We start from the raw sequence: 54,857 nt of genomic DNA, 5'->3' as shown, positions 1-54,857 counted from the left end.
CCCTTCAGCCGCTCGACCCGGGCCCGGGTGTCGGTGTCGGACTGGAGGTCGTTCGCGAAGTCCGTGAGGAAGCGGTCGAGGGCGCCGCGCGCCGGGTGCGACGGCATGTCCCGCGTCTCGGCGCAGAAGCGCAGCAGCTCCTTGTAGACGCGCTCGCCGACCCGCCGGTCGACGAACCGGGGTGTCCAGCCGGGGGCCCCGCCCTGGACGGCGTCCATCACGGAGTCCCCGTGCAGCACCAGCCAGTCGTGCGCCCGGGTGACGATCAGGTCCACGAACCGCTTGTGACCGCCGTCCGCGACGACCCGCTCCAGCATCTTGCCGATACCGGGGGCTATCTCCTGGGCGTCGGCCCGCCGGGTGATCGCCTCGCCGACCACGGCCTGCACGTCGGAGTCCCGCAGCACGGTCAGGGCGCCGCGCAGCGCGGTCGCCAGTTCGGCCGTCACCCGGTCGGCGTTCTTCGGCTCCGCCAGCCACGCGCCGAGCCGGCTGCCGATGCCGACGGCGCGCAGCCGCTGTCGTACGACGTCCTGGGAGAGGAAGTTCTCACCGACGAACTCGCCCAGCGAGACACCCAGCTGGTCCTTCTTCGTCGGGATGATCGCGGTGTGCGGGATGGGCAGGCCGAGCGGGTGCCGGAACAGGGCGGTCACCGCGAACCAGTCGGCGAGCGCGCCGACCATGCCCGCCTCGGCGGCCGCGGCCACATAGTCCGCCCAGGTACCCGCGCCCGCGCCGGACGCCCACTTGGCCAGGACGTACACCAGGGCGACGAGCAGCAGCAGGCCGGTCGCCGTGCGCTTCATGCGTCGTACGCCGCGCTGGCGCTCCTCGTCGGCGGGCGTGAAGGCGTTCATGGACTTGTAGGACGGGGGCGCGGCGGACCGGCCGACCGGCTGGGCCCCCTGGCCGGCCGCCCGGCCATCCGTCCTGCCATCCGCCCGGCCGCCCCTGTCCGGCGTTTCCGTACGTTCCTCCATCTGCTCCACCCGTTCGCAGCCGGTCTCACCCTCATGGTGATCCCGCACATATTGTCCCTTCCTGAGCTACTCCTGGAACGGAACAAGAGTTCCCGTCGTCTGTCTGTTCGGGAAACTCCGGCAGGGCCGGGCCAGTGGAGGCCTGTCCGTCGGTGGTCCCGCGCGGGCCGGTGGGGGCCGATCGCGCAGTTCCCCGCGCCCCTGGGGCGGCTGCCCGGACGCCTCTCCACAGTCCGGCGCCCCCGAGACGGGTGCCTCGCCCACGCCGCGGCGGCGGTGCCGCACCGGCCGGTCGTTCGCCGCGGGCCGGTGGGGGCCGATCGCGCAGTTCCCCGCGCCCCTGGGGCGGCTGCCCGGACCCCCCTCCACAGTCCGGCGCCCCCGAGACGGGTGCCTGCCCACGCCCACGCCGCGACGGCGGTGCCGCACCGGCCGGTCGTTCGCCGCGGGCCGGTGGGGGCCGATCGCGCAGTTCCCCGCGCCCCTGCGGCGGCTGCCCGGACCCCCCTCCACAGTCCGGCGCCCCCGAGACGGGTGCCTCGCCCACGCCGCGGCGGCGGTGCCGCACCGGCCGGTCGTTCGCCGCGGGCCGATGAGGGCCGATCGCGCAGTTCCCCGCGCCCCTGGGGCGGCTGCCCGGACGCCTCTCAACATGCCCGGCGCTCCTGGGTGGGTTGTTCTCCTCGGCGTTCAGCCGCGTTGCTGCCTGCGCTTCTCGCGTGACTCCTGGCGGGCCGCGTGCAGTTCGTGGCGGGACGACCTGCGGTCCAGCTTCTGCTGGCGGCGTTCCGCCTTCGTGACCTTGTGTTCCACCTCGACGCCGCCCCAGAAGGCCAAGCCCGTCACGATCACCCGCGGAGCGTTCGGGTCCGGCGGTGTGCCCTCCTCGCGGTGGTCGAAGCCGCCCATGATGCCGATGCCACGCATCACCACTTCCACCCCCGGCGGCACGAGCACGCTGATCCCGCCCATGATCGCGACACAGTTGATCTCGATCTCACGGTCCGCGAAGTTCGCCTCGCGCAGGTCGATCTCGCCGCCGCCCCAGAACGCGACGGAGTTGAAGCGTTTGGGCGCGGTCCAGCGGCCCTTGCGCTGGAACCCGGACATCACGGCCACCGCCCAGGAGGACGAGCCCTCGCCACCGACTATCCGGCTCCCCCAACTCCCGCTCTCGCAAGGTGACTTGCTCAGCGACAGCGACACCGCCGGCGAACCGGCCGCCGCGGGCAGATCCCTCGTGATCGGCGTCAGCTCCCCGTAGGTACGGGCCTTGTACGTCGCCTCCAGCCGCTCCTCGAACTCCTCCATGTCGAGCCGCCCCTCCGCGAGGGCGTCCCTGAGGACCTCGGCGACTCGTTCGCGATCGGCGTCGGAGGCACGCAACTCCGGGGCTGGGTCGGTCATAGAGTGCAGACTACGAGTTCCGGTCGCCGGGCACTATGCCGTCGGACGCTCCCACGGGGGTCGAGGGCGTCCGGCCTCCCCCGGTGTCCCCCAGGGAACGCAGCATCTTCGCGATCACCGTCTCGATGTCCGGTTCCCGGACGGAGAGGTCCACCAGGGGATACTCCGCCGCGATGCGCGCCACCAGCGGCGCCGCCGACTCCGACGCCGGGAACGCCAGCCACTGCCGTGGCCCCTCCACCTTCACCACCCGCGCCGACCCGCCCACCTCGACCGGCGGCAGCTCCCGCTCCAGATCCACCACCAGGGTGCGTTCGCTCTCCCCCGCCTCGTGCAGGCCGGCGAGCGGGCCGTCGTACATCAGCCGCCCGTGGTCGATGACCATCACGCGCGAGCACAACTGCTCGATGTCCTGGAGGTCATGGGTGGTCAGCAGGACCGTGGTGCCGTGCTCCTCGTTCAGCTCCCGGAGGAACTCGCGGACCTTGGCCTTGGAGATGACGTCCAGGCCGATCGTCGGCTCGTCGAGATAGAGCACCTCGGGGTCGTGCAGCAGCGCCGCCACGATGTCCCCGCGCATCCGCTGGCCGAGTGAGAGCTGCCGTACCGGGACGTCCAGCAGACTCTCCAGGGAGAGGAGTTCGACCAGACGGTCCAGGTTCTCGGTGTAACGCGCGTCCGGGATGCGGTACATGCGGTGCATCAGGCGGTACGAGTCGATCAGTGGGAGGTCCCACCACAGTGTCGTCCGCTGGCCGAAGACCACGCCGATACGGTGGGCCAGTTTCGTGCGCTCGCGCGACGGGTCGATCCCCGCGACCCGCAGCCGGCCGCCGCTCGGCGTCAGGATCCCCGTCAGCATCTTGATCGTCGTCGACTTCCCGGCGCCGTTCGGGCCGATGTAGCCGACCATCTCGCCGCGCTCCACCGTGAAGGAGAGCGCGTCGACCGCCCGTACCTGCCGCCGCTCGCGTTTCAGGAAGCCGGTCTTCCGCCGGACCTCGAAGACCTTCTCCACCCCGTCGACCTCGATGAACATCATCAACTCCCCGTGCTCCGATACGACCTGAGCCCCGCCCGCCACGCCAGAGCCGCCAGCGCGCAGCACACCACCGCCACCAGCGGCGGCAACCACGCCGTCCACTCCGGGAGCCGCAGCGGATACGGCCGCCCCAGCACATACGCGGCCGGCACCCAGTTGACGAAGGCCAGCGGCAACAGGAACGTCACCCCGCGTACGAAATCCTTCCCGAACACCGTCGGCGGGTACTGGAGCAGCGTCGTACCGCCGTAGGTGAACGCGTTCTGCACCTCGGCCGCGTCCTGCGCCACGAACTGGAAGGTGGCGCCCGCCAGGAACAGCGCGCAGAAGATCACCGCGCCGCTGATCACGGTCAGCGGCACCAGCAGCACCTTGGCCGCCGTCCAGTCGACGTCCACGGCGGCCAGCGCGTACCCCAGCACCAGCCCGCCCTGGACGACCCGGCCGAGGCGGCGCAGCGCGAAGCGGTCCGCGCCGAGCTGGGCGAGCACCGGAGCCGGACGGACCAGCAGCGTGTCGAAGGAGCCGTCGCGGATCCGGGTGCCCAGCACGTCCATCGAGCCGAAGGCCAGGTCGGCGAAGCCGAACGCGGTCACGGACAGCCCGTACAGGAAGGCCACCTCGGGCATGGTCCAGCCGCCGAGCCGGTCGACCTGCGTGAACATCAGCAGGATCGTGGCGAAGTCCAGGCCGGTCACCGTCAGGTTGCCGACCATCGTGAGGACGAACGACGTGCGGTAGCTCAAAGAGGAACGGATCCACATCCCGGCGATCAGCCGGTACGCCCGCACACCCTCCGCCAGCCGGTACGCCCGCGGCGCCTCGCCGAGCCGCCGGTACCCGGCCACCCCGGACACCCCAACCTCACCCTCAACCTCATCCACCCTGGACCACCACCCGCCGTGTCGCCGCCGTCTGCACCAGCCGCCCCGCCGCCAGCAGCGCCACCGCCCACGCCGCCTGGAAGGCGTACGCGCCCAGCGGGCCGGTCTCCCCCAGCAGGACGTCCGCCGGCACCTGGAGCTGCGCCGCCCACGGCAGGGCCCGTACGACATCGCCGAGCGCGCCCGGGAAGACGTTCAGCGGCAGGGTCATCCCCGAGCAGAAGATCCCCAGGACCATCAGGGCCTGGCTGACGCCCATGCCGTCCATCAGCCAGAACACGCTCAGCGCCGCCAGGTAGCGGATGCCGAAGCTGACGACCATCGCGAGGAGCAGGGAAACGGCGAAGGCCGCCCAGGTCGCCACGTCCGTCGGCAGGGCCATCGGGAAGAACAGCGCGCCGAAGAGGAACGGAATCACCCCCCGCCCCAGCAACTGGAACAGCGACCGGCCCAAATCCATCGCCAGCCACCACAGCTGAAGATCGGCCGGACGGTACAGGTCGATCGCGATCTCACCCGTGCGGATACGCTCCATCAGGTCTTTTTCCACGCCCCCGCCCTGAATGGCGAGCGTCGCGTACAGGCACTGCCCCAGCCACACATAGGTGACCGCCTGCGCCTGGTCATAGCCTCCGAGGTGCGGCTTCTCATCCCAGAGCGCCAGGTACGTGTACACGAGGATGATCCCGAAGGCCGTGTTGGTGAACACCCCGGCGGCGGTCGCCGCCCGGTACGTCGCGTACCGTCTGAAACCCCCCGCCGCGACGGCCGAGTACAACCGTCCCACGCCCACGCCAACCGACCTCCCGGACCGCCCGACACCGAAGCGCTGGAGCCTACTGCGCCGACGACATCGCAGGCCACGCAATTTCTGTGACCGAAGCGTGCCGGAATCCGGGAACGGAACGCATGGTGCGAGAGTCTTCAGCAGGGGGCCGCAGAAGCGTACGAGGTCGTACGGGTATGAACGTACGACGCGAAACAGGAGTCCGTGCACCACATGAGCGACGAGCCGCAGCCGCAACAGCCGAACCAGAGCGGCAGGGGCCCGACACAACCACCGGCGGCCACCGAGGAGACGAAGGGGGGCGAGAAGAAGATGAAACGTCCCGGGCGGACCGGATGGCGGCGGATCTTCCCGACCTGGCGCACGATGCTCAGCACCTTCGTGATCGGCATACTCCTGCTGACCGGCCTGTTCTTCCTCGGCTACTCGATGGTGAAGATCCCGGCGGCCAACGCGTTCGCCACCAAGCAGAGCAACGTGTTCCTGTACGCCGACGGCTCCCAGCTCGCCCGGGACGGCGAGGTCAACCGGGAGAACGTCACCCTCGCCCAGGTCTCCAAGGACGCCCAGCACGCCGTGCTCGCCGCCGAGGACCGCGACTTCTACACCGAGTCCGCCGTCGACCCCAAGGCGATGCTGCGGGCCGGCTGGAACACCGCGACCGGCAAGGGCACCCAGTCCGGCTCGACGATCACCCAGCAGTACGTGAAGAACTACTACCTCGCGCAGGAGCAGACCGTCACCCGCAAGGTGAAGGAGTTCTTCATCTCGATCAAGCTGGACCGCTCCGAGCCCAAGGACAAGATCCTGCAGGGCTACCTCAACACCAGCTACTTCGGCCGCAACGCCTACGGCATCCAGGCCGCCGCCCAGGCCTACTACGGCAAGGACGCCACCGACCTCGACCCGGCCCGCGCCGCCTACCTCGCCGCGCTCGTCAACGCGCCCAGCGAGTACGACGTCGTCGCCCACCCCGAGAACAAGACGGCGGCCGTCGCCCGCTGGCACTACGTCCTGGACGGCATGGTCAAGAAGGGCTGGCTCACCCGGTCCGAGCGGGCCGGCATGAAGTTCCCGATGCCCAAGGAGCAGACCGCCTCCACCGGCATGTCCGGGCAGCGCGGCTACCTCGTCGAGGCGGTCAAAAGCTACCTCGTCAAGAACAACATCGTCGACGCCGGCTCCCTGGAGGCCGGCGGCTACCGCATCACCACCACCATCGAGAAGGACAAGCAGGACGCCTTCGTCAAGGCGGTCGACGACAAGGTGATGTCCAAGCTCGACAAGAAGAACAACAAGGCCGACAACTATGTGCGGGCCGGCGGCGCCTCGGTCGACCCCAAGACCGGCAAGGTCGTCGCGATGTACGGCGGCGTCGACTACGTGAAGCAGTACACCAACGGCGCGACCCGCGGTGACTTCCAGGTCGGCTCCAGCTTCAAGCCCTTCGTGTTCGCCTCCGCCGTCGACAACGGCTCCAGCACCCAGTCCGGCCAGACCATCACCCCGAACACCTACTACGACGGCACCAACCAGCGCCCCGTCCAGGGCTGGCCCGGCGGCGCCTACGCACCGGAGAACGAGGACCAGAAGTCCTACGGCGAGATCACCGTCCGCAAGGCCACCGACCTGTCGGTGAACGCCGTGTACGCGCAGATGGCCGTCGACGTCGGCCCGTCCAAGGTCAAGCAGACCGCCGTCGACCTGGGCATCCCCTCCGACACCAAGGACCTCCAGCCCTACCCGTCCATCGCCCTCGGCACCGCCACCGCCAGTGTCCTGGACATGGCGGAGGCGTACGCCACGCTCGCCAACCACGGCAAGCACGGCACGTACACGATGGTCCAGAAGATCACCAAGGCCGGTACGGAGGACGTCAAGCTACCGGACTCGGCACCCAAGCAGGCCGTCAGCCGCCAGGCCGCCGACACCACAACCTCGATCCTGCAGAGCGTGGTCGACAACGGCACCGCCACCGCCGCCCAGGCCGCGGGCCGCCCGGCGGCCGGCAAGACCGGCACCGCCGAGGAGGACACCGCAGCCTGGTTCGCGGGCTACACCCCCGACCTCGCCACCGTGGTCTCCGTGATGGGCCAGGACCCGGTCACCGCCGCCCACAAGCCCCTCTACGGCGCGCTCGGCCTCGCCCGCATCAACGGCGGCGGGGCCCCCACCGAGATCTGGGCGCAGTACACCAAGGACGCCCTGCAGAGCACCACGGCCTCCACCTTCGACCTCGACCTCCAGCCCGGCGCCGAGACCGTGGCCCCGCCCAGCCAGGACTCGGCCACCCCGGGCACCGGCGGCCAGGACAACGGCGGCACGACCGGCGGGAACCAGGACAACGGCGGCACCGTCGGCGGCGCCCAGGACAACGGCGGCACGACGGACGGCTCCACCACCGCCGGCACCAGCGACGGCGGCACCACGGACGGCTCCACCACCAACGGCTCGGCCACGTCCGGCACGGCGACCCCCGGCACGGACGCCGGGACGACGACAGCAGGCACCGACTCCGGCACATCCACCGGCACCACCACCGACGGCACCAGCACGGGTACGACGACCGGAACCACCGACGCCGGAACCACGACCGGGACGCCGGCCAGCGACAACGGCGGCTTGGGATTCCAATAGCCGGCGTTCTCCTTGCTCAGCGACCTCTGCCTAGGCCATGACAGTAGAAAGGGCTGGTGACCGCAGTCACCAGCCCTTTTCTGCCGCCCTACCGTCCCATCACAGATACAGGCCGGTCGAGTCCTCCGAGCCCTCGAACCGGTCGGCGGCCACCGCGTGCAGATCGCGCTCACGCATCAGCACATAGGCCACACCGCGCACCTCGACCTCGGCACGGTCCTCCGGGTCGTACAGCACCCGGTCACCGGGCTCCACCGTCCGCACATTCTGCCCGACCGCCACCACCTCTGCCCAGGCCAGCCGGCGCCCGACGGCCGCCGTGGCGGGAATGAGAATCCCACCGCCCGACCGCCGCTCACCCTCGCCGGTCTCCTGCTTGACCAGGACCCGGTCGTGCAGCATGCGGATGGGCAGCTTGTCGTGATGGGTGTCGTTTCTGTTGGCGCTCACGCCTTTGAACCTACCTACTTCTGTTCAGCTCTTACGCCGTCGGGTACCGAGGACCAGCAGCCCGACCACGCCCGCGGCGACGAGCGCGACGGGCACGACACGCTCCAGGCGAGGCGCGCCCTCCTCGTCCACGAACTGCGCCTTCACATCGCTCACGACCCGGTTGACCTGGACGTAGGCCCGCCCGAGTGTGTGATCGACGTTGGCCGCGACCTTGGCCTTCGCATCGCCGACGATGGTCTTCGGATGCACCCGCACCCCGATCTCGTCCAGCGTCTCGGCCAGCACATCGCGGCGGTGCTTGATGTCCGCCTCGATCTGCGCCGGGGTTCTGGTGTCCGACGTATCCGCCACCGTAGGCCCTCCGAAGTCTGCCGTACTGCCTGTTCTGGACAGTCTGTCAGTTCTCGCCGCCGCCGCACTGCCAGGACCCCCCGTTACGCTGGAACGATGAGCGAGCGACTCCAGCCCGGGGACGTAGCCCCCGACTTCACCCTCCCCGACGCCGACGGCAACGAGGTGTCCCTCTCCGCCCACAAGGGCCGCAAGGTCATCGTCTACTTCTACCCGGCCGCGCTGACGCCAGGCTGCACGAAGCAGGCCTTCGACTTCACGGACAACCTCGACCTGCTGGCCGACGCGGGCTACGACGTCATCGGCATCTCCCCCGACACGTCGGAGAAACTCATCAAGTTCCGCGAGAAGGAGCACCTCAGGGTCACCCTCCTCGCCGACCCCGAGAAGAAGGTCCTGGACGCGTACGGCGCGTACGGCGAAAAGATGAACTACGGCAAGACGTACATGGGCGTCATCCGCTCCACGATCATCGTGGACGAGCAGGGCAAGGTGGAACGAGCCCTCTACAACGTCCGCGCCACCGGCCACGTAGCCAAGATCATCAAGGACCTGGGCATCTGACCCCTCACGCCCACCCACGGCCCGCCCCGGAAACCCCCGGCGCGGGCCGTCCCCCTTTCCGTGCGTGACCGTCCGATAAACGGTTCGTTACTCCGTACGGGCTGCGAACACGCGGCCGGAACGGAGGGGGCTCGATGGGAGCGAGTGCGTACACCAAGGAGCGGCTGGAGGAGGCGGCTCGGGGGGCGCGGACGTTGACGGAGGCGTTGGGGAGGTTGGGGGTGGATCCGAGGAGTTCGACGCGGCGGTATGTGTTCCAGCGGATGAAGAAGCTGGGGGTTGATGTGTCGCACTTCGAGCGGGAGGGGGTGAAGTGGACGCGGGAGATCCTTCAGTCAGCGGTCTCGGCCTCGACGAACATGTGCGAGGTACTCCGGCATCTCGGGCTTGAGGTGGTCGGCGGACACCACACGCACATCAGCCGCCGGATCAAGACATACGGCATCGACATCTCGCACTTCCAGGTACCGACCCAGCGAGGCAGGACATGGCGTCCCCGCACACCGGAGGCTCTGCTCGTCGAACAGCCGGTCGGCCAGGCTCGGCGCATCCCGAGCGACCGGCTCAGGTGGGCGATGACGGCGACAGGCATGCCGGAGCGCTGTGCGATGTGCGGCACTGACGCTGTGTGGCGAGGGCGCTCGCTCCCCTTGGAGGTCGACCACATCAACGGCAACTGGCGCGACAACCGCATCGGGAATGTGCGGTTCCTGTGCCCCAACTGCCATTCGACGACGGACAGCTACCGGGGGCGCGGCAAAGGCAGGACTTCGTGAGCAGCGGCGTGCGGTACACCCGGGAGCAGTTGGCCGAAGCAGCCACGCGGTGTTCCGACATCGACGAGGTCATCGCCTTCTTCGGCACCCGGCCGTATGGCCAACTGCGCCGCCATCTCTTCCGGCGCTTCGACCACTTCGGAATCGACATCTCGCATATGCGAGGGAGGCGAGCGAAGACATCACCTTCCAAACCGGCCCCCGACGTGCTGCGCCGAGCGGTCCAGGAAGCGGCATCCATCGCCGAGACGCTCCGCGCTCTGGGGATGGAGCCCTACAACGGCAGGCTGCGCGCTCAACTCCGTCGTTGGGTGACCGAGGACGGTCTCGACACCTCCCACTTCCTGGGGCAGGCGCATCAACGGGGCGGCCCGGGCACCACGCCACTCAGGCACGCCGACGACATCCTGGTCCGCCACGACGGCATCCGGCGGACCAGAACCCACCTGCTCCGCCGGGCCCTCCTGGAAGTAGGCGTGCCCGAGGAGTGCGCCGAGTGCGGCACCGGCCCCGAATGGCTCGGCAAGCCCATGACGCTGGAGGTCGACCACATCAGCGGGGATTGGAGCGACGACCGACGACAGAACCTTCGGCTGCTGTGCCCCAACTGCCACGCGACCACGGCCACCTGGTGCCGAGGCGGCGGACGCCGTAAGGCCTAGCCCCGTACACTGGGCAAGCAAAACGGCAGGATGAGAAATGTCCGTTTTGGGGCGGTCGTGGCGAAATAGGCGATACGCGCGGGTTTTAGGTGCCCGTGGGAGAAATCCCGTGTGGGTTCGAGTCCCACCGGCCGCACCCGAACAGAGGGGCCGTCCGTCTGGTCGGCCCCTCTGTCATGCGTCAGCCCAGCAACTCCCGCACCACCGGCAGCAGCCCTCGGAACGCCTTCCCCCGGTGGCTGATCGCGTTCTTCTCCTCGGGGCTCAGCTCCGCGCATGTTCGGGTCTCGCCCTCCGGCTGGAGGATCGGGTCGTAGCCGAAGCCGTTCGTGCCGGACGGGGTGTGCCGGAGGCGTCCCCGCAGCCGGCCCTCGACCACGCGCTCCGTGCCGTCCGGCAGGGCGAGTGCTGCCGCGCAGGCGAAGTGGGCGGCCCGGTGTTCGTCGGCGATGTCCGAGAGCTGGGCCAGGAGCAGGTCCAGATTGGCCTTGTCGTCGCCGTGGCGGCCGGCCCAGCGGGCGGAGAAGATGCCGGGGGCGCCGTTGAGGACGTCGACGCAGAGGCCCGAGTCGTCGGCGACCGCCGGGAGGCCCGTGGCCCGGGCCAGGGCGTGGGCCTTGAGGAGCGCGTTCTCGGCGAAGGTGACGCCCGTTTCCCTGACGTCGGGGATCTCGGGGTACGCGTCGGCGCCCACCAGTTCGTGGGGCAGCCCCGCCTCGGCGAGGATGGCGCGGAGCTCGGTGATTTTTCCGGCGTTGCGGGTGGCGAGGATCAGGCGGGTCGTCATGACACGCAGTATCGCAAGGGCCCGGGTTGCGGGTTACGGCGTGCAGACCTTCGTCAGTTCGCCGGCCGCGTCGGTGACCGGGGTGACGTCGGGGGTCGAGTCGCCGTTCCTGATGGCCGTGCGGACGTTGTCCACGGCGCGGTCGAGGTCGTCGACGGCCTTGTTGACGTCGGCGTCGTCCGTCCTGTCGCCGATCTTCTTCAGGTTCCGCTGGATCGAGTCGAGGGAGGCGTCGGCCTGGGTGGGGTCGTTGGCCGCGTTCTCGACGGCCTGTTGGAGGTCGGTGACGCTGTCGGCTATGGAGTCGGCGGTCTGGACGCAGTCCAGGGCCTTGTTCACGGCGTCGCAGCCGGTGAGGCCGATGGTGAGCGCGGTGGTCGCGGCTACGGCGGCGACGGCGGTGACAAGACGGCCTCGGCGTCGGCTGGCGGCCATGACGGTGTTCCCCTCCCGTTGATGAACTGGCCGGGCGCACGGTGTTCGTGCCGTGCGCCCGTATCTATGGGGACGCGGGGTCGGCCGCCCGGGTTGCCCTGTCGCACCTCGGGTTTTTTATGTCCCTTTACTTCGTGAGGGCGTCTTCGTGAGCGCTACTTCGTGAGGGTTACGTCGAGCGCCGCCCGCTGGATCACGGCGAGTTCGGTGCAGCCGGCGACGGCGAGGTCGAGGAGGGCGTCGAGTTCGTCGCGGGCGAAGGGTTCGGCCTCGGCGGTGCCCTGCACCTCGACGAAGCGGCCGTCGCCGGTGCAGACGACGTTCATGTCGGTGTCGGCCTTGACGTCTTCCTCGTAGCAGAGGTCGAGGAGGGGGACCGCGCCGACGATGCCGACGGAGACGGCCGACACCGTGCCGGTCAGGGGCTGGCGGCCGGCCTTGATGAGCTTGCGTCCCTTCGCCCAGGCGACGGCGTCGGCGAGGGCGACGTACGCGCCGGTGATCGCGGCGGTGCGGGTGCCGCCGTCGGCCTGGAGGACGTCGCAGTCGAGGACGATGGTGTTCTCGCCGAGCGCCTTGTAGTCGATGACCGCACGCAGGGAGCGGCCGATGAGGCGGGAGATCTCGTGGGTGCGGCCGCCGATCTTGCCCTTGACGGACTCGCGGTCGCCTCGGGTGTTGGTGGCGCGGGGCAGCATGGCGTACTCCGCGGTGACCCAGCCCTCGCCGCTGCCCTTGCGCCAGCGGGGGACGCCTTCGGTGACGGAGGCGGTGCAGAAGACCTTGGTGTCGCCGAAGGAGACGAGGACGGAGCCCTCGGCGTGCTTGCTCCAGCCGCGTTCGATGGTGACCGGGCGGAGTTGTTCGGGGGTTCGGCCGTCGATTCGAGACATGGCCATGAGCCTATCCGGAGCGGCAGAAGGGGCTCGTCCCGAGGCGGGAGGAGCCCCTTGGAGGTGAGCCGGGGGGCTCACATCATGTCTTCGATCTCCGCGGCGATCGGGTCGGCGTCGGTGCCGATGACGACCTGGATGGCGGTGCCCATCTTGACGACGCCGTGGGCTCCGGCGGCCTTCAGGGCGGTTTCGTCGACCAGCGAGGCGTCGTGCACCTCGGTGCGCAGGCGGGTGATGCAGCCCTCGATCTCGTCGATGTTGTCGATTCCGCCGAGGCCGGCGACGATCTTCTCAGCCTTGCTGGCCATGTTGTCTCTCCCTGATCCGAACCGCTTTGTCGCAGTAACCCACAGTTGGCCCATCTTTGCGAGCGGTTGTGCCGTGTGTGCCGAATGATGGCGAGCACTGCGGCGGAACCGTCGTCAACTGGTCTACACCAGCTGATGGGCGGTCGCCAAACCCCTGCCGTGGAGCCGAGCGGCCCGGAGGACGCGCCCATGAGTGCCGAGAGCGCCGACAGTACGGTCAGTCCCGCGCGGGAGCGGTGGAACGGTCTTTTCCAGGGGCTGCAGAAGATGGGCCGGAGTCTGCAGCTGCCGATCGCGGTGCTGCCGGCGGCGGGGATCCTGAACCGGCTGGGGCAGCCTGATGTGTTCGGTGAGAAGGGCCTTGGCTGGACGGATGTCTCCAAGGTGATGAAGGGCGCGGGCGGTGCGCTGCTCGACGGGTCGATCGGGCTTCCGCTGCTGTTCTGCGTGGGGGTCGCGATCGGGATGGCGAGGAAGGCGGACGGTTCGACGGCGCTGGCGGCGGTGGCGGGCTTCCTCGTCTATTACGGCGTGCTGCATCAGTTCCCGCAGGACTGTCCGGGCGGGTCCAGGGCTGTGCCGGGGGTCGGCTGTCAGGTGAGTGACGGCTCGGTGTCGGCGTTCACGTTCCAGAACCCCGGCGTCTTCGGCGGGATCGCGATGGGGCTGCTGGCGGCCTACTTCTGGGCGCGTTTCCACCGCACGCGGCTGGTGGACTGGCTGGGCTTCTTCAACGGGCGGCGGCTGGTGCCGATCATCATGTCGTTCGTCGCGATCGTCTTCGCGGTGTTGTGCCTGTGGGTGTGGCCGCCGATCGGCGGCGGGCTGGAGAGTTTCAGCCACTGGCTGCGGGACGCGGGTGCGTGGGGTGCGGGGGTGTTCGGGGTGGCGAACCGGGCGTTGCTCGTCATCGGTCTGCACCAGTTCCTGAACGTGCCCATCTGGTTCCAGTTCGGCAGTTACACCACGCCCGACGGCCAGACGGTGCACGGCGACATCAACATGTTCCTGGCGGGCGATCCGCATGCGGGTCAGTTCACCTCGGGGTTCTTCCCGATCATGATGTTCGCGCTGCCGGCGGCCGCGCTCGCCATCACGCACTGCGCGAAGCCGCATCGGCGTAAGGAGATCGGCGGTCTGATGCTGTCGGTGGCGCTGACGTCGTTCGTCACGGGGATCACCGAGCCGATCGAGTACTCGTTCCTGTTCATCGCCCCGGTGCTGTACGCGGTGCACGCGCTGCTGACGGGGGTGTCGATGGCGGTGACGTGGGGGCTGGGGGTGCACGACGGGTTCAGTTTCTCGGCGGGGCTCATCGACTACGTCATCAACTGGAACCTGGCGACCAGGCCTTGGGCCATCATCCCGATCGGCCTGTGCTTCGCGGCCGTCTACTACGTCATCTTCCGGTTCGCCATCACGAGGTTCGATCTGAAGACTCCGGGAAGGGAGCCGGAGGACGAAGTGGAGGACGTCACCAAGGCTTAGGCGGAGGGTCGACGCAGGGCGTACAAAGCGTAGTTCTCCGGTTGCGGAATTGACGGGTTCCTTATAAGGCCACCATCGTGTACAACAGGTCTACACCACTGAGTGGTGTAGACCACCACCCGATGGAGGAAGTCTATGAGCACCGCCACCGCGCCCATGGCGGCCCCCGCGAAGAAGCGGGGATCCGGGCTGTTCCAAGGCCTGCAGAAGGTCGGACGCAGCCTCCAGCTCCCGATCGCCGTGCTGCCGGCGGCGGGGCTGCTGCTCCGCTTCGGTCAGCAGGACATCCACGACAAGCTGCATCTGCCCGACAAGGTCACTGCGGTGTTCGCCACGGCGGGTGGCGCGATCTTCGACAACCTCCCGATGCTGTTCTGTATCGGTGTCGCGATCGGCTTCGCCAAGAAGTCGGACGGCTCCACCGCGCTGGCCGCCCTGGTCGGCTTCCTGGTCTACAGCAATGTTCTGAAGGCGTTCCCGGTCACCGAGGCGAAGGTCCAGGCGGGCGCGGACATAGCCGCGACCTACAACAACCCCGGTGTGCTGGGCGGCCTGGTGATGGGTCTGCTGGGCGCGGTGGTCTGGCAGCGCTTCCATCGGACCAGGCTGGTGGACTGGCTCGGCTTCTTCAACGGCCGCCGCCTCGTCCCGATCATCATGGCCTTCGTCGGCACGGTGATGGGTGTCTTCTTCGGTCTGGTCTGGAAGCCCGTCGGTGACGGCATCTCCAACTTCGGCGAGTGGATCACGGGTCTGGGCGCCTTCGGTGCCGGTCTGTTCGGTCTGATCAACCGCGCGCTGATCCCGGTCGGCATGCACCAGTTCGTGAACACCGTCTCCTGGTTCCAGATCGGCGACTTCAAGAACGCGTCCGGCCAGATCGTCCACGGTGACCTCACCCGCTTCTTCGCCGGTGACCCGACGGCCGGTCAGTTCATGTCCGGCTTCTTCCCCATCATGATGTTCGGCCTCCCCGCCGCTACCCTCGCCATCGCGCACACCGCCCGCCCGGAGCGCCGCGCGGCCGTGATGGGCATGATGATGTCGATGGCGCTGACCTCGTTCGTGACGGGTGTGACCGAGCCGATCGAGTTCACCTTCATGTTCATCGCGCCGATCCTGTACGCGATCCACGCGGTGCTCACCGCCCTGTCCATGGCGATCACCTGGGCGCTCGGGGTGCACGCGGGCTTCACCTTCTCCGCGGGTGTCATCGACTACGCGCTCAACTGGAACCTGGCCACCAAGCCCTGGCTGATCATCCCGATCGGCCTGGTGTTCGGAGCGATCTACTACTTCGTCTTCCGCTTCGCGATCATCAGGTTCAACCTGCCCACCCCGGGCCGCGAGCCCGAGGAGGAGGTCGAGGACCTCACGAAGGCGTGAGAACCGTCCCGGCACGACCGAGGCCCCCGCGGACACCACACCCGCGGGGGCCTCGTCGTACATACAGGCCTGAACCCCGTAGTACGACGTGTCAGATCTCGTAGATGACGCTGGGCGCCGCGAGGTCCACCGGGCCGTAGAAGACCTCTCGGGCGTCGGCGAGGTTGACGGCGGGGTCGGTCCACGGCGGGATGTGGGTGAGGATCAGCCGGCGGGCGCCGGCGCGGGCGGCCGACTCTCCGGCCTCGCGGCCGTTGAGGTGCAGGTCCGGGATGTTCTCCTTGCCGTGCGTGAAGGCCGCCTCGCACAGGAACAGGTCGGTGTCCCGGGCCAGCTCGTCGAGTGTCTGTGTGACGCCGGTGTCGCCCGAGTACGTCAGCGACCTCCCCCCGTGTTCGACGCGGATGGCATACGCCTCGACGGGGTGGCGTACCCGCTCGGTGTGCACCGTGAAGGGGCCGATTTCGAACGTGGACGGCTTCACCGTGTGGAAGTCGAAGACCTCGCTCATCGAGGAGGCGGTGGGGGTGTCGGCGTAGGCCGTGGTGAGTCGGTGCTCGGTGCCCTCGGGGCCGTAGACCGGGATCGGGGGGCACGGGCCGCCGTCGTGGCGGTAGTAGCGCGCCACGAAGTAGGCGCACATGTCGATGCAGTGGTCGGCGTGCAGATGGCTCAGGAAGATCGCGTCGAGGTCGTAGAGACCGCAGTGGCGCTGCAGCTCGCCAAGGGCGCCGTTGCCCATGTCGAGGAGCAGCCGGAAGCCGTCGGCCTCGACGAGGTAGCTCGAACAGGCCGATTCCGCGGACGGGAACGACCCCGAGCAGCCGACGACGGTGAGCTTCATGAAGCAGAAACCTCCGTTGGCGGAACACCCGGAAGAACCGGGAAATGGAGTCGGAGAAAAAGAGGTGAGCGGGGGTCGTGCGGTTTGTCGAGCGTAAGGCGCAAAAGGGCCGGTCGCTCCTCCACCAGGGGCTGTTGTGGGCGAACTCACCTGTGGTGTCACCGGTTCGGCTGGACCGGGGGCGCGTGAGGATCGCGTAAGGGCGCGCATCGATTATCTCGCGCCGGTAACGTCGTCATATGGACACGTCATGGTGGCTCGCGCTCGCGGCAGTGGTGCTGCTGGCGCTGGTCGCCACGCTCGTCGACGGGTGGGGCCGGGGGCACCGGCCGCGCGGGTACCGCACCCGCCCGCCGGGGCATCCGCGCGGTCCGCGGGTAAGGACGGGCCTGCCCCATCCGGGGGACATCTGGTGGGCCAACGTGCCCTACGAGGACGGCCCGGGCACCAAGGACCGGCCCTGTCTGGTGCTGGCGGTGCGCGGCAACCAGGCGACCGTCGCCAAGATCACCAGCAAGTACCACGACGAGCGGGCCGGGGTGATCCCGCTGCCGCCGGGCTCGGTCGGGGACTCCCAGGGCCGGCCGAGTTTCCTGGAGACGGACGAGCTGCGCGAGGTCGCGGTGTGGGATTTCCGGCGCCGGGTGGGCGTGGTCGACCCGGTGCTGTGGGACCAGGTGCGGCACCTCGCCCCCTGAGGGTCACTTCACCCGTACGGTGACCTGCCACTCCTGGATGCCCTTGCAGGAGACCTGGCCGGGCGCGGTGGGTTCGGCGCACAGGGGGCGGGACGAGCTGAGGGTGACGGTGCCGGCGGCGACCGCCCGGTAGGCGGCGGAGGCGTCCCCGGGCTGGAGCACGATCCCGGCGTTGGTGGCCCGCAGCGCGGAGCCGCTCACCGTGACCGCCTTCCAGGGGCGCTGCGGGGTGCCGTCGAGGGTGAGCGCGATCTGCCCGCCGACCGCCATGCAGACCGTACGGCGGTCGTCGGCGGCGGTGAGCTCGGTACGGCTGACACAGCCGCCGGAGCCGGTGGACGCGCTGGGCGACGAGGCGCCGGCCGAGTCCGGCGGAGACACCGCGCCGCCGCCCTTGTCGCCGCTGCCGCTCTGCGAGCCGCAGCCCGCCAGCAGGAGGAGGGTCGCCGCGGCGAGCGACGCGCGGTGCAACGTCGTACGGGGCATGGGGTGTCCGCCTTTCCGTCGGGGAACGGACCCTTGGTGCCGATGTGACGTATCCGCCGGACGTACGGATCCCGCACCCGGACGGCTTCCGGGGGCGGGATCCGGTCACTGCGCGGGCGGGGTCAGCTGGTCGTGACGGCCGTGTCGTCGACGACGAAACTGGTATGGAGCGAGGAGTCCTCGACACCGCTGAACTTCAGGGTGACGGTCGAGCCAGCGCTCAGCCCCCTCATAGGAGGGGGTGGGCGCGTACATGATGAAGGTTAGGCCCAGAGCTGACCCTGGAGGGTCTCGATGGCTTCCTCGGTCGTGGCGGCCGTGTAGACCCCGGTCGACAGATACTTCCAGCCGCCGTCGGCGACGACGAACACGATGTCGGCGCTCTCGCCGGCCTGGACGGCCTTCTTGCCGACACCGATCGCGGCGTGCAGCGCCGCGCCGGTGGAGATGCCCGCGAAGATGCCCTCCTGCTGGAGGAGTTCCCGGGTCCGGGTCACGGCGTCCGCCGAGCCCACCGAGTAGCGGGTGGTGAGTACGGAGGCGTCGTACAGCTCGGGTACGAAGCCCTCGTCGAGGTTGCGAAGGCCGTAGACGAGGTCGTCGTACCGGGGTTCGGCGGCGACGATCTTCACCTCGGGCTTGTTCTCGCGCAGGTAGCGGCCGACGCCCATGAGGGTGCCGGTGGTGCCGAGTCCGGCGACGAAGTGCGTGACGGAGGGCAGGTCGGCGAGGATCTCCGGGCCCGTGGTGGCGTAGTGCGCCCCCGCGTTGTCCGGATTGCCGTACTGGTAGAGCATCACCCAGTCCGGGTGCTCGGCGGCGATCTCCTTGGCCACCCGCACGGCGGTGTTGGAGCCGCCGGCCGCCGGGCTGGAGATGATCTCCGCACCCCACATGCCCAGCAGGTCCCGGCGCTCCTGCGAGGTGTTCTCGGGCATCACGCACACCATGCGGTAGCCCTTGAGTTTGGCGGCCATCGCGAGGGAGATGCCGGTGTTGCCGGAGGTCGGCTCCAGGATGGTGCAGCCCGGGGTGAGCCGGCCGTCCTTCTCGGCCTGCTCGATCATGTGCAGGGCGGGGCGGTCCTTGACCGAGCCGGTCGGGTTGCGGTCCTCCAGCTTGGCCCAGATCCGGACGTCGGCGGACGGCGAGAGCCGCGGCAGGCGCACCAGGGGCGTGTTGCCGACCGCGGCCAGCGGGGAGTCGTAGCGCATGCCGGTCTCAGGCCATACCGCCGGCGACCGCCGGCAGGATCGTGACGGTGTCGCCGTCGGTCAGCTTGGTCTCGATCCCGTCGACGAAACGGACGTCCTCGTCGTTCAGGTACACGTTGACGAAGCGGCGCAGCTTGCCGTCGTCCACGATGCGGGCGTGGATCCCCGGGTGCCGGGTCTCGAGGTCGGTGAACAGTTCGGCGAGGGTGCCACCGCTGCCGTCCACCGCCTTCTGACCGTCGGTGTACTGGCGGAGGATGGTCGGGATGCGGACCTCGATGGCCATGGCTCAGGGCTCCTGTCGGAAAGTCTAGGTGGGAGGGCGCGCAGCGGCACGCCGCGGCTCACGGCCGTACGGCGGCAGGGAACGTCAACAGATGGCGCTGTTCAGCCGGCACAGGTCGACGTGCAGCCGCGCCACGAGCATGCTGCCCGGCGCCTTGTCGCTCACGTCGTAGGAAACCATGAGCTCATCGTATCGATTCCCGGTGCCTGTTCCGGAGTGTGATTCCGCATGCCGGACAGATTTCGACCGAACCTTGAGATGACCTGTCCGGGAGGTGCGTCAGTACGCCTCGACGATTCTGAGCTCCTCCTCCGTCACCTCGCCCTCCACGATGCGGTACGAGCGGAACTGGAAGTCGCCCAGGGCGTCGGTGTCGGCTGTCGAGACCAGGACGTAGTGGGCGCCGGGCTCGTTCGCGTAGCTGATGTCCGTCCGGGACGGGTACGCCTCCGTGGCCGTGTGGGAGTGGTAGATGACCACCGGTTCCTCGTCGCGGTCGTCCATCTCGCGGTAGAGCCTGAGGAGGTCGCCGGAGTCGAACTCGTAGAACGTCGGGGACATCGCCGCGTTCAGCATCGGGATGAAGCGCTCGGGGCGGTCCGAGCCCGCCGCGCCCGCGACGACGCCGCACGCCTCGTCGGGGTGGTCCTTGCGCGCGTGGGCGACGATCTGGTCGACGAGGGCCTGGGTGATGGTCAGCATGCTCCAAGAATATGCAGGCGCGCGAAGCGCTCGTCCGGGGTGGTGGTGGGAGGCCGGGGGGTAAGCAGAGGGCCGTCCCGTACCGAAGGCTGGTACGGGACGGCCCATATGCCGGACGTCCTGAGCGGCGGCCACAGGGGGCGCCACGAGTGCTCCCTGCGGCGGGACGTCCCGGGGGGGTTGGTCAGCTCACCTTCTCCAGCGTCGGCTCGCGGCGCTCGGTGATCTCCGGGTTGCGGGACTTCAGCACCAGCCAGCCGATGCCGAGCGCGGCGGCCCAGCCGGCCATCACGTACAGGCAGACCCGGGAGTCGGCGTCGTACGCGATCAGGCAGGTCACGAAGAGCAGGAACGCGATGGCGATCCAGCTGCACACCGCACCGCCCGGCGCCGGGAAGGAGGACGCGGGCAGCCGGCCCGCGTCGACCGCGCGGCGGTAGAGGACATGGCTGATCAGGATCATCAGCCAGGTCCAGATACCGGCCGCGGTGGCGACGGAGGTGACGTAGCCGAAGGCCTTCTCCGGGACGATGTAGTTGAGGACCACGCCGATGCCCATGAAGAGGACCGAGACGGTGATGCCGAGCGCCGGCGTCTTCGACGCGGACAGCTTCCTGAAGACGGCCGGGGCCTCGCCACTGTCGGCCAGGTTCCGCAGCATCCGGCCCGTGGAGTACATGCCGGAGTTGCAGGAGGACAGGGCGGCGGTGAGGACGACGAAGTTGACGATGCCGGCGCCGGCCGGGATGCCGATCTTCGCGAAGGCCGCGACGAACGGGGAGACCCCCGGGGCGAACTCGGTCCACTTCACCACGCACAGGATGACGGTGAGCGCGCCGACGTAGAACAGCGCGATCCGCCAGGGGAGCGTGTTGATCGCCTTGGGGAGGGTCTTCTCCGGGTTCTCGGACTCGCCGGCCGTGACGCCGACCAGCTCCACCGCGAGGTAGGCGAACATGACGCCCTGAAGGGTCATCAGGGAGGAGCCGACGCCCTTGGGGAAGAAGCCGTCGAACTGGTAGAGGTTCGCGACCGACGCGGTGTCACCGGCGCTGCTGAAGCCGAGGGTGAGGACACCGAGGCCGATCACGATCATGCCGATCAGGGCGGTGACCTTGACCATGGAGAACCAGAACTCGAGCTCTCCGAAGACCTTCACGGAGATCAGGTTGACCCCGAAGAGGATCACCAGGAAGACCAGCGCCGTCACCCACTGCGGGACGGACGGGAACCAGTAGTTGACGTAGATCGCGGCCGCCGTCAGCTCGGCCATGCCGGTGACGACCCACATCAGCCAGTATGTCCAGCCGGTGAAGTAGCCGAAGAACGGGCCGAGGAACTCCCGGGAGTACTCGGCGAAGGAGCCGGAGACCGGGCGGTACAGAAGCAGCTCGCCGAGCGCGCGCATGATGAAGAAGATGATGCCGCCGGCGAGGGCGTACATCAGGATGAGGCTGGGACCGGCCTTGGCGATGTTCGCCCCGGCACCCAGGAAGAGGCCGACGCCGATGGCGCCGCCGATGGCGATCATCTGGACCTGGCGGCTGCCGAGTCCGCGCTCGTATCCCTCTTCGGAGGTCTGCTCCGATGTGTCGACCTGAGCGGAGGTCATGTGTGGTGTGCGCCTTTCTCCATGCCGACCCGGGCCTCTGGTCGGCCGCGGATCGGGTTTCGATCCCCCCGGATTGCTGGAGTGAGCGTGCTCGGACTTCCCCGGGCCCGCTGAGCCTGACCGGCGGTCGCCGGTTCGGTGGCGCACCCGGACGCACACATGGGTGGTGTTCGCCGGGCGGTCGTGAAGATTTATCACGGCCGCAGTACTGATCACCGGGTTCCGCTGAGAGGGATTGTGGCGCACACCACTGGAAGAAGCGGACAAATTACGGCCGAAACGGCCATGTCGGGCCGCAACGGTGACAGGATCGTTATCCGGATTTGAGCGTCCTCTGAGCGAACGCGAAAACAGGACGGATTACGGCATAGCGGTTACGGCATCAGGGTGGCGACCAGGGTCTCCTGGAGGCCACCGAGCCACAGATAGGCCATCACCATCGGCTTGCGCGGGTCCTCGTCCGGGAGCCGGTAGAGCAGGTCGGTGTCGTCCTCGTCGGTGATGTCGAGGCGGGAGCCGATGGCGAGGCGCAGGTCGTTGAGGGCGCCGAGCCACTGCCGGGACTCCTCGGGCGCCAGCTTGAGGACCGCGCCGCCCTCCCCCACCGGGGCCAGCGCGTCCAGGGAGCGGATCACCGCGAGGGCGCTCTCCCGCTTGCCGGCCCTGAGGTCGTTCTCGGTGTAGCGGCGGAACTCGGCCGAGTGGGCCTGCTGCTCCTCGGCCTGCTGCGAGGAGTCGGGCATCCGCTCCGGGTCGCAGTAGGCGTCCGGGAAGAGCCGGCGCAGCACGGGGTCGGTGGGTGCCTCGCTCGGACCCTCGGCGAACAGCTCGGCGAGCGGGTCGTCGGGGGCTTCCTCGCCGGGGCCGGGGCCGATGAGCTCCAGAAGCTGGACGGCCAGCGTCCGGATGATGGAGATCTCGACATCGTCGAGTGCGACGGCCGCGCCGCCGCCGGGGAGCGGTTCGAAGATTCCTGGCATGGAGAGGGTTCGCTGCTTCCGGTCCTGGTCGAGGAGTGTGGCCGGCTACTTCCGGTCCCGCAGGCGAGGGGTCATTTCCGGTCCTGCTGGAGGGTGGCCCACAGGCCGTAGCCGTGCATCGCCTGTACGTCGCGCTCCATCTCCTCGCGGCTACCGCTGGAGACGACCGCCCGGCCCTTGTGGTGGACGTCCAGCATGAGCTTGGTGGCCTTGTCCTTGGAATAGCCGAAGTACGTCTGGAAGACGTACGTCACATAGCTCATGAGATTGACGGGGTCGTTGTGCACGATCGTCACCCATGGGACGTCGGGCTCGGGTACGGCGAAGACCTCCTCCGCCGATTCGGTGCGTTCGGTCTCTACGGGAGCGGGTGACGTCACAAGGCCCATGCTGCCACGCCCCCCACAAATCGTCACACTGACGAGATGGGGGTAGCATCTTCGTCATGAACACAGCGGACCTCGGGCTGCCGGTGGATGTTCCCTCGACGGCGCTCTTCACGGACCAGTACGAACTGACGATGCTGCAGGCCGCCCTGAAGGCGGGTACGGCCGAGCGGCGCAGCGTCTTCGAGGTCTTCACCCGGCGGCTGCCTGACGGGCGCCGTTACGGCGTCGTGGGGGGCACCGGACGCGTCCTGGACGCGGTCGAGAACTTCCGCTTCGACGCGGCCGTCCTCGGCTTCCTGGAGGAGCAGGGCATCGTCGACCGGCCCACCCTGAAGTGGCTCGCCGGCTACCGCTTCAGCGGTGACATCTGGGGCTACCCCGAGGGCGAGGTCTACTTTCCCGGCTCGCCGATCTTGCGGGTGGAGGGCTCCTTCGCCGAGTGCGTGCTCCTGGAGACCGTGATCCTCTCCATCCTCAACCACGATTCGGCGATCGCGGCCGCCGCCTCCCGGATGTCCTCGGCCGCGGGCGACCGGCCGCTGATCGAGATGGGCGCCCGCCGCACCCACGAGCTGGCCGCCGTGGCCGCCGCCCGCGCCGCCTACATCGGCGGTTTCACGACCACCTCCGACCTGGCCGCCGGCTTCCGCTACGGCATCCCGACCGTGGGCACCTCCGCCCACGCCTTCACCCTGCTCCACGACCACGAGCGCGACGCCTTCGAGGCCCAGGTCATCTCACTCGGCCGTGGGACCACCTTGCTGGTCGACACCTACGACGTCGCCGAGGCGGTCCGTACGGCCGTGGAGGTGGCCGGGCCCGAGCTGGGCGCCGTCCGCATCGACTCCGGCGACCTGCTGCTGGTGGCCCACCGGGTGCGCCAGCAGCTGGACGAGCTGGGGGCGGTCAACACGAAGATCATCGTGACCTCCGATCTCGACGAGTACGCCATCGCCTCCCTGGCCGCTGCCCCCGTGGACGCGTACGGCGTCGGCACCCAGCTGGTCACCGGCTCCGGGCACCCCACCTGCTCCATGGTCTACAAGCTGGTCGCCCGCGCCGAGTCCGCCGACCCGAAGGCTCCGCTGCTGCCGGTCGCCAAGAAGTCGTCCGGCGGCAAGACATCCATCGGCGGCCGCAAGTGGGCGGCGCGCCGCCTGGACGCCGACGGGGTGGCGGAGGCCGAGGTCGTCGGCACCGGCGAGGTGCCGGCCGACCTGGTCGACCAGCTGCTCCAGATCGAACTGGTCAAGTCCGGCGAGGTCGTCGCCCGCGAGCCCCTGGACGCGCCCCGCGCACGCCATGCGGCGGCCAGGGCGCGTCTGCCCCTCTCCGCGACCCAGCTCTCCCGTGGTGAACCGGTCATTCCGACGGAGTACGTCCAGGGGCGCTCGGGTAGCTAGAGCGGGTGCCCGCGTACGCGCCCCGCAAAGCCCCTCCCCTACGCCCCCGTAAGTCTCTACGCTCGGAGGTTCAGGCCGGGCCCGCACCCCATTTTTCTGCGTCTCCCCCCTCGACAGACCCGATACCGAACACGAAGGACACCGACCATGCGCCGCGCCTTGATCGTCGTTGATGTGCAGAACGACTTCTGCGAGGGGGGCAGCCTCGCGGTGGCGGGAGGCGCCGATGTGGCCGCCGCGGTCACGGAGCTGATCGGGCAGGCGCCCGCCGGCTACCGCCATGTGGTGGCGACCCGCGACCACCACATCGCGCCGGGCGGCCACTTCGCGGACAACCCCGACTACGTGCACAGCTGGCCGGCGCACTGCGTCGCCGGCACGGAGGGCGTCGGCTTCCACCCGAACTTCGCCCCGGCGGTCGCCTCCGGCGCGGTGGACGCGGTGTTCAGCAAGGGCGCGTACTCGGCGGCCTACAGCGGCTTCGAGGGCGTCGACGAGAACGGCGTGAAGCTGGCGGACTGGCTGCGCTCCCGCAAGATCGACGAGGTGGACGTGGTGGGGATCGCGACGGACCACTGCGTGCGGGCCACCGCCCTGGACGCCGCGAAAGAGGGTTTCCGCACCTCGGTCCTCCTGGACCTCACGGCGGGCGTGGCGGAGGCGACGACGGAGCGGGCCCTGGAGGAGATGCGCGAGGCGGGCGTGGAACTCACGGGCAAGCCGGTCGTCTAGGGCCTGTCGTTTGGATCAGGCCGCAGGTCAGTGGCGGTGCGGTTCGATGCCGGGGAGCGGGGGCCGGTGCGTGTGGCTGCAAGGCGGAGGAGGCGTGGACAATCAGCCGCTACCGCGGCGGGCGACGCGGTGGGGGCACCCCCGGCCGAAGGCTGGGGGACGTCGGCGACCGACGACAACGCGGCAGATGCGCGTGCCAGCCCCCGCGTCTGCGGAGTGATCCAAACGACAGGCCCTAGGGACGCCCGCGCCTTTGCCGGCTACACCACCGCCGATCTTCGCAGCAGCGACCTGATCGGTCTCCACAGTTCCGTCACCGTGACACCGTTGTCAGGTGCCGTTCGCCATATCAGGCCGTCCGGGTGATGGAGGACCGCGGTGATCTCGTCCGGGGTCGGCGGGGCGGCGTTGCCCCGCAGGTAGACCGCTCGCATGCCCAGGTTGCGGAGCCTGGTCAGGGCGCGGGCGCGGTTCTGGGCCAGGACCAGTACCCGCACCCCGGCGGTGCCCCCGGCAGGGGCGGGGCTGGGCAGGTTCAGTGCCACCACCACGCTGCCGTTCGGCAGCTTGCAGAACCCTCCTGCGGCCATGCGGTCATCCCCCCGTGCGAGTAGGTGTCAATAAGAAAGCCACAGGACGCACCTAAACACGATCGGCGGCGACCCGCCAGGGGGTCGCCGCCGATACGTCTCTGACCTGCGAAAACGCGAGCTACTTCACCGCGGGGCCAATCCGGAGGGTGATCGTCGAGCCGTCCCGGGCCTCCGAGACGATGTTGATCTTGGTATTGGTGTCAGTGATCTTGACACCGCCGGCCGGGTTCGAGGCGTCGTGGTAGGTGCTCCTGTGGTCGTTGAAGACCGACACCCCGGACGACCGCGTGATCTTGGTCGCCACGTCCGCCTTGTGGAGCGTGATCCCGTCGCTCGGGTAGAGGCTGAACGGCGAGTCGTAGGCCTGGACGCGGTTGCGCATCAGCGTGCCGTCGGACCACTTCAGCGCCGCCGGGTGCGAGTCGACCGGGAGGATGAGGCCGGTGCCGGGGTGGTCGCCGGTGTTGTTGTCCGCCTCGGAGGTGTCCCACTTCCAGATCAACAGGCCGTTCTGGTACGGGTAGTGCTCCACCCAGTCCGGACGGGTCGTCGAGAAGCCGAAGTTGTACGGACCGGTCCTGAGGGTCTTGTCGTACGACACGTACTGACGGTTCTCGGCGATGTAGTACTGCGCGTAGGCCTTGGTGAACGACGCGCCGATGCGGGAGAAGCCGGCCGCGGTCCAAGCGGCGTCCGCCGACTCCGCGTTGTCGGAGAAGACCGTCGAACCCTCCGCCGTCAGCGTGATCCCGTCGGCCGCGAAGCCCTTCAGGGCGACTCCGCCGTCGGTCTGGTAGCGGAAACGCAGCTGGATCTTCTGGCCCGCGTAGGCGTCCAGCGGGTACGACAGCTCGGCGTACGCGTCGACCGAGCCGGTGAGCGCCGGCTTGTCGCTGCCGTCGCGCGGGATGGCCTGGCCGTTCACCGTGCCGTCCAGGGCGGTCCAGTTGGCGCCGCCGTCGGTGGACACCTCGGTGTAGAGGTAGTCGTAGCCCGACTCGATGTCGTACCAGCCGTCCAGGCTCAGCGCCGCCGAGGACTTGCCGGTCAGGTCGACCGGACGGGTCAGCGTGTTCTTGAGGTTGTCGCCGCTGCCGCTCCACCACTGGGCCGAGCCCTCGGCCGGGGTGACGACCTCGGTGGTGACCGCCTTGTCGGGCAGCGAGACCACGAGGGCCTGCTTGTTCCTGGTGTTGTACTCGGCGACGCCCAGCTTGTGCGAGGACTTCGTGCCGGCCTTGGCGACGTCGTAGTCGAGCCAGCCGAGCTGGAGCTTGTCCCAGGCGTTCATGTCGCCGGGCAGGTCACCGATGGCCTCCTTGCCGGTGCCCAGCCAGGAGCCGGAGGACATCAGGGTCCAGAAACCGGTGGAGTTCTCGCCGCCGTTGGTGTCGTACTCGTCGGGCAGGCCGAGGTCGTGGCCGTACTCGTGGGCGTAGACGCCGAGTCCGCCGTTCTCCGGCTGCATGGTGTAGTCGCCGACCCAGACGCCGGTGCCGCCGACCTGGGTGCCGCCGAGCTTGTTGCCGTCGGGGCCGGTGGCGCCGGCGTCGGTGCCGAAGGCGTACCAGCGGTGCGCCCAGATGGCGTCGGTGCCCTGGGTGCCGCCGCCCGCGGACTCGTCCTCGCCGGCGTGCACGATCTGGAAGTGGTCGACGTAGCCGTCGGGCTCGTTGAAGTTCCCGTCGCCGTCGTGGTCGTAGCGGTCCCACTGGTCGTAGCGGGCGAGGCCGGCCTTGATGTCGGCGTCGGACCTGCCGGCCGCCTTCTCGTGGGCGACCCAGGACGTCAGGCCGTCGCGGACCAGGTTCCAGACGCTGGAGCAGGTGCTGGAGCCGCAGGCGTTGTTGCCGTAACGGGCCTCGTTGTAGGGGACCTTGACCCAGTCGGTGACCTCGCCGTCGACCGAGTAGCGGTTCGAGGACTGCTTCTCGTAGTACTTCTTCAGCGACTCGGTGTTCTCGCCGGTGCCGAAGTAGAGGTCCTGGAAGTGGGCCTGGTTGTAGTCCGCCTGCCAGGCCGTGGAGTTGTCCTTGGTGCGGTCCGGCGCGGCGATCCGGTTGTGCTGCGGGCCGGCCATGCCGCCGTAGCGGGGGTCGGTCCGGTCGCCGAACTCCACCAGGATCGTGAAGATCTTGTCGGTCTTCTCCCGGCCGAGCTCGACGTACTTGCTGTCGCCCTTCTTGCTCTTGAGCTGGACGACCTTCGAGCCGTCACGGTCCTTGACCTGGGCCTTGCCGGATATGACCTGGTCGAGGGCCTCCTGCCGCTGGGCCTCCTGGGTCTTGCTCAGCGGGCCGTCGAGGTCGTGCCCGTCCTGCTTGGCCGACGGGTCCTGCCGGTCGACGGTGGCGCTCGCCGGTCCCTTCGCGGCCTCAGCGGCCGCGAAGGTGGTGAAGCCCGCGGACGCCATGGCGAGTGCCGCTCCGATGGTGAGCGCTCTCAACGTCCAGGATCTGCTGGTCACTTGATTTCCTCCCCCGCGCCGCGCGCACGGAAGGGGGTCCGGATTCATGGAGGGATCCGTGCGCGCACGATCAACGCGTCGATTCAAGTGACGTCATTTGACTACTGGTTTACGAAAAAAGACAGATCTTGACTTGCTCTGTTCAACTGCACTATGCGGAAGAGGAGTTCGCTTTACGAACACCGGTGCGTGGACGGAACGCCGAAGGGTCTCGCTCAACCGGCGCGCATATGCCGCCGATTGCCGTATGCCATGCGACCGTGCGCCCCCTGTGCACCGGTACCGTGGGTTAGGTCACGCTTACCGACCGTTCCGCTCGGGCATGCACGCGAATAGAGTCGAACGGTGGAACGCCCGGAAGCCGGTGGAAAGCAAGGCCGGCTCCCCGTCTCACCCCACACCTTCCGAGGACACGATTGCCATGCCTCGTCCGACCCCGGCACAGCTCGTCTACGGTTCGTGCACCGTGATCTGCTCGACGCTCGCCATGCTGCTGCTGTCACAGACGAGTTCGGGTATCGGGATCGCGGTCATCGCGCTCGCCGCGCTCGGCCTGGGACTGCTGGTCGCCATGACGGTTCCGCTCCCCGAGCCGCGCACGGTCGCCCGGTCCGAGCCCGCCCCGACCGCATCGCCCGAGGTGCGGGTCCCCGTGCACCGGGAGACCGTGGCCGCCGCCACGGCCAAGCCCGTCCGGGAGCACACCGCGCCCTGACGCGCGCACACACGAGCAGCCGGCGGGTCCACGGGACTGACGGACCCGCCGGCTGCTTGTGCGCCCCTCGGCATCACTTCGTACTGACCACGACCGTCTTCGCGGCCTTGTCGTGCAGCCCCTGTTTGTATGGTTTGTCGAAGTAGCTCCAGCCACCGCAGATGATCGTCCACACACAGGCGCAGCAGAAGGCGAACGGCACCCACAGCACCAGGGCGCGCACCAGCGAGGTCTGGGCGGAGGGCGTGGAGCCGTCGCCCAGGTTGGCGACCCGCAGGCCGAGCCACTTCTTGCCGAGGGTCTGCCCCGACTTGGCGGTCATCAGGGTGTCGTAGCCGACGAACAGGACGGCGGCGACCAGCGACTGCGCGAAGGACTTGCCGACCTCGACCTTGTCGCCGTTCATCTGGTACTCGCGCACCCCGAAGGCCCAGGTGAGCAGCCAGACCACGATGAGCACCAGGACCATGTCGATGATCCGGGCCAGGGTGCGCCTGCCGCTGTCGGCGAGCGGCGGCATCCCGGCGAGCGGATCGGCGGGATAACCGCCGGCTCCACCGGCTCCGCCGTACGGGCCGCCTTCCCCTCCGTAGGGGCCGCCGCCGTAGGAGGGCGGCGGGGGCTGCGCGCCGCCGTACGGGGTGTCGTACGGCGAGCCCGGCCCCTGGCCCCCGTCCGGCCGTTCGGACGGGGGCTGCTTTCTGAACGGGTCGTCCTCCGGCGGCTGTCCGGAGCCCGGGGGCGGTTCGGTGCTCATGGCCCGAGTGGACCGCGAAGCCGCCCGGTGCGCATCCGGCGAGCGGCCGTACGGGGTACGACGCCTCGTCAGCCGGCGACGAAGGTGTGCGCCGCCTTGTCGTGCCAGCACTGGTGCCAAGGCCGGTCGAACAGGCACCAGGCGACGCCGATGATCCCGATGCCGAGCAGACCGGGCACGGTGTACACCAGCCAGCGGCGCAGCGAGGCGCCGAAGGCCGGGGGCTCGTGGCCCTCGATGTCCCGTACCTCCAGGCCGAGCAGCTTCTTGCCGAGCGTGCGGCCCCACTTGGCGGTGGGCAGCACCTCGTAGAGGACGCCGACGAGGAGCAGGACGGCGAGCACGACCCCGAGGTACAGGCCGGTCGTGCCGTCGAGCAGCCAGACGGTCTCGGTACGGCCGGAGAGCTTGGCCGCGTCGATCTTGTCCTGCACGTGGCCGGCCGCCTGAGTGCCGAACGGTACGGCGGCCACGGCGGTCACCGCGCCGACGACCAGGCTGTCCACGAGCCGTGCGGCGAACCGCTTGCCGAGGCCGGCGGGCCGGGCCGACGCCTGCCGCCGGGCGGCCGCCTGGAAGACGTCCTCCACCGGCGGCTTCCAGGGCGCGACCGGCTGATCGCCCGCGAGCTGGTGTACCTGCTGCGCCCAGGAGGACTGCCCGCCGCCGGGGCCGGCGGTCACGGGGGTGGCGGGGCTGGCCGGCGCGGGCTGGGGCCCGGCGGACTGCGGGGGTACGGCGGGAGCGACGGCCTGGGGGGCGGCGGAGGCCGGAGCCGCCTGGGCCCCTGCGGCGCGTTCCGCGGCGGCCTTTCCGGCGCCGAAGCCGGAGCGGCCGCCACCGGGCGTACCGAACCCGGCCGCACCGGCGGGACCCTGAGCCCCGTAGCCGCCCGGCCCGGACGCCCCGGCCGCACCCGGACCACCGGAGCCCGGCACCCCGAACCCACCCGAACCCACACTCTGCCCACCGGCCCCGGCCCCGGCACCACTGCCTTGGCCACCGGCGCCCGCACCCCGGCCACCCGCGCCCGCCGCACCACCGGAACCCTGCCCACCGGCACCGGCACCCCCGCCTTGGCCACTGAACCCGGCCGCACCGGCTCCCCTGCCCTGGGGGGCCGGGCTTGCCGCATCCGGGCCCCGGCCGGTGAATGCCGGCCCGCCGGAGCCCGGGGCGGCCGCCGGGGCCCCCGTGTTCGGCGCGTCCTTGGCCCGGATCGGCCGGAAGGTCATCGTGCCGTCGTCCATGGGCGGTCGGGCGGCCGGCGGGGTGCCCGCGGGGCCTACCGTCGGCCTGCGGAAGATGAACGTGCCGCCGGAGTCGGCGTCCCCCTGGCCCGCAGGCGGGATCGTCGCCGTGCCGTCCGTGCGGGACGACTGGCCGTCCGGCTGGGGCGGGGAACCCGCCGCCGCCCGGGGGTCGGTGCCCCAGGCGCTCCCCTCGGCCGCCCAGCCGGAGGCTCCCGGCTGCGGGTCCTCGTCGAAGAAGTGCGGGCCGGTCTCCTCGACCGCGGGGGCCGCGGGGGTCGCGGGACGGGAGCCGGGCGGCGGGGCGAGCGGTTCGCCGTCGGCCGGGGCCGGGCGGCTGGTGCCCGGCACCCACGCGGCGCCGTTCCAGTAACGGACGTAGCCGGGGATGGACGGGTCCGGGTAGTAGCCCTCGCGGGGCCGTTCGTCACCGGGTGCCGGGGTTGGGGCGGTCATGTCCGTCATCCCGTATCTGCTCGGGGGTCGTGTGGGAGCCTCCACATCTATCAGACGCGGGTGCCCGGCACCGCCAGTCCCGCAGGACCCGCCCCTTTCCGGGCACCCCTGTGCATCCCCTTCACCGCGTCGGAGAAAATTTCCAGCAATCCGCGTAATGCTCGCGGCCCCATCCCCTCTCCACTCGTACGGGCCCATCCGCAGGCGCCCGTGCGACGACCGAGAGGAACCGAACGTCATGCATCACACAGTGGTGGAGCGCGAACTGGAGTTACGGCTCATCCTGTCCCCCGAGCGGAGCATCCCGGTCCCGGCCCGGCTCGCCTACCGCTCCGACCACCCGTACGCCGTCCATGTCGGCTTCCACGTCAACTCGGAGTCCCCGGTCCACTGGACCTTCGCCCGCGACCTCCTGGTGGAGGGGGTGTTCCGGCCCTGCGGGCACGGGGATGTGCGGGTGTGGCCGACGAAGGTGGCGGGCCGCAGCGTCGTGCTGATGGCGCTGAGTTCACCGGACGGAGACGCCCTCCTGGAGGCGCCGACCGCCCAGGTGTCCGCCTGGCTGGAGCGGACGCTGCGGGTGGTGCCCCCGGGGACTGAGGGCGGGCAGCTCGGGATCGACGACGCGCTCGACCAGCTGCTCGCCCGGTGAGGACCCTGCCGCCGTATGGGGTGTGTGGGGTGTTTGGGTTCAGAACAGCTTGCCGGGGTTGAGGATGCCCAGCGGGTCGAAGGCGTCCTTCACGGCCCGCTGCATCTCCAAACCCACCGGCCCGATCTCCCGGGCCAGCCACTCCTTCTTCAGGACGCCGACGCCGTGTTCGCCGGTGATGGTGCCGCCGAGCTCCAGTCCGAGGGCCATGATCTCGTCGAAGGACTCGCGGGCGCGGCGGCACTCGTCGGGGTCCTGCGCGTCGAAGCAGACCGTGGGGTGGGTGTTGCCGTCGCCCGCGTGGGCGATGACCCCGATGGTCAGCCGCTGCTTCTCGGCGATGCGCTCGACCCCTTCGATCATGTCGCCGAGCCGGGAACGGGGCACGCACACGTCGTCGATCATCGTGGTGCCCTTGACGGCCTCCAGGGCGACGAGCGAGGTCCGGCGGGCCTGGAGGAGGAGTTCGGACTCGGCGCCGTCGTCGGCCGGGACCACCTGGGTGGCGCCCGCCTCCTCGCACAGCGCGCCGAGGGCGGCGAGGTCGGCGGCCGGGGCCGGGGTGTCGAAGGCGGCGAGGAGCAGCGCCTCGGTCGTCTCCGGCAGACCCATGTGGCTGAGTTCGTTGACCGCCTTCACGGTCGTTCGGTCCATCAGTTCGAGGAGGGACGGTACGTGCCCGCCCTCCATGATCCGGCACACCGCGTCGCAGGCGGCGGTCGCGGAGTCGAACTCGGCGGCCAGCACCAACTGCTGGGGCGGCTTGGGCTTCAGTGCCAGGACGGCCCGTACGACGACACCGAGGGAGCCCTCGGAGCCGACGAACAGCCGCGTGAGGTCGTACCCGGCGACGCCCTTGGCCGTGCGCCGGCCGGTGGACATCAGCCGCCCGTCGGCGAGGACGACGTCCAGGCCGAGGACGTACTCGGCGGTCACTCCGTACTTCACACAGCACAGCCCGCCCGACGCCGTGCCGATGTTGCCGCCGATCGTGCACAGCTCCCAACTGGAGGGATCCGGCGGGTAATAGAGGCCGTGTTCCTCGACCGCGCGGGAGAGGGCGGCGTTGATGACGCCGGGTTCGACCACGGCGATGCGGTCGACCGGCGAGATCTCCATGATGCGGTCCATCTTCGTCAGGGACAGCACGATGCAGCCGTCGGCGGCGTTGGCGCCGCCGGACAGGCCGGTGCGGGCGCCCTGCGGGACGACCGGGACGCGCAGGTCGGTGGCGGTGCGCAGGACGTGCTGCACCTGCTCCACCGTGCGCGGCAGTACGACGACGGCCGGGGCCCCGGCCGGGCAGAAGCTCGCCATGTCGTTGGCGTAGGAGGTGGTCACAGCGGGGTCCACGAGCACAGCGTCGGCCGGCAGGCCCGCGAGGAGCCGGTCGGTGAGGTTGCCGGTGGTCTCGTCCCGAGGCGCTTCAATACGGCTCATGATCACAGCGTCGCACCCGGGGCCATCGGTGTGAACCCCACAGACGCCTTCCTTGGGCCGCCCGGACGTCGTCGTCGTATTGACGCACAGTATGCGGCATGTGTGCGCTCGATAACCGACAGTCAGGTCCCACCACCTCGCTGCTCGTGGAGCCGGGGCGGCCGCGCCGCCGCGGCCGGGTGCTGCGGCGGCTCCTGGTCGTCGCGCTGGCGGGCGGGGCGGCGGCCGGCGGGGTGCTGATGCTGTGGCCGCACGAGCCGGAGCCGCGTCGCGCCGCCCCGCCCCCGGCGGCCGGCCCCGGGGCACAGGCGAGGGCCCGGGCCGGGGCGCTTGCGGCGGCGCAGACGGCTGTCGTCAACGGCCTGCCCGCCGCGCTGCCCGACCTCACCACGCTCATCGGCGCACACGAGAGCCGGGTGCGGGCGCAGCCGAGGGACGCGAGGGCCTGGGCGGTGCTCGGGGCCGCGTACGTCGAGCGGGCCCGCCGGAGCGCCGGCACCGCCGACTATCCCCGGGCCGAGCGGGCGCTGCAGACGTCCCTCCAGTTGACCGGTAAGGGCAACACCGAGGCGCTGGGCGGGCTCGCGGCGCTGGCGAACGCGCGCCGGGACTTCCCGACGGCCAAGCGGTTCGGCGAGGAGGCGCTGAAGGCGGCGCCGAAGCGGTGGTCGACGTATCCGGCGCTGATCGACGCCTACAACGGGCTCGGCGACTACAAGGCGGCCCGGGCCGCGCTCGACAAGCTGATGGCGCTGAAGGTCGGACCGGCCGTGAAGCCGGCCGTGATGGCACGGGCCTCGGCGGTGTACCGGGACCGGGGCTGGCGCGAGGACGCGGTGGCGCAGGTGACCGACGCGGCGGCGGCCGCCTCTTCCCCCGCCGAGCAGGCCGCGTATCTGACGCAGGCCGGACAGCTGGCCTGGGAGCGGGGCGAACGGGACGACGCGCTACGGCACTTCAAGGCTGCCCTACGCCTTGACCCCGACCAGTCGGCGGCTCGGGCCGGACAGGCACGGGCGCTGGCCTCGCTGGGCCGCACACAGGAGGCGCTGACCGCGTACCAGGGGGCCCTCGCGCACCGGCCGACTCCGCAGGTCGCCCTGGAACTGGCCGAGTTGTACGAGTCGCTGGGGATGGGTCAGCAGGCCGAGGCGCAGTACGCGCTGCTGCGGACGCAGGTGCGGCGGGAGCTGGACGACGGGGTCGACGACGAGCTGCTGATCGGGCAGTACGAGGCGGACCACGGGGATGCCGAGGAGGCGGTGCAGCGGCTGACGGCCGAGTGGGAGCGGCAGCCCGGCATCGAGGTCGCGGACGCGCTCGGGTGGGCGCTGCACCGGGCCGACGACGACGAGGAGGCGCTGCGCTACGCCTCGGTCGCGACGGACTCGGCGAAGGGCGGCGGGGTCCGCAGCGCGCTGTACGCCTTCCATCGGGGCATGATCGAGCACGACCTGGAGCTGGACGCACCGGCCCGCCGCCACCTCCAGGACGCGCTGCGGATCAATCCGTTCTTCTCACCGCTGCGGGTCCCGGCGGCCCGCGCGGCCCTGGCCACACTGGGCGACCAGCCACCGGACGAGGAAGCCCCGCAGTGAGGCACCGGCGGAGAGAAGTCGGACCAACGTCAGTTTCTCTCCGCCGCACCCCGGGCCCACCGGGCTCACCGGGTCACCGAGGCCGCCGGCTCACAGGTTGCCGCGGCGCTCCTGCTCTCGTTCGATCGCCTCGAACAGGGCCTTGAAGTTGCCCTTGCCGAAGCCCATCGAGCCGTGCCGTTCGATGATCTCGAAGAAGACCGTCGGCCGGTCCTGGACCGGCTTGGTGAAGATCTGCAGCAGATAGCCGTCCTCGTCCCGGTCGGCGAGGATCTTCAGCTCGCGCAGGGTGTCGACCGGCACCCGGGTGTCGCCGACCCACTCGCCGAGGGTGTCGTAGTAGGAGTCGGGGGTGTTGAGGAACTCGACGCCGGCCGCGCGCATGGTCCGTACGGTCTCGACGATGTCGTTGGTGTTGAGCGCGATGTGCTGGACGCCCGCGCCGCCGTAGAACTCCAGGTACTCGTCGATCTGGGACTTCTTCTTGGCGACGGCGGGCTCGTTGATCGGGAACTTGACCTTGAGGGTGCCGTCGGCGACCACCTTGGACATCAGAGCGCTGTACTCGGTGGCGATGTCGTCGCCCACGAACTCCTTCATGTTCGTGAAGCCCATGACCTTGTTGTAGAAGCCGACCCATTCGTTCATCCGGCCGAGTTCCACGTTGCCGACGCAGTGGTCGACGGCCTGGAAGGTGCGGCGGGCGGGGGGTTCCACGATCGGGGACGCGGCGACGAACCCGGGGAGGTACGGGCCGTCGTAGCCGGTCCGCTCGACGAGGGTGTGGCGTGTCTCGCCGTACGTGGCGATCGCGGCGAGGACCACCGTGCCGTGCTCGTCCTTCAGTTCGTACGGCTCGGCCACCGAGCGGGCGCCGTGCTCGACGGCGTACGCGTACGCGGCGCGGGCGTCCGGGACCTCGATGGCCAGGTCGACGACCCCGTCGCCGTGCTCGGCCACGTGCCGGGACAGGAAGGCGCCCCACTCGGTGTCCGGCTTGACGACTGAGGTGAGGACGAACCGGGCAGAGCCGTTCTCCAGGACGTAGCTCGCGGTCTCGCGGCTGCCGTTCTCCGGTCCGGAGTACGCGACCAGCCGCATGCCGAAGGCGGTGGAGTAGTAGTGCGCCGCCTGCTTGGCGTTGCCGACTGCGAAGACGACCGCGTCCATTCCCTTGACCGGGAAGGGGTCGTCCTGCCGGGCGGTCGCGTCGGGAGTGTGCTGTGTGGTCTGCGTCATGGTCGAAGGGTGACCCTGGCCCACAAGGTGCGCAATAGTTCTCGTTTCGACTGGGCAACATGTTCAGCGATACGGCCGTACTGGCGGACTTTCTGTACAGGATGACCATCCGGAGGCGGGCATGGCGATCGATCATCTGGACGGGCGGATCCTGGTGCTGCTGGCCAGGGAACCGCGGATCGGCGTGCTGGAGATGTCCCGTCGGCTGGGGGTGGCTCGCGGGACCGTGCAGGCGCGGCTCGACCGGCTTCAGTCGAATGGAGTGATCCAGGGATTCGGCCCGCAGGTGGATCCGGCGGCCCTCGGCTACCCGGTCACCGCGTTCGCCACGCTGCAGATCCGGCAGGGCCAAGGCGCCGATGTGCGGGCGCACTTGGCGACCGTGCCGGAGGTGCTGGAGCTGCACACCACCACCGGCACCGGGGACATGCTGTGCCGGCTGGTGGCCCGCTCCAACGCCGATCTCCAGCGGGTGATCGACCGGGTCGTCGGTTTTGATGGCATTGTCCGGGCCTCCACGGCGATCGTCATGGAGAACCCCGTTCCGCTGCGGGTCATCCCGCTGGTGGAACAGGCCGCGGCGGACAGCGAAGGGACGACCTGACCGGTTCGTTCGGAGTCCTGAGTTCGAGTTCGGGGTGAGCGCGCGTGAGCTTCTGGGAGTACCTGGGCAACCGGCACCAGACCCTGCTCACGGACGCCTACCAGCACGCCAGCGCGGTCTTCCAGTGCATGGTCGCGGCGACCCTCATCGGCGTACTGATCGGTGTCCTCACCTACCGCAGCGAGTGGGCCGGCAACCTCGCCACCACCGCCACCGCCACCATCCTCACCGTCCCCTCCCTCGCCATGATCGGTCTGCTGATCCCGGTCGTGGGTCTCGGTGTCCCGCCGACGGTGATCTCCCTGACGCTGTACGGACTGCTGCCGATCGTGCGGAACGCGATCGTGGGCCTGCGCGGTGTCGACCCGATGCTGGTGGACGCGGCCCGGGGCATCGGCATGTCCCGGCTGACGCGGCTGCTGCGGGTCGAGTTGCCGCTGGCCTGGCCGCCGATCCTGACCGGTATCCGGGTCTCCACGCAGATGCTGATGGGCATCGCCGCGATCGCCGCGTACGCCTCCGGTCCCGGCCTCGGCAACGAGATCTTCCGCGGACTGGCCTCCCTGGGCAGCAAGAACGCGCTCAACCAGGTGCTCGCGGGCACCGTCGGGATCATCATCCTCGCCCTGCTGTTCGATGCCGCGTACGTCCTGATCGGACGGCTGACCATTCCGAGGGGGATCCGTGTCTGAATCCCATGGGGCCTCGATCGAGCTGGAGAACCTCACCAAGCGCTACCCGGGCAGCCCGCAGCCCGCCGTCGACAACGTGAACATGGAGATCAGGGCGGGCGAGACGGTGGTCTTCGTCGGCCCGTCCGGCTGCGGCAAGTCGACGACTTTGAAGATGATCAACCGGCTGATCGAGCCGACCGGCGGCCGGATCCGGATCGGCGGCGAGGACGTCACCGGCATCGACGCGGTGAAGCTGCGCCGCAAGGTCGGCTACGCCATCCAGTCCGCCGGCCTGTTCCCGCACATGACGGTCGCCCAGAACATCGCCCTGGTCCCGAAGATGCTCGGCTGGCCGAAGGCCAGGATCCGCGCCCGCGTCGAGGAACTGCTCGACCTGGTCGGCCTGGACCCCGGCGAGTTCCACGGCCGCTACCCGCGCCAGCTCTCCGGCGGCCAGCAGCAGCGGGTGGGCGTGGCCCGGGCGCTGGCCGCCGATCCTCCGGTGCTGCTGATGGACGAGCCGTTCGGAGCCGTGGACCCCATCACCCGCGACCATCTCCAGGACGAGCTGATCCGGGTCCAGCACGAACTGCACAAGACGATCGTCTTCGTCACCCACGACTTCGACGAGGCGATCAAGCTCGGCGACCGCATCGCCGTACTCCGCGAACGCTCGCACATCGCCCAGTTCGACACCCCGGAGGCGATCCTCACCAACCCGGCGGACGACTTCGTCTCCGGTTTCGTCGGCGCGGGCGCGGCCCTCAAGCGGCTGAACCTCACCCGGGTCCGGGACGTCGAGATGGGGGACTACCCGACGGTCACCCTGGACACCCCGCTCCAGGAGATCTTCAACAAGCTGCGCGCCAGCGGCACGAACGAGATCCTCCTGCTCGACAAGCGCGGCCGCCCCTACAAGTGGCTCCGGCGCGGCGACCTGATGCGGGCCAGGGGCTCGCTGGCCCGCGCCGGCACGCTGGTGCACGACACGGTGACCCGCGACGCGACCCTGCGGGACGCGCTGGAGGCGGTGCTGACGGACAACGCGGGCCGGGTCGCGGTGACCGGGCGGCGCGGCGAGTTCATCGGGGTGGTCGACATGGAGACCCTGATGAACTCGGTGCACGAACTCCTGGAGGCCGACCGCTTCGAGGCGATGGAGCACCAGCACGAACTCCAGGAGGTCCGGGCCGCCCAGACCCATGCCGAACAGGAAGGCGAGGGAGGGGAGCAGAAGGCGTGAGCACGTCCCCCGACGGCCGCCCCGAGGGCGAGCACGAGGTCAAGGGCCTCGCCTTCCGCGACGAGGGCGAGGCGGAGCAGGAGGCCCCGCCGCCGCGGCAGCGCCCTCCGGCCCGCCGCATCACCTGGCGGAATCTGACGTTCCTGCCGGCGTTCCTGGTCGCGCTGCTGCTGGCCACCTGGCTCTGGTTCCAGCAGGCCCACCTGGACACGATCTCCCAGAACGCCCTCTCCCACGGCCAGGTCTCCAAGGCCCTGTGGCAGCACATCAAACTGACCCTGATCTCGACGTTCTTCGTGCTGATCATCGCGATCCCGCTGGGCATCCTGCTGACCCGCAAGGCCTTCCGCAAAGCCACCCCGGTGGCGATGGCCTTCGCCAACATGGGCCAGGCGACCCCCGCGATCGGCCTGCTGGCCCTGCTGGTCATCTGGCTGGGCGTCGGCGAGAGGGCGGCCCTGATCGGCATCATCGTGTACGCGATCCTCCCGGTCCTCTCCAACACCATCGCGGGCCTGAAGGCGAACGACCCGACCCTCCTGGAGGCGGCACGGGGCATCGGCATGTCCCCGCTGGGCGTGCTGAGGAAGGTGGAGCTGCCGCTGGCCGTCCCGCTGATCCTCGCCGGCGTCCGTACGGCCCTGGTCCTCAACGTCGGTACGGCGACCCTCGCCACCTTCGGCGGGGGCGGCGGCCTGGGCGTCCTGATCACCACCGGCATCACCAACCAGCGCATGCCGGTCCTGGTCCTCGGCTCCGTCCTCACGGTGACCCTGGCCCTGTTGGTGGACTGGCTGGCGTCCCTGGCGGAGGTCCTGCTACGGCCACGGGGGCTGGAGGTGAGCCGATGAGACGGCTCTGCGTGCCGCTGGCGCTGCTCCTGACCGCCGGCTGCGGCCTGACGAGCGGCTCCCCCATGGTCGACGACGTGAAACCGGGCTCGATCGGCGCGGGCGAGCCGTTGAAGGGCGCCCATCTCACCGTCACCTCGAAGGAGTTCACGGAACAGCTGATCCTCGGCGCGATCATGGGAATCGCCTTCGAGGCGGCGGGCGCGAAGGTCCTCGACCGCACCGGCATCCAGGGCTCGGTCGGCGCCCGCGAGGCGGTCAAGTCCGGCGAGGCCGACGGGATGTACGAGTACACGGGCACGGCGTGGATCACGTACCTGGGCAACAGCCACCCCATCCCCGACCCCCAGCAGCAGTGGCAGGCGGTCCACGACGCCGACCTGAGGAACGGCCTGACCTGGCTGCCCCCGTCCCAGCTCAACAACACCTACGCGCTCGCCATGAACCAGGCCAACTTCAGGAAGTACGGCACGAGGACCCTGTCGGACGTGGCCGCGCTGGCGAGGTCGGACCCCGGGGCCGTGACCCTGTGCGTGGAGGGCGAGTTCGCCAACCGCGCCGACGGACTGCCCGGCATGCAGAAGGCGTACGGCATGAGCGTGCCGGCGAAGAACGTCACGCAGATGGACACCGGGATCATCTACACCCAGGTGCAGAAGGGCAGTTGCACCTACGGCGAGGTCTTCACGACCGACGGCCGCATCAGGTCGATGAACCTGGTGGTGATGCAGGACGACAAGAAGTTCTTCCCCAACTACAACGCGGCCCCCGAGATCAACTCCAAGGCCCTGAAGAAGTGGCCGGCGATCGCGACGGTCCTGGACCCGGTGACGGCGAAGCTGAACAACACGGTGGCCCAGACGCTGAACGCGAAGGTGGACGTGGCCGGGGAGGACCCGCACCAGGTGGCGCTGGACTGGATGAAGGCGGAGGGGTTCGTGAAGTAGGCGGCCGGCTGGCCGCCCACGGCTTCGTCGAGGACGCACCGGAGCACGGCAAGGGCCGCGAGCGCTGGTGGCGGGCGGTGGACCAGAGGATCGTCTTCGACGCCCAGGACTTCAAGTGCGGGCCCCGAGTCCGGGGCATGGCCGAGATGTACATCCACGAGGTCGCGAACATCCACAGCCGCGAGCTGTCCACCTGGCTCAGCAACCGGGACCGCTTTCCCGAGGAGTGGTCCCGCGTCGCCGACATGAGCAACGCGACGTTCCGGCTCACGCCCGAGCTGGCCGGCGAGCTCGTCCAGAAGTAGGCCTGCGCCTGGCAGCTCCGGCCCCGGCGACTGCTTAGGGGCGCGGGGCCGGTGAGCACGCGGCTCCGCTGAGCGCCCTTGAGGGGCGCGGGGAACTGCGCGACCAGCCCCCACCCCACCCGCAGACGAAACTCAACAGCCAGGGACCTTCTGCCCCTTCTCCAAGGCCACCAAATCGCTGACGGCCCCCTTCAGCGTCGTCACCGGCACCAACCGCAACCCCTTCGGCAACTCCGCCTTGGCGTCCGCGCACTCATCCTTCGGCACAAGGAAAACGGTCGCCCCGTCCCGCCGCGCGGCCTGCGTCTTCAGTGCGACCCCGCCCACGGCCCCCACAGTGCCGTCCGCACTGATCGTCCCCGTACCGGCGATGTTCTTCCCCCCGGTGAGGTCTCCCCCGCTCCCGTCCCCTTCCAGCTTGTCGACGATCCCCAGTGAGAACAGCAACCCCGCGCTCGGCCCGCCCACATCCGCCAGCTTCAGGGTCACCTTGACCTTGCTCGCGCTGAGACGGAGGTACTTCAGCGCGGCCTGGGCCGCCGCGTCCTGCGACTGCTCCATCTGCTCGGTGTTGTGCTGCTCGATCTCCTTGACGTTGCCGCCGCTCGGATACACCGAGTCGCGCGGCATCACCGCCCGGTCCGTCCTGAACCAGTTGTCGATGACGTCGCCCAGCGACACCCGTGCGTCCGGCCCGGTCGCCTCGATGGTCGTCATCCGCAGCTGCCCGCTGGTCGTCCGGGTGGGCGCCCCGGAGACGGTGATCACCGGGGTGCCCTGGTTGTCGCCGAGCACGTTCGCCGTCATCCCGGGCTGGGCCACCGAGAACGGCAACGGCGCGAAGACGGCCGTACCGATCAGAGCCACGACGGGAACCGCACAGACGGCGACGGCCTGGAGACGCGTGAGACGTGAGAGCACGGAGTCAATCTAACGTGGCGACCCCTTCGGGCCATCGCCCCGGCCCCTCAGCGCAACGCCTCCGCGACCTCCCGCGCCGCGTCCATGACCCGCGCCCCCACCCGCTCCGGCACCGAGTCGGCCAGCATCACGACCCCGACGCTCCCCTCGACCCCGGTGACCCCGAGCAAGGGGGCCGCCGCACCGCTCGCGCCGGCCTCCAGCTCGCCGTGCGTCAGCGTGTACCCGGGGCCGTCCTTCGGCGAGTGCCGTGCGGACAGGATCGCCTTCCCGGCGGCCCCCCGGTCCAACGGGTGGCGGAACCCGGCCCGGTACGCCACGTGATAGTCGGTCCAGGTCGGCTCGACGACCGCGACGGCGAGCGCCTCGCTCCCGTCGACCAGCGTCAGATGCGCCGTCGCCCCGATGTCCTCGGCCAGCGACCGAAGCGCCGGCAGGGCGGCTTCCCGTACGAGCGGATGCACCTGCCGCCCCAGGCGCAGTACCCCAAGCCCGACCCGGGCCCGGCCGCCCAGATCACGCCGCACCAGCGCATGCTGCTCCAGCGTGGCAAGCAACCTGTACACCACGGTCCGGTTGACGCCCAGTTTGTTGGAAAGCTCGGTGACGGTCAGCCCGTGGTCCGTGTCGGCCAGCAGTTTGAGGACCCGCAGTCCCCGATCGAGCGTCTGAGAGGTCTCCGCGGTCACGACGCCCACTCCTTAAGTGGTGAGGCCGGCAACCTCCGACGCGACAGATGCGTCGCCGAGTCCCGTCAGCGACGCGCTTCAGAGGCCGCCGATCGGCAGGACGGCCCGGCGGCTCCGGACCCAGTCGCTTCACGGCTGCGCTCCGCGGCGGCGCTGCCACGGGGCGTGTGCGTAGCCGGACAGTAGCGAAGGGGGTTCGCTGAGCGGAAGCCTCCGTCCAGAATCCGGTCACGCTCCGGTACGGACTACTTCCATATGTGGCGGTATGTACGCTGCGCACTCCTGGGGTCACCCCGGGGTCACCGTCACCGCATGCGGGTGGCCCACTCCTGCACCTTGGCGATCCGCTGCCGGAGCTGTCCCGCCGTGGCCTCCGCACTCGGCGGCCCCCCGCACACCCGGCGCAGCTCCGTATGAATCACCCCGTGCGGCTTGCCGCTCTGGTGCACATACGCGCTCACCATCGTGTTCAGCTGCTTGCGCAGCTCCATCATCTCCTTGTGGGAGACGACGGGCCGCCGTTCCGCGGGCAGTTCCAGCAGGTCTGCCTCGTCATCCGGCTTCTTGCGGCTGTGCGCGATCTGCCGGGCCTGCCGCTTCTGCAACAGCAACTGCACCTGGTCGGGCTCCAGTAGTCCCGGGATGCCGAGGTAGTCCTGCTCCTCCTCGCTCCCCGGGTGCGCCTGCATACCGAACTCGGCGCCGTCGTACAGCACCCGGTCGAAGACGGCCTCGGACTCCAGCGCCTCGAAGGCGAACTGCTCCTGCTCGCCGGTGTCCTCGTCCTGCTCCTTGTTCGCCTCCTCCATCTCCTTCTCGGACTCGGCGTACGGGTCCTCCTCGCCGTCCTTCTTCGGCTTGTCGAGGGCGTGGTCGCGCTCGACCTCCATCTCGTTGGCGAAGGTCAGCAGATCCGGGACGGTCGGCAGGAACACGGACGCGGTCTCGCCGCGCCGCCGGGACCGCACGAACCGGCCGACGGCCTGGGCGAAGAAGAGGGGAGTCGAAATGGTGGTGGCGTACACCCCGACGGCGAGCCGGGGGACGTCGACGCCCTCGGACACCATCCTTACCGCGACCATCCACCGGTCGTCGCTCGCGCTGAAGTCGTCGATCCGCTTGGACGCACCGGTGTCGTCGGAGAGGACGAGGGTCGCCTTGCTGCCCGTGATCTCGCGGATCAGCTTGGCGTAGGCACGCGCCGACTCCTGGTCGGAGGCGATGACCAGAGCCCCCGCGTCGGGGATGGCCTTGCGGACCTCGGTCAGCCGCTGGTCGGCGGCGCGCAGCACGGCCGGCATCCACTCACCGCGCGGATCGAGCGCCGTACGCCAGGCCTGGCTGACGGCGTCCTTGGTCATCGGCTCGCCGAGCCGAGCGGCGATTTCATCTCCCGCCTTGGTCCGCCAGCGCATGTTGCCGCTGTAGGAGAGAAAGATGACCGGGCGCACGACATGGTCGGCGAGCGCGTTGCCGTACCCGTAGGTGTAGTCGGCGGCGGACCGACGGATCCCGTCCTGCCCCTCCTCGTACGTCACGAAGGGGATGGGGTTGGTGTCGGACCGGAAGGGCGTACCGGTCAGCGCCAGCCGCCGGGTCGCCGGCTCGAACGCCTCCAGGCAGGCCTCGCCCCAGGACTTGGAGTCACCGGCGTGATGGATCTCGTCGAGGATGACCAGCGTCTTGCGCTGCTCGACCCGGTTGCGGTGCAGCATCGGCCGCACCCCGACACCGGCATAGGTGACGGCGACCCCGTCGTACTCCCGGCTGAGCGGTCCGGCGCTGTACTCGGGATCGAGCTTGATCCCTATCCTTGCCGCGGCCTCCGCCCACTGCTTCTTCAGATGCTCGGTGGGGGCGACGACGGTGACCTGCTGCACGACATGGTGATGCAGCAGCCAGGACGCGAGCGTCAGCGCGAACGTCGTCTTGCCGGCGCCGGGCGTGGCGACGGCGAGAAAGTCACGCGGCTGCTCCTGGACGTACTTCTCCATGGCCCCCTGCTGCCAGGCACGCAGCTTGCCGGCGGTACCCCAGGGCGCCCGGCCGGGGAAGGCCGGCGAAAGGTGATGGGAGGAGGAGGAAGCGCTGGCGGCGGTGGTAGTCACGGTCTCCGTAGTAAGGGGTCGAGCGGCTACGTATGCGTATGACAACCGGGCCACCCTACCGGCGCCCCATGGCTGTCAACGCGCGGACAAGGCCGCCTGCCCCCGGGTGGGACTCACGTCACAGATCACGAAGCCGAGTCGTCACCCACGCCCCGACGAGCGCCACGCCCGCCATCGGCAGGAACACCACGGCGAAGGCGGCCGGATGAGAACCGGAACCGCTCGCCCCCGTCATGCTGCCGCCGCCGAGCGAGACGAAGGCCGCACCGGTCACGGCGAGCAGGACGACGTTCGACAGGGCGTCGGAGATCTGGAGGGCGGCCGAGTTGGCACCGGCCTCCTGCGGGGCGGAGAGACGGAGCATCAGCACGCTGGACGAGGCGATCACCAGACCCATTCCGAAACAGCCGAAGCCCCAGGCGACGGCGACGATCCACACGGGCACGGAGTGCACGAGCACGCTGGGCGCGGTGGCGATCGCCGCGGCGACCAGCACCATCCCGAGGGTCATCAGCCGCTCCCGGTACGGTGCCACGCGCGGCCGCGCCTGCACCCACGAACCCAGCGCCCAGGTCACCCCGCCCGCCGCCAGCGAGAACCCGGCGAGGGTGGGCGACAGCCCCCGCTGGGTGACGAGCATCAACGGCACGAAGGACTCGGCGGAGACGAAGGCACCGGCCGCGACCCCACGCAGCAGGACGACCGACGGCAGCCCGCGTGCCGCGCGGTAGGTCCCGCGCGGGAGCAGCCCGAGCACGGCGGGAACGAGCAACGCACCCCCGACGGCGCCCGGCAGCAGGGACACCCACCGCAGGTCCTGAGCCGCGTACTGCAGCAGCCCCGCGCCGAGAGACATACCGAACGCGAGCCGGATCCGCCGCCGTTCGAAGGCCCCTCCAACCCGCTCCGCCACCGGCCCACCGGCCCGCCGCCGTATCTGAGGAAGCGCGAGCGCCAACGGGAAGACCACGAGCACCGGGATGCCGACGAACACCCACCGCCACCCGAGGTGCTCGGTCACCGCCCCCGAGGCCAGCGGCCCGACGATGGACGGCACCACCCAGCCGGCGGCGAAGGCCGCCATGATCGAGGGCCGCAACCGCTCCGGGTAGGCCCGCCCCACGACCACGTACAACGCGACGATGACCAGGCCGCCCCCGAACCCCTGCACGGCCCGCCCCAGGATGAACACCCACATGACCTGGGCGGTCCCGGCGACCACAAGCCCCACGGCGAAGGCCCCGATCCCCGTGGTCAGCGCCCCGAGCGGTCCCCTCCGGTCAGACCACTGCCCGGCCAGCACCATCCCGAAAAGACTGGTCGTGAAGTACCCGGAGAAGGCGAACGCGTACAGCGACAGCCCGTCCAGCTCCCGGGCCGCGACGGGCATCGCCGTCCCGACGGCCGTCGCCTCGAAGGCGATCAGCAGCACGACGGAGACGATGCCGACGCTCAGCGCCCGGTACGACCGCCCCAGCACACCCTCGTCATCGGCTCTGTCGACTGTCTCATCTGCGACAACGGCGTCGCTGGGCTCAAGGGCGGTCATACCGACCAAGGTAAGCCCCAAGCCCCCCTTTGACCCCTGTCGCGAGCCCCACCCCACCTCAGACCTTGGTCGTACACCCCCCTTGCCCACCCCGGTTCATGAACGCCGTATGGCAGTCCCATTGCAGCCCCACCGATCCCCTTGAGCCCCTCCCCCACCGACCCCTACCTTCAAGTCACCGAACTGGCCACAAAGGTCGAAGTCGGTCACGGCCGTGTGCCCGAGTGGTTCAGGGGCTCGCCTGCGCTACATCCATCAGCGAGCTCCGCTCGCGGGGAGTCACGCGGGTTCGATTCCCGCCCCGGCCGTGAAGGAAGAAGTGGTTCCCGGCCGTGTGCCCGAGTGGTTTAGGGGCTCGCCTGCAAAGCGAGTTACGTGGGTTCGATTCCCGCCACGGCCTCTGACTGCCTGACCAGGCAGAACCAAAAGGGCGGCACCCCCTCGGGGGTGCCGCCCTTTTGGTCGTCCGTCTCAGTTCCCGTCTCAGTTGTGCGACACAGGCAGACTGTCACCGCATCGCGAGCACCTGCTAACGGTGGTGGTGCCACCAGTAGAGCGCGAGCGTTCCGATACCGCTCAGGCTCGCCTTGACTACCAGCCACCAGCATGCTGCGCAGCGGCGCCAAGAGCGCGGACCTTACCGAGCAGCGCGTTCTCGCCGCACGAAAACGCAGCCCGCAGACGGTCTCGGCCGCTCCCGGCCAGTCCTCCCCGGCTCCGGCCGAATCCCCCGCACCGGTGCCGCCGAACCCGGGACGAAGGCGCTGACGCGACGACCGCCCTGACATCACGTCTGCTCCGGACATCGGCCGACCAGCCCGAGCCACCCCGCCCAACCCCCGAAGACTGCGAATACACCAGCGCTGACCGGCCCCACCCATGCCGTGGCCCTGCGCACCACGGCCACCGCCTTCGACGCCTAGCGCGGCAAAGCCTGGTGAAGAGCACGTGTCCGAAGGCGCCGCATTCCCCACCAATGGCGATCAGCACCGTTGTCGACTGGGCATACGGAGGATCGCGCACTATGCGGTCGCCACGCCCAGGAAGCGCAGCACCGCCAGGACGCGGCGGTGGTCGGCGTCGGCCTTGGGCAGGTCGAGCTTGGTGAAGATGCTGTTGATGTGCTTGGCGACCGCGCTCTCGCTCACCACCAGCTCGGCGGCGACACCGGAGTTGGACCGGCCGCCCGCCATCAGCTCCAGCACCTCCCGCTCGCGCGGTGTCAGCCGGTCGAGCGGATCGCTGTGCCGGCGCACCAGCAGCTGCGCGACGACCTGCGGGTCGAGCGCGGTGCCGCCGGCCGCGACCCGGCGTACCGCCTCGGCGAACTCCTCGACGTCGGCGACCCGCTGCTTGAGCAGATAGCCGACGCCCGAGGTGTTGGCGGCGAGCAGATCGGCCGCGTACCGCTCCTCCACGTACTGCGACAGCAGGAGCACGGCGGTACGCGGGTACTGGCGGCGGATCACCAGCGCGGCGCGCACTCCCTCGTCGGTGAAGCCGGGCGGCATGCGCACGTCGACCACGGCGATGTCGGGCCGGTGCTCCTCGACGGCCGCCAGCAGCCCTTCTGCGTCGGCGACTTGCGCGCACATCTCGAAGCCGGCCGCCTCCAGCACCTTGACCACACCGATGCGCAGCAAGAGGGAATCCTCGGCGATCACGGCGCGCACGGCAGCTCCACGGTGATGACGGTCGGCCCCCCGGCGGGGCTGCGGCAGGAAAACGTGCCGTCGACGGACGCGACGCGCTTGGCGAGCCCGGCGAGCCCGGTGCCGCCGGCCGCTGCGATATCCGCGCCGCCCGCGCCGTCGTCCGCGACGACCACCAGCAGTGTCTCCCCGATCCGCTCCACGGTCACATCCGCCCGGGTCGCCTGGGCGTGTTTGACCACGTTCGTCAGGGCCTCGGAGACCACGAAGTACGCGACGGCCTCGACCGTGGGTGAGGTGCGCTGCGGCAGGTCCACCGCCACGCGCACCGGGATCGGGAGGCGGGCGGCGACCCCGGACAGCGCGGCGTCGAGGCCGCGGTCCTCAAGGACGGCCGGATGCAGACCGCGCACCAGGTTGTTCAGCTCGGCGATCGCCTCCTTCGCCTCGCGGTGCGCCTCGTCGATCACCTTGCGGGCATCCGCCGGCAGGTCGCCGAGGGTGGCCCTGGCCAGGCCCAGGTTGACGGCGAGTGAGACGAGGCGCTGCTGCGCGCCGTCGTGCAGGTCGCGCTCGATCCGCCGCCGCTCGGCGTCGGCGGCGTCGAGCACGCCGGCCCGGCTCTCGGCGAGGTCGGCGACCCGGCGGGCCAGCTTCTCCGTGCGGCTGGGGCCGAGCAGGACCTCGGCCGCCCGGGTCTCCAACCGCACGAGAGCGCCGGTCAGCCGGGGCCCGAGGAACAGCAGGGCGAGACCGCCGGCGGTGATGTACGCGGCCTGCGTGGTGTACCCGAGGTCGGTGACCCGCCATTGCGGGGGCAGCGCCCAGATCCACACGTAGATGGAGGCGGCCACGAGAGCGGCGGCCCAGACGGCGAGGACGGCGAGGTCCAGGACGGCTAGCAGCGGACCCGCCACGGCGTGGTAGCAGGCCTGCCGCCACAAGGCCCGCGTGGTCAGCCGGCGTACCGCCGACGTCCAGTTGCGTCCGGGCCCGGGTGCGGCGGGGCGCGGGAGGTCCTTGCCGACGAGTGCCCGGTAGCGCCGCCGCTGCCCGCCGGTCAGCAGGGGTGTCACCACGAGCGTGAGCAGCACGGGCAGCGGAGTCACGGCCGGCGCCCCCGCCATCGCGCCGGCCAGCCAGAGCCACAGTGGCACCACGGCGAGGTGGAGCGGCAGGCCGGCGGCGACGAGCGCGGTCCGGTGTCCCGCCCTGCGGAACGGCCGGCCCAGCACCAGCTGCAGCCACGTCGTGAGTTGCATGCGTCAAACGGTAAAGCCGCAGGCCATCCCCGTGCCATGACGCTGCCGCCCGGTTCGGGGGTGCACTTTTCTCCACCCCGGGTCGGAACCCTGCGTGACTGACGGCGCCCCAGTGCACGCCGGAGGCTGGAGCACGTGAAGGGGACAGCCGACGGGGAGCGGGGGAAGACGATGCGTCAACTGGCATTGTGCGATGAGGAAGTGGCGGGCGCCGAGGTGATCCCGTTATACGAAGAGGCGGGGGAGCCACGCCCGGCGCGGGGCATGCGGCGGGCCGGGGGGCTGCTGGTCGCCTGCGGGCTCGGCCTGCTGCCGTGGCTGTACGTGCTGGCCACCGGCCTGCCGGCCACCGCGACCGCGGCGCACTGGCCGGTCGCCTGGGTCGGGCTCGACGCGCTGGAGGCGCTCGGCCTGATCGCCACCGGCCTCCTCGCCGCCCGCGGCGACCGGCGGCACGCCCTGGCGGCCGCCGCGACCGCGACGCTGCTTGCGGTGGACGCCTGGTTCGACACCACGACCGCGGCCCCGGGCGGCGACTTCGCCACCGCGGTCGCCATGGCGCTCGGCGCCGAGCTGCCGCTCGCCGCGCTGTGCGGCCGGCTGGCGCTGCGGGCGCTGGGCCGGCGCGCGTGACGCCGACCGCCCGACTACGTACCACGGACCGAATCGATCCACCGGAGAACACCATGCACCGCATCACCACCGCCCCCGTCGCCCCGATCCCGGCCCGGACCCGCTGGGCGGTCGCCGCCGGCGTCGGCACCGCGTTGGCCGCCGCCTGGTGGCTGGGCGACACGGCGCCCTATCCGTACGCCCAACGCGGCCTGCTCGACGTGCCGTTGCCGTTCCTGACCGCCGACCGGATGGACGCCGTACTGCGGCCGCGGCCGGGGGAGCGGATCCTGGAAATCGGCCCGGGGACCGGACTGCAGTCGCTGCACGTCGCCCCGCAGCTCGGGCCGGAGGGACGGCTCGATGTGCTCGACATCCAGCAGGAGATGCTCGACCACGTGATGTGCCGCGCAGAGCGCGACGGCCTGGCGACGATCACGCCCACCCGCTCGGACGCACGTGAGCACCTGACCGATTGATCCCGCTGACCTGCAACGAGATCCAGCACCTATTCACCAGCCGGGCCGTACAGCCCGTCCACGACGTAGACCACCGGCTCCGCTGGTCCCACTGGCGACGCCGCCACCAAGCCCGCGCCCGCGACAGCCACTACCGACGAAGAACAGCCGCAACAACCACGGCGGTACGGAGGTAATGGCTGATCAGGATGGCGAAATGTGTTCCATTCCGTAGCGGGCGAGACACCCCTTGCCCCAATCGGTGTGGCGCTTACGCAGGTCGGCCGCGGCGAGATCGGTGCGACCGAGATCGTGGTAGTTGGGCAGCCAGGTCTCGACGGTGCGGTGGGAGTTCGAGATCGCGAACAGATCCCATAGCGCCATGTCGGGTACGGCCTCGCCCGCTGCCTCCTGGTATGCAGTCAAGAACACTTCGGCAGCGATCGGGCCGTGCAGCAGAACCAGGTCGAGCCGACACCAGCTCACATCAAAGCCCCGTGGTGCCCGTGATGCCCCTGACCAGTCGACTATGCCGGTGAGCGCCCCCCTCCTGCCACAAGACGTTGCCCGACCAGTAGTCGTAGTGCGTCAGAACCGGTCTTGGACCAGCAAGACGATGGCCATGGGCGGCCAGGATCGGCGCGGCGGGACCCGCATCGCCCGCATGAGCGGATGAAGTGGCTGCTGCCACCATGCCGTCACGAAGTGTGTTGAGCCGGGCGATTGGAACAGCGTGGATGCGGGCTAGGGCGCGTCCCAATTGAGCTGCTGTGGTTTCTGCGGAGGCCGACGTGATGTCAGCGCGACCCGGAAGCCGAGTGATCAAGATGGCAGGTTCACCAAACCTGCGCCCGTCTGGGTCGACGTCTACGAGGCGTGGCGCCCAACCATCCAGTCCGTCCAGAATTTTCAGCACCTGCGCTTCATGCGCCGCCGCGTTGTCACCGGAGGGGAAGCGCCGCAGCACCATCTCCATGGTCGGCCGCTCGGTTCTCAGCAAATGCGTAGCGGCATGGGTACCACCGGCAAGTCGCCGCACGGTGCGCGCGGAAGCAGCAGGACCAGCGGCCTCGGCAGCCCAAGCAACGGCCGCCGGAGGCGGGAGTGACTTGATCACCGCGTCATACTGCACGATCCCCCCCTGCAGAAACCACCGTGTTTTGCCGGCATCCGGAACGGCATGCTCCCGGGCCTCAGCTCATAGACCGGGCACCCGCCCCCGGCCTCATGTGCTCAAACCACGCCACATGGAGATCGTGATCTACGGCTGGAGTACCAGGTTCCACCGCCGTCACTGCGTGGAGCCGGTGGGCCGGAGGCTGCGGAACGCCGTGGGGGTCGCCCAGCCGCGCAGCGTGGCGTTGATCGTCGAGGGGAACGCGGTCTCGGACGCGGCGGCGTCGAGGGCTCCGGCCAGTTCGAGGGTGACGAGCCCGTGCAGTGTCACCCACAGTGAGACGGCGATCAGCGTCGCCTCGCCCGCGAGGACGGAGTCCGAGACGGCGCGTTCGATCGCCGCGAGGAGCGGCCGGACGGGGTCGCGGGTGCCGACCACGCCCGACGGGTCGAAGGACTGCACGCCACCGAACAACACGGTGTAGAGGTGGCGGTGTTCGCGTCCCCATCGCCGGTACGCCGTGGCCAGTGCGTAAAGGTCGGCGAGGGCGTCGTCGGTGGCCGGAACCGCCGACAGACTCTCGAACAGGCCGGCGACCGCTCTGTCGCGCACCTCTCCGACCAGCGCCTCCTTGCCGTCGAAGAGCGTGTACACCGCCGCCGTCGATGTCCCGGCGGCGGCGGCCAGGGCGCGGACGGTGACCGACTCCTGCGGACGGGTGGCGAACATCTCGGTCGCGCATGCCACGAGCCGCTCTTTGACGGCGGCGTCGTTCGTTCTCGGCCTACCCACGGAGACCAGCCTACCCGTTCTGATAACGTCGTTTTGAAACAGCGTTCTGAAACTGTTGGGAGACTGTCATGCCATCGCCTGTTGTCTTACGTCCGGTCGCCCGCTTCGCCGTTGGCCTGCTGTCCGTCGTGGCCGGCGTCGTGGGACTGGTCGTCGTCTATCTCGCGCTGATCGTCCTTACGGACGGGGCGGCTTCGGGGCTCGCCGCATGGGCGGCGACCCTCGGGATTGCGGTGGTCGCCGCACTGTGGCGGGGACAGCGCCGGACCTGGCGGAGGCGACTCGTGCCGTTCCTGCCCGTCGTCGTCGCGGCGGCGTTGACGGCGTCGGTCTGCATCCCCACGGTGCCCACGGCGCGACGGTATCCATCCGCCCTGCCGTTCGTGGCCACGGAGCACTGGAGCCTGGCCACGGGCAGCCGGGTCGCGGTGTACCACTACCCGCCCGCGAACGCCGGCACCCGGCACCCCGTTCCGCTCGTGTACCTCAACGGAGGGCCGGTGCGCGGCATCTCGGTGCTCGACCACCGGTTCCTGCGGCTCCTTGCGCGGCAGGGCTACGACGTCTACGCCTACGAGCAGGCCGGCGGCGGACGGAGCGATCTGCTGTCCATGGGCCAGTACACGATCTCCAGGTCGGTCGGCGACCTCGGCGCCTTCGTGGACCGGCTGGGCAAGGGCAGCGTCGACGTCCTCGGATTCTCCTCGGGCGCGGTCGTGCTCACCCGGGCCCTGGCGGCCCCGGACATCGCCGCACGTGTTCACCGGGCGATCATCGCCGAGCCCGGCCCGATGGACGGCCCCACCGCGCGGATCACCGGGCACAAGGGCCGGCCGTCCGCGCGCGGCATCGCACCGGCCCCGACCGGACCGCGGTCGACGCGCGTACCGCGCTATGCCGTCGCGTTCGGCCTCATGCGGCTCGGGCTCCTCAGCCCCGACAGCGGGCTGGTGGGACAGGCCGAGGGTGACAACGCATTCACCGCCGCCGATCTCGGCAGCGACACCGCATCCGGCTACTGCGCGCGGGACGCGCACCGCATACCCGTCGAGGACACCGCGCGGAACTTCTCCTTCAGTCCCGCCGCCAGCCTCCGCGTCCAGCAGACGGTCAAGGACTCGCCCTCCATCGTCCCGCAGTTGAGGCGCTCCCGGACGCCCGCGATGCTGATGATCGCCGAGTGCTCCTCCCAGGTCCGGCAGTGGGCGACGGCCGTCCTCGCCGGCGACCCCGCCGTCCAACGCACGCAGTACATGCCCGGAGTGGGACACCACATGTGGAACGGCCTCGACGACAACGACCAACGGGCCGTCGCCGTCGTCACCGCGTTCCTCCAGGACAAACCGGCACCCCTGCCGAACCACCCGGCCCGCGGTGACATCCCCGCCTTCCTCCGCGACCACAAGTGACCACAACCCGCGGCCTGCACGCCAGGGCCGCTGGCCCGCGCCCGTCCTCGTCCGCCGGGCATCTGCCCACCCGCCCCTTCGACGCGCTGACCGGGGTGGCGCCATGCCTGGAGTGCCTGCCGCTCGCCGTGCGCCGGCGGTGGCCGGCCGTCTCCCTCGCCCTGGTGTCGCCTTCGTGTCCCGCATCCTCACCAAGCTCGGTCTGCGCGACCGAGTGCAGGCGGTCGTCTACGCCCACCGCCAGTGCCTGGTGATCTGACCTACCTGCCTGCCCCGCCCTGCTCGGCCCCTCAGAGCACCCCGCCCGCCTCGTCCTGGAACAGTTCCGTCCAGTAGTGCCAGTCGGCGTCCGTCGTCCTGGGGGTGGGGTCGATCGTCGCGAGGGTGTGGAGCATGGTCGCGGCGAGCTGGTCGTAGGCCTCGGTGGTGAGTTCGTGGCCCAGGTGCTCGTCGATGGTGCGCTCGTGGTGGAGAAGCCAGAGGGTGTAGGCGAGGGTGGAGATGTCCGTGTTGAGGGGGTAGAGGGTCGCTTCGGGCTGGGAGAAGTTGAGGATCGCGCCCGTGGTGCCGTCCACGACCAGGCTGTTCTCCTCGGCCAGGTAGCCGAGGCGTATGAGGTGGTCGGCGTGGGCCGGGAGGCCGTCCAGGGGGAAACCGCCCGGCTGTATGTCGGTGAAGTACTCCCTGAGGGTGGGCAGCGGGGCGTCCGGGTCGAGGTGGAACAGCACCGCGTCCTCCGGCAGGCCCGTCTCGCGCAGGAAGCGGCGGGTCGGCTGGTGGGTGAGCGTCGGCGGGAAGTCGACCTCCTCGAAGCGGGCCACCCGGCCCTGCCCGAACTCCTGGTCCAGGAGCCGGGCCGGCAGATCCACGGCGAGCCCGGAGTCCGTGCCGGGGCCCGCGATCAGGCTGAGGGGGCGGATCAGCGCCGTCGCCTTCCAGTACGGCGGGAGCCGGCCGTCCGTGCCCTCCTCGAAGAGCTCCAGGAGCTTGCGGGAGGCCTCGGTCGCCGCCTTCGTGCCGTAGGTCCCGGCGAGGGAGGCGAAGCGGCCGCGCAGGCCCGTCAGTTCCTCGGTGACCGCGGCGAAGCGCAGCAGCGTCTCCAGCGAGGGTGCCAGCGGGCGCGGGTCGGTCGGGTCGACCAGGTAGGCCGTGGTGATCTCACCGGTGCCGCCGTCGAGGAGGATCGACTCCGTGTCCAGGCCGGCCGGGGCCAGCAACTCCCCTATCACCAGCCGGTCCCGGAGCTCCTCAGCGAGCCGGGACGGCCCGGCCGTGATGTCCTCGATGTCAGCGAGCCTGCGCAGG

57 protein-coding genes, 3 tRNA genes and 3 pseudogenes (2 of these 63 cut by a window edge) are annotated in these 54,857 nt (G+C 70.1%); 27 read left to right on the top strand and 36 right to left on the bottom strand.

The window, feature by feature from the left end; genetic code table 11:
- The 5 genes from ABZ396_RS03220 to ABZ396_RS03200 form a co-directional block, all read right to left on the bottom strand.
- A protein-coding gene (locus ABZ396_RS03220; protein ID WP_358922724.1) for a DUF445 domain-containing protein crosses the window boundary here: on the bottom strand, positions 1-860 show its 5' portion. The gene continues 403 nt to the left of window position 1, outside the view; 860 of the gene's 1,263 nt are visible here — the first part of the coding sequence; its start codon is at positions 858-860; its stop codon lies off the left edge, out of view.
- An 813-nt stretch (positions 861-1,673) separates the two neighbouring features.
- Positions 1,674-2,390 (bottom strand): DUF1707 domain-containing protein, encoded by a 717-nt coding sequence (locus ABZ396_RS03215; protein WP_358922674.1) that lies wholly within the window; start codon positions 2,388-2,390, stop codon positions 1,674-1,676.
- 10 nt (positions 2,391-2,400) lie between these two features.
- Positions 2,401-3,432 carry an ATP-binding cassette domain-containing protein gene (locus tag ABZ396_RS03210; RefSeq protein WP_358922676.1) on the bottom strand — a complete coding sequence of 344 codons (1,032 nt, stop codon included), beginning with the start codon at positions 3,430-3,432 and terminating at the stop codon, positions 2,401-2,403.
- A complete protein-coding gene (locus tag ABZ396_RS03205) occupies positions 3,432-4,196 on the bottom strand; it encodes an ABC transporter permease (protein ID WP_358922726.1) in 765 nt (254 codons plus the stop codon). Before ABZ396_RS03205 ends, ABZ396_RS03210 begins: the two co-directional genes overlap by 1 nt.
- Positions 4,197-4,308: 112 nt before the next feature.
- Entirely contained in the window at positions 4,309-5,109 is an 801-nt protein-coding gene (locus ABZ396_RS03200) for an ABC-2 family transporter protein (RefSeq protein ID WP_358922677.1), read from the bottom strand.
- Positions 5,110-5,316: 207 nt separating this feature from the next.
- Here ABZ396_RS03200 and ABZ396_RS03195 point away from each other — a divergent pair, with 207 nt between their 5' ends.
- Positions 5,317-7,740 (top strand): transglycosylase domain-containing protein, encoded by a 2,424-nt coding sequence (locus ABZ396_RS03195; RefSeq protein ID WP_358922679.1) that lies wholly within the window; start codon positions 5,317-5,319, stop codon positions 7,738-7,740.
- A gap of 99 nt (positions 7,741-7,839) precedes the next feature.
- Here the strand turns inward: ABZ396_RS03195 and ABZ396_RS03190 are convergent, their stop codons facing one another.
- Positions 7,840-8,190: a co-chaperone GroES gene (locus ABZ396_RS03190; protein WP_358922681.1), complete on the bottom strand. Its 351-nt coding sequence runs from the start codon at positions 8,188-8,190 to the stop codon at positions 7,840-7,842.
- Positions 8,191-8,214: 24 nt separating this feature from the next.
- Entirely contained in the window at positions 8,215-8,544 is a 330-nt protein-coding gene (locus ABZ396_RS03185) for a DUF3618 domain-containing protein (RefSeq protein ID WP_358922683.1), read from the bottom strand.
- A 96-nt stretch (positions 8,545-8,640) separates the two neighbouring features.
- Here ABZ396_RS03185 and bcp point away from each other — a divergent pair, with 96 nt between their 5' ends.
- The 4 genes from bcp (at position 8,641) to ABZ396_RS03165 (ending at position 10,682) form a co-directional block, all read left to right on the top strand.
- Positions 8,641-9,108 (top strand): thioredoxin-dependent thiol peroxidase, encoded by a 468-nt coding sequence (bcp, locus tag ABZ396_RS03180; RefSeq protein ID WP_358922684.1) that lies wholly within the window; start codon positions 8,641-8,643, stop codon positions 9,106-9,108.
- A 134-nt stretch (positions 9,109-9,242) separates the two neighbouring features.
- Complete coding sequence (locus ABZ396_RS03175; protein ID WP_358922686.1) at positions 9,243-9,884, top strand: HNH endonuclease; 642 nt, start codon at positions 9,243-9,245, stop codon at positions 9,882-9,884.
- The gene (locus ABZ396_RS03170) at positions 9,881-10,546 is read left to right on the top strand and encodes an HNH endonuclease (protein WP_358922688.1); all 666 of its coding nucleotides are present in this window, start codon (positions 9,881-9,883) and stop codon (positions 10,544-10,546) included. Before ABZ396_RS03175 ends, ABZ396_RS03170 begins: the two co-directional genes overlap by 4 nt.
- A 51-nt stretch (positions 10,547-10,597) precedes the next feature.
- A tRNA-Leu gene (locus tag ABZ396_RS03165) sits at positions 10,598-10,682 on the top strand.
- Between the two features lie 45 nt (positions 10,683-10,727).
- Here ABZ396_RS03165 and rdgB read toward each other — a convergent pair.
- The 4 genes from rdgB to ABZ396_RS03145 all read right to left on the bottom strand — a co-directional run bounded on the left by rdgB (position 10,728) and on the right by ABZ396_RS03145 (position 12,972).
- Positions 10,728-11,333, bottom strand: a complete 606-nt coding sequence (gene rdgB, locus ABZ396_RS03160; protein ID WP_358922690.1) for an RdgB/HAM1 family non-canonical purine NTP pyrophosphatase — start codon at positions 11,331-11,333, stop codon at positions 10,728-10,730.
- A gap of 33 nt (positions 11,334-11,366) precedes the next feature.
- The gene (locus tag ABZ396_RS03155) at positions 11,367-11,768 is read right to left on the bottom strand and encodes a hypothetical protein (RefSeq protein WP_358922692.1); all 402 of its coding nucleotides are present in this window, start codon (positions 11,766-11,768) and stop codon (positions 11,367-11,369) included.
- A gap of 155 nt (positions 11,769-11,923) precedes the next feature.
- Positions 11,924-12,661, bottom strand: coding sequence for a ribonuclease PH (gene rph, locus ABZ396_RS03150; RefSeq protein ID WP_358922694.1), 738 nt, complete (start codon positions 12,659-12,661; stop codon positions 11,924-11,926).
- 77 nt (positions 12,662-12,738) lie between these two features.
- Entirely contained in the window at positions 12,739-12,972 is a 234-nt protein-coding gene (locus tag ABZ396_RS03145) for a PTS glucose/sucrose transporter subunit IIB (RefSeq protein WP_358922696.1), read from the bottom strand.
- 189 nt (positions 12,973-13,161) lie between these two features.
- Between ABZ396_RS03145 and ABZ396_RS03140 the strand changes: the two genes are divergently transcribed.
- Both ABZ396_RS03140 and ABZ396_RS03135 read left to right on the top strand, forming a co-directional pair.
- Positions 13,162-14,460 (top strand): PTS transporter subunit EIIC, encoded by a 1,299-nt coding sequence (locus tag ABZ396_RS03140; RefSeq protein ID WP_358922698.1) that lies wholly within the window; start codon positions 13,162-13,164, stop codon positions 14,458-14,460.
- Between the two features lie 135 nt (positions 14,461-14,595).
- The gene (locus ABZ396_RS03135) at positions 14,596-15,846 is read left to right on the top strand and encodes a PTS transporter subunit EIIC (protein ID WP_358922700.1); all 1,251 of its coding nucleotides are present in this window, start codon (positions 14,596-14,598) and stop codon (positions 15,844-15,846) included.
- 91 nt (positions 15,847-15,937) lie between these two features.
- On the opposite strand, the gene ABZ396_RS03130 is transcribed toward ABZ396_RS03135, so the two are convergent.
- Positions 15,938-16,690 (bottom strand): MBL fold metallo-hydrolase, encoded by a 753-nt coding sequence (locus tag ABZ396_RS03130; RefSeq protein ID WP_358922702.1) that lies wholly within the window; start codon positions 16,688-16,690, stop codon positions 15,938-15,940.
- A 239-nt stretch (positions 16,691-16,929) separates the two neighbouring features.
- Between ABZ396_RS03130 and ABZ396_RS03125 the strand changes: the two genes are divergently transcribed.
- Positions 16,930-17,388, top strand: a complete 459-nt coding sequence (locus ABZ396_RS03125; RefSeq protein ID WP_358922704.1) for a type II toxin-antitoxin system PemK/MazF family toxin — start codon at positions 16,930-16,932, stop codon at positions 17,386-17,388.
- Positions 17,389-17,391: 3 nt separating this feature from the next.
- Here the strand turns inward: ABZ396_RS03125 and ABZ396_RS03120 are convergent, their stop codons facing one another.
- The 8 genes from ABZ396_RS03120 to clpS form a co-directional block, all read right to left on the bottom strand.
- Positions 17,392-17,874 (bottom strand): hypothetical protein, encoded by a 483-nt coding sequence (locus ABZ396_RS03120; protein WP_358922706.1) that lies wholly within the window; start codon positions 17,872-17,874, stop codon positions 17,392-17,394.
- Positions 17,875-18,137: 263 nt separating this feature from the next.
- Positions 18,138-19,088: a cysteine synthase gene (locus ABZ396_RS03115; protein WP_358922708.1), complete on the bottom strand. Its 951-nt coding sequence runs from the start codon at positions 19,086-19,088 to the stop codon at positions 18,138-18,140.
- Between the two features lie 7 nt (positions 19,089-19,095).
- Positions 19,096-19,374, bottom strand: coding sequence for a MoaD/ThiS family protein (locus ABZ396_RS03110; protein WP_358922710.1), 279 nt, complete (start codon positions 19,372-19,374; stop codon positions 19,096-19,098).
- 84 nt (positions 19,375-19,458) lie between these two features.
- Complete coding sequence (locus ABZ396_RS03105) at positions 19,459-19,554, bottom strand: putative leader peptide (RefSeq protein WP_311737230.1); 96 nt, start codon at positions 19,552-19,554, stop codon at positions 19,459-19,461.
- Between the two features lie 99 nt (positions 19,555-19,653).
- Positions 19,654-20,076 carry a M67 family metallopeptidase gene (locus ABZ396_RS03100; protein ID WP_358922712.1) on the bottom strand — a complete coding sequence of 141 codons (423 nt, stop codon included), beginning with the start codon at positions 20,074-20,076 and terminating at the stop codon, positions 19,654-19,656.
- Positions 20,077-20,260: 184 nt separating this feature from the next.
- Positions 20,261-21,688, bottom strand: coding sequence for an amino acid permease (locus ABZ396_RS03095; protein WP_358922714.1), 1,428 nt, complete (start codon positions 21,686-21,688; stop codon positions 20,261-20,263).
- A 374-nt stretch (positions 21,689-22,062) separates the two neighbouring features.
- Positions 22,063-22,668, bottom strand: a complete 606-nt coding sequence (locus ABZ396_RS03090) for a DUF2017 domain-containing protein (protein WP_358922716.1) — start codon at positions 22,666-22,668, stop codon at positions 22,063-22,065.
- 71 nt (positions 22,669-22,739) lie between these two features.
- Positions 22,740-23,057, bottom strand: a complete 318-nt coding sequence (clpS, locus tag ABZ396_RS03085; protein WP_358922718.1) for an ATP-dependent Clp protease adapter ClpS — start codon at positions 23,055-23,057, stop codon at positions 22,740-22,742.
- Positions 23,058-23,113: 56 nt separating this feature from the next.
- Here clpS and ABZ396_RS03080 point away from each other — a divergent pair, with 56 nt between their 5' ends.
- Both ABZ396_RS03080 and ABZ396_RS03075 read left to right on the top strand, forming a co-directional pair.
- A complete protein-coding gene (locus tag ABZ396_RS03080; protein ID WP_358922720.1) occupies positions 23,114-24,460 on the top strand; it encodes a nicotinate phosphoribosyltransferase in 1,347 nt (448 codons plus the stop codon).
- Positions 24,461-24,607: 147 nt separating this feature from the next.
- The gene (locus ABZ396_RS03075) at positions 24,608-25,192 is read left to right on the top strand and encodes an isochorismatase family protein (RefSeq protein ID WP_358922722.1); all 585 of its coding nucleotides are present in this window, start codon (positions 24,608-24,610) and stop codon (positions 25,190-25,192) included.
- 260 nt (positions 25,193-25,452) lie between these two features.
- On the opposite strand, the gene ABZ396_RS03070 is transcribed toward ABZ396_RS03075, so the two are convergent.
- Positions 25,453-25,782 (bottom strand): hypothetical protein, encoded by a 330-nt coding sequence (locus ABZ396_RS03070; RefSeq protein WP_358926455.1) that lies wholly within the window; start codon positions 25,780-25,782, stop codon positions 25,453-25,455.
- Positions 25,783-25,903: 121 nt separating this feature from the next.
- Entirely contained in the window at positions 25,904-28,252 is a 2,349-nt protein-coding gene (locus tag ABZ396_RS03065) for an immune inhibitor A domain-containing protein (protein ID WP_358926456.1), read from the bottom strand.
- Between the two features lie 421 nt (positions 28,253-28,673).
- Here ABZ396_RS03065 and ABZ396_RS03060 point away from each other — a divergent pair, with 421 nt between their 5' ends.
- A complete protein-coding gene (locus tag ABZ396_RS03060) occupies positions 28,674-28,967 on the top strand; it encodes a hypothetical protein (protein ID WP_358926457.1) in 294 nt (97 codons plus the stop codon).
- A gap of 73 nt (positions 28,968-29,040) precedes the next feature.
- Here the strand turns inward: ABZ396_RS03060 and ABZ396_RS03055 are convergent, their stop codons facing one another.
- Positions 29,041-29,724 (bottom strand): RDD family protein, encoded by a 684-nt coding sequence (locus ABZ396_RS03055; protein ID WP_358926458.1) that lies wholly within the window; start codon positions 29,722-29,724, stop codon positions 29,041-29,043.
- A 68-nt stretch (positions 29,725-29,792) separates the two neighbouring features.
- Positions 29,793-31,430, bottom strand: coding sequence for an RDD family protein (locus tag ABZ396_RS03050; RefSeq protein ID WP_358926459.1), 1,638 nt, complete (start codon positions 31,428-31,430; stop codon positions 29,793-29,795).
- Positions 31,431-31,668: 238 nt separating this feature from the next.
- Here ABZ396_RS03050 and ABZ396_RS03045 point away from each other — a divergent pair, with 238 nt between their 5' ends.
- Positions 31,669-32,082 (top strand): SsgA family sporulation/cell division regulator, encoded by a 414-nt coding sequence (locus tag ABZ396_RS03045; protein ID WP_358926460.1) that lies wholly within the window; start codon positions 31,669-31,671, stop codon positions 32,080-32,082.
- Between the two features lie 39 nt (positions 32,083-32,121).
- On the opposite strand, the gene ABZ396_RS03040 is transcribed toward ABZ396_RS03045, so the two are convergent.
- On the bottom strand, positions 32,122-33,528 hold the full coding sequence (locus tag ABZ396_RS03040; RefSeq protein ID WP_358926461.1) for an FAD-linked oxidase C-terminal domain-containing protein: 1,407 nt from the start codon (positions 33,526-33,528) through the stop codon (positions 32,122-32,124).
- A gap of 92 nt (positions 33,529-33,620) precedes the next feature.
- Here ABZ396_RS03040 and ABZ396_RS03035 point away from each other — a divergent pair, with 92 nt between their 5' ends.
- Positions 33,621-35,120 carry a tetratricopeptide repeat protein gene (locus tag ABZ396_RS03035; protein ID WP_359183721.1) on the top strand — a complete coding sequence of 500 codons (1,500 nt, stop codon included), beginning with the start codon at positions 33,621-33,623 and terminating at the stop codon, positions 35,118-35,120.
- Positions 35,121-35,210: 90 nt separating this feature from the next.
- Here the strand turns inward: ABZ396_RS03035 and hppD are convergent, their stop codons facing one another.
- Positions 35,211-36,359, bottom strand: coding sequence for a 4-hydroxyphenylpyruvate dioxygenase (gene hppD, locus ABZ396_RS03030; RefSeq protein ID WP_358922277.1), 1,149 nt, complete (start codon positions 36,357-36,359; stop codon positions 35,211-35,213).
- 121 nt (positions 36,360-36,480) lie between these two features.
- Between hppD and ABZ396_RS03025 the strand changes: the two genes are divergently transcribed.
- The 6 genes from ABZ396_RS03025 (at position 36,481) to ABZ396_RS03000 (ending at position 40,983) form a co-directional block, all read left to right on the top strand.
- Entirely contained in the window at positions 36,481-36,963 is a 483-nt protein-coding gene (locus tag ABZ396_RS03025) for an Lrp/AsnC family transcriptional regulator (RefSeq protein WP_358922279.1), read from the top strand.
- 44 nt (positions 36,964-37,007) lie between these two features.
- Complete coding sequence (locus ABZ396_RS03020) at positions 37,008-37,655, top strand: ABC transporter permease (RefSeq protein ID WP_358922281.1); 648 nt, start codon at positions 37,008-37,010, stop codon at positions 37,653-37,655.
- Complete coding sequence (locus ABZ396_RS03015; protein WP_358922283.1) at positions 37,648-38,880, top strand: betaine/proline/choline family ABC transporter ATP-binding protein; 1,233 nt, start codon at positions 37,648-37,650, stop codon at positions 38,878-38,880. The genes ABZ396_RS03020 and ABZ396_RS03015 overlap by 8 nt, the downstream gene beginning before the upstream one ends.
- Positions 38,877-39,731 carry an ABC transporter permease gene (locus ABZ396_RS03010; protein ID WP_358922285.1) on the top strand — a complete coding sequence of 285 codons (855 nt, stop codon included), beginning with the start codon at positions 38,877-38,879 and terminating at the stop codon, positions 39,729-39,731. Before ABZ396_RS03015 ends, ABZ396_RS03010 begins: the two co-directional genes overlap by 4 nt.
- Positions 39,728-40,678, top strand: coding sequence for a glycine betaine ABC transporter substrate-binding protein (locus ABZ396_RS03005; RefSeq protein WP_358922287.1), 951 nt, complete (start codon positions 39,728-39,730; stop codon positions 40,676-40,678). Before ABZ396_RS03010 ends, ABZ396_RS03005 begins: the two co-directional genes overlap by 4 nt.
- 77 nt (positions 40,679-40,755) lie before the next feature.
- On the top strand, positions 40,756-40,983 hold the full coding sequence (locus ABZ396_RS03000) for a hypothetical protein (RefSeq protein ID WP_358922289.1): 228 nt from the start codon (positions 40,756-40,758) through the stop codon (positions 40,981-40,983).
- A 132-nt stretch (positions 40,984-41,115) separates the two neighbouring features.
- Here ABZ396_RS03000 and ABZ396_RS02995 read toward each other — a convergent pair whose 3' ends face one another.
- The 4 genes from ABZ396_RS02995 to ABZ396_RS02980 form a co-directional block, all read right to left on the bottom strand.
- Positions 41,116-41,904, bottom strand: coding sequence for a S16 family serine protease (locus ABZ396_RS02995; protein ID WP_358922291.1), 789 nt, complete (start codon positions 41,902-41,904; stop codon positions 41,116-41,118).
- Positions 41,905-41,951: 47 nt separating this feature from the next.
- On the bottom strand, positions 41,952-42,593 hold the full coding sequence (locus tag ABZ396_RS02990) for a helix-turn-helix domain-containing protein (protein ID WP_358922293.1): 642 nt from the start codon (positions 42,591-42,593) through the stop codon (positions 41,952-41,954).
- 305 nt (positions 42,594-42,898) lie between these two features.
- Positions 42,899-44,701: a DEAD/DEAH box helicase gene (locus tag ABZ396_RS02985; RefSeq protein WP_358922295.1), complete on the bottom strand. Its 1,803-nt coding sequence runs from the start codon at positions 44,699-44,701 to the stop codon at positions 42,899-42,901.
- 118 nt (positions 44,702-44,819) lie between these two features.
- On the bottom strand, positions 44,820-46,250 hold the full coding sequence (locus ABZ396_RS02980; RefSeq protein WP_358922297.1) for an MFS transporter: 1,431 nt from the start codon (positions 46,248-46,250) through the stop codon (positions 44,820-44,822).
- Positions 46,251-46,460: 210 nt separating this feature from the next.
- Here ABZ396_RS02980 and ABZ396_RS02975 point away from each other — a divergent pair.
- Together ABZ396_RS02975 and ABZ396_RS02970 are read left to right on the top strand one after the other, a co-directional pair.
- Positions 46,461-46,558 (top strand) — tRNA-OTHER (locus ABZ396_RS02975).
- A 20-nt stretch (positions 46,559-46,578) separates the two neighbouring features.
- Positions 46,579-46,650: transfer RNA gene (locus ABZ396_RS02970), tRNA-Cys, on the top strand.
- A 622-nt stretch (positions 46,651-47,272) separates the two neighbouring features.
- Here the strand turns inward: ABZ396_RS02970 and ABZ396_RS02965 are convergent.
- Complete coding sequence (locus ABZ396_RS02965) at positions 47,273-47,923, bottom strand: response regulator transcription factor (RefSeq protein WP_067360243.1); 651 nt, start codon at positions 47,921-47,923, stop codon at positions 47,273-47,275.
- Positions 47,911-49,164 (bottom strand): histidine kinase, encoded by a 1,254-nt coding sequence (locus ABZ396_RS02960; protein ID WP_358922299.1) that lies wholly within the window; start codon positions 49,162-49,164, stop codon positions 47,911-47,913. The genes ABZ396_RS02965 and ABZ396_RS02960 overlap by 13 nt, the downstream gene beginning before the upstream one ends.
- A gap of 135 nt (positions 49,165-49,299) precedes the next feature.
- On the opposite strand from ABZ396_RS02960, the gene ABZ396_RS02955 reads away from it, so the two are divergent.
- The 3 genes and pseudogenes from ABZ396_RS02955 to ABZ396_RS02945 form a co-directional block, all read left to right on the top strand.
- Positions 49,300-49,797 (top strand): hypothetical protein, encoded by a 498-nt coding sequence (locus tag ABZ396_RS02955; RefSeq protein ID WP_358922301.1) that lies wholly within the window; start codon positions 49,300-49,302, stop codon positions 49,795-49,797.
- Positions 49,798-49,850: 53 nt separating this feature from the next.
- The gene (locus ABZ396_RS02950; protein ID WP_358922303.1) at positions 49,851-50,255 is read left to right on the top strand and encodes a methyltransferase domain-containing protein; all 405 of its coding nucleotides are present in this window, start codon (positions 49,851-49,853) and stop codon (positions 50,253-50,255) included.
- Positions 50,240-50,431: pseudogene (locus ABZ396_RS02945) on the top strand (IS701 family transposase); the annotation flags it as partial. The gene ABZ396_RS02950 and the pseudogene ABZ396_RS02945, both read left to right, overlap by 16 nt.
- Positions 50,432-50,438: 7 nt before the next feature.
- Here ABZ396_RS02945 and ABZ396_RS02940 read toward each other — a convergent pair.
- The 3 genes from ABZ396_RS02940 to ABZ396_RS02930 all read right to left on the bottom strand — a co-directional run bounded on the left by ABZ396_RS02940 (position 50,439) and on the right by ABZ396_RS02930 (position 52,143).
- Positions 50,439-50,720, bottom strand: a complete 282-nt coding sequence (locus tag ABZ396_RS02940) for a hypothetical protein (RefSeq protein ID WP_358922305.1) — start codon at positions 50,718-50,720, stop codon at positions 50,439-50,441.
- Position 50,721: 1 nt separating this feature from the next.
- Positions 50,722-51,366: a phosphotransferase gene (locus tag ABZ396_RS02935; protein ID WP_358922306.1), complete on the bottom strand. Its 645-nt coding sequence runs from the start codon at positions 51,364-51,366 to the stop codon at positions 50,722-50,724.
- 159 nt (positions 51,367-51,525) lie between these two features.
- On the bottom strand, positions 51,526-52,143 hold the full coding sequence (locus ABZ396_RS02930; protein WP_358922308.1) for a TetR/AcrR family transcriptional regulator: 618 nt from the start codon (positions 52,141-52,143) through the stop codon (positions 51,526-51,528).
- A gap of 68 nt (positions 52,144-52,211) precedes the next feature.
- On the opposite strand from ABZ396_RS02930, the gene ABZ396_RS02925 reads away from it, so the two are divergent.
- From ABZ396_RS02925 to ABZ396_RS02915, 3 genes and pseudogenes are all read left to right on the top strand, one after another.
- A complete protein-coding gene (locus ABZ396_RS02925; RefSeq protein ID WP_358922310.1) occupies positions 52,212-53,552 on the top strand; it encodes an alpha/beta fold hydrolase in 1,341 nt (446 codons plus the stop codon).
- A gap of 56 nt (positions 53,553-53,608) precedes the next feature.
- Positions 53,609-53,722, top strand: a pseudogene (locus ABZ396_RS02920) (two-component sensor histidine kinase); the annotation flags it as partial.
- Positions 53,723-53,724: 2 nt separating this feature from the next.
- A pseudogene (locus ABZ396_RS02915) lies at positions 53,725-53,811 on the top strand (DNA-binding response regulator); the annotation flags it as partial.
- 31 nt (positions 53,812-53,842) lie between these two features.
- Here ABZ396_RS02915 and ABZ396_RS02910 read toward each other — a convergent pair.
- Positions 53,843-54,857, bottom strand: the 3' portion of a protein-coding gene (locus ABZ396_RS02910; RefSeq protein ID WP_358922312.1) for an SUKH-4 family immunity protein. The gene runs 164 nt beyond the window's last position; 1,015 of the gene's 1,179 nt are visible here — the last part of the coding sequence; its start codon lies beyond the right edge, outside the window; its stop codon occupies positions 53,843-53,845.

Origin of the sequence: Streptomyces sp. NPDC005866, assembly GCF_040629895.1 — a bacterium.
In the GTDB taxonomy this organism is placed as follows: Bacteria; Actinomycetota; Actinomycetes; order Streptomycetales; family Streptomycetaceae; genus Streptomyces.
Note: the sequence above shows the minus strand (reverse complement) of the source record. Positions and strands in the feature narration are given on the sequence as shown.

Bases quoted from the DNA above. Each gene is read 5' to 3' on its own strand.
- ABZ396_RS03215 (WP_358922674.1), bottom strand. From the start codon at position 2,390: ATGACCGACCCAGCCCCGGAGTTGCGTGCCTCCGACGCCGATCGCGAA.
- ABZ396_RS03210 (WP_358922676.1), bottom strand. From the start codon at position 3,432: ATGATGTTCATCGAGGTCGACGGGGTGGAGAAGGTCTTCGAGGTCCGG.
- ABZ396_RS03205 (WP_358922726.1), bottom strand. From the start codon at position 4,196: ATGTGGATCCGTTCCTCTTTGAGCTACCGCACGTCGTTCGTCCTCACG.
- ABZ396_RS03195 (WP_358922679.1), top strand. From the start codon at position 5,317: ATGAGCGACGAGCCGCAGCCGCAACAGCCGAACCAGAGCGGCAGGGGC.
- bcp (WP_358922684.1), top strand. From the start codon at position 8,641: ATGAGCGAGCGACTCCAGCCCGGGGACGTAGCCCCCGACTTCACCCTC.
- ABZ396_RS03175 (WP_358922686.1), top strand. From the start codon at position 9,243: ATGGGAGCGAGTGCGTACACCAAGGAGCGGCTGGAGGAGGCGGCTCGG.
- rdgB (WP_358922690.1), bottom strand. From the start codon at position 11,333: ATGACGACCCGCCTGATCCTCGCCACCCGCAACGCCGGAAAAATCACC.
- ABZ396_RS03155 (WP_358922692.1), bottom strand. From the start codon at position 11,768: ATGGCCGCCAGCCGACGCCGAGGCCGTCTTGTCACCGCCGTCGCCGCC.
- rph (WP_358922694.1), bottom strand. From the start codon at position 12,661: ATGTCTCGAATCGACGGCCGAACCCCCGAACAACTCCGCCCGGTCACC.
- ABZ396_RS03145 (WP_358922696.1), bottom strand. From the start codon at position 12,972: ATGGCCAGCAAGGCTGAGAAGATCGTCGCCGGCCTCGGCGGAATCGAC.
- ABZ396_RS03140 (WP_358922698.1), top strand. From the start codon at position 13,162: ATGAGTGCCGAGAGCGCCGACAGTACGGTCAGTCCCGCGCGGGAGCGG.
- ABZ396_RS03135 (WP_358922700.1), top strand. From the start codon at position 14,596: ATGAGCACCGCCACCGCGCCCATGGCGGCCCCCGCGAAGAAGCGGGGA.
- ABZ396_RS03130 (WP_358922702.1), bottom strand. From the start codon at position 16,690: ATGAAGCTCACCGTCGTCGGCTGCTCGGGGTCGTTCCCGTCCGCGGAA.
- ABZ396_RS03125 (WP_358922704.1), top strand. From the start codon at position 16,930: ATGGACACGTCATGGTGGCTCGCGCTCGCGGCAGTGGTGCTGCTGGCG.
- ABZ396_RS03120 (WP_358922706.1), bottom strand. From the start codon at position 17,874: ATGCCCCGTACGACGTTGCACCGCGCGTCGCTCGCCGCGGCGACCCTC.
- ABZ396_RS03115 (WP_358922708.1), bottom strand. From the start codon at position 19,088: ATGCGCTACGACTCCCCGCTGGCCGCGGTCGGCAACACGCCCCTGGTG.
- ABZ396_RS03110 (WP_358922710.1), bottom strand. From the start codon at position 19,374: ATGGCCATCGAGGTCCGCATCCCGACCATCCTCCGCCAGTACACCGAC.
- ABZ396_RS03105 (WP_311737230.1), bottom strand. From the start codon at position 19,554: ATGGTTTCCTACGACGTGAGCGACAAGGCGCCGGGCAGCATGCTCGTG.
- ABZ396_RS03100 (WP_358922712.1), bottom strand. From the start codon at position 20,076: ATGCTGACCATCACCCAGGCCCTCGTCGACCAGATCGTCGCCCACGCG.
- ABZ396_RS03095 (WP_358922714.1), bottom strand. From the start codon at position 21,688: ATGACCTCCGCTCAGGTCGACACATCGGAGCAGACCTCCGAAGAGGGA.
- ABZ396_RS03090 (WP_358922716.1), bottom strand. From the start codon at position 22,668: ATGCCAGGAATCTTCGAACCGCTCCCCGGCGGCGGCGCGGCCGTCGCA.
- clpS (WP_358922718.1), bottom strand. From the start codon at position 23,057: ATGGGCCTTGTGACGTCACCCGCTCCCGTAGAGACCGAACGCACCGAA.
- ABZ396_RS03080 (WP_358922720.1), top strand. From the start codon at position 23,114: ATGAACACAGCGGACCTCGGGCTGCCGGTGGATGTTCCCTCGACGGCG.
- ABZ396_RS03075 (WP_358922722.1), top strand. From the start codon at position 24,608: ATGCGCCGCGCCTTGATCGTCGTTGATGTGCAGAACGACTTCTGCGAG.
- ABZ396_RS03070 (WP_358926455.1), bottom strand. From the start codon at position 25,782: ATGGCCGCAGGAGGGTTCTGCAAGCTGCCGAACGGCAGCGTGGTGGTG.
- ABZ396_RS03060 (WP_358926457.1), top strand. From the start codon at position 28,674: ATGCCTCGTCCGACCCCGGCACAGCTCGTCTACGGTTCGTGCACCGTG.
- ABZ396_RS03055 (WP_358926458.1), bottom strand. From the start codon at position 29,724: ATGAGCACCGAACCGCCCCCGGGCTCCGGACAGCCGCCGGAGGACGAC.
- ABZ396_RS03050 (WP_358926459.1), bottom strand. From the start codon at position 31,430: ATGACCGCCCCAACCCCGGCACCCGGTGACGAACGGCCCCGCGAGGGC.
- ABZ396_RS03045 (WP_358926460.1), top strand. From the start codon at position 31,669: ATGCATCACACAGTGGTGGAGCGCGAACTGGAGTTACGGCTCATCCTG.
- ABZ396_RS03035 (WP_359183721.1), top strand. From the start codon at position 33,621: ATGTGTGCGCTCGATAACCGACAGTCAGGTCCCACCACCTCGCTGCTC.
- hppD (WP_358922277.1), bottom strand. From the start codon at position 36,359: ATGACGCAGACCACACAGCACACTCCCGACGCGACCGCCCGGCAGGAC.
- ABZ396_RS03025 (WP_358922279.1), top strand. From the start codon at position 36,481: ATGGCGATCGATCATCTGGACGGGCGGATCCTGGTGCTGCTGGCCAGG.
- ABZ396_RS03005 (WP_358922287.1), top strand. From the start codon at position 39,728: ATGAGACGGCTCTGCGTGCCGCTGGCGCTGCTCCTGACCGCCGGCTGC.
- ABZ396_RS02980 (WP_358922297.1), bottom strand. From the start codon at position 46,250: ATGACCGCCCTTGAGCCCAGCGACGCCGTTGTCGCAGATGAGACAGTC.
- ABZ396_RS02960 (WP_358922299.1), bottom strand. From the start codon at position 49,164: ATGCAACTCACGACGTGGCTGCAGCTGGTGCTGGGCCGGCCGTTCCGC.
- ABZ396_RS02950 (WP_358922303.1), top strand. From the start codon at position 49,851: ATGCACCGCATCACCACCGCCCCCGTCGCCCCGATCCCGGCCCGGACC.
- ABZ396_RS02925 (WP_358922310.1), top strand. From the start codon at position 52,212: ATGCCATCGCCTGTTGTCTTACGTCCGGTCGCCCGCTTCGCCGTTGGC.